Raw genomic sequence first — 57,671 nt, forward strand, 5'->3', positions numbered from 1 at the left:
GGTATATAATTTTATGTAGATGATTACCAACCGGGATTCTGCTCCGGTACTTTACCCGCAGGATACTTTTGCAACTGGTCCTGTGGTATCGGGAAATAATACATTTTGTCTTCGAAAAACCGCTGTTCCAGTGGCACCGAAGTATAAGTCCGGGCGCCGTTTACGATGCCAACCTGCATCGCCCGGATGGCTACGCCGATCATCGTAGCGCCGGTACCCCACCTGCGGATATCGTTGAATCGCTGGCCTTCAAATGCCAGTTCCACGGTGCGTTCACGCACATAATCATCCCACGTGAGTGTGCCGGTTATTTCCGGCATATTTACCCGCTTACGCAACAGGTTCACATAGGTGCGCGCTTCACCAGGATTATTCAGTTTCAGCTGGCACTCTGCATAGTTGAGATATACTTCGCCCAACCGCATCATGATACAGTTCTGGTAGTTGGTGTTATTACCGCCGAAAATATAATTTGGGTTCATGAACTTGCGCAGCAGGTAACCTGTGATGGCGGTGCTGGACGTACCGGGGTTCATGGCTGATCCCAGCTTTAAGTCCATTTCGGTATTCATCCAGGTGGTGCCATCGTAGATAACGCTGGCATGCAGGCGCGGATCGCGGTTAGCATAAGGATGCGCCGGATCATATAAGGCCGATTGATTCCAGGGTTTACCATCTGTCATCAGGTACTGGTCTACCATGTTCTGCGTAGGACAATCCCGCACACTGCCAAAGCCGGTGAAGTAAGTAGAGTTGTTGTAGTCGTCCAGCGAATGTACCTGTCCGCTTAAATCTCCCGCATATTCTTTATTAAAAATAACTTCGCTGTTATCATCATTCTCCGGGAAAAACATCGCGCCATAATCCGGGAAAAGAGAGAAGCCGCCTTTGTCAATTACTTCCTTGGCGGCAGCTGCCGCGCCACTGTAGTCCTTATGATTCAGCAGCAGCCGTGCTTTCATGGCTAATGCCGCAAAACGGGTAGCCCGTCCTGTTGAGGAAGCAGGGTAGCTTCCCGGCAGGATGGCCGCGGCATCGTCCAGGTCTTTCACCATAAAATTTATACAGGCTTCATCAGTAGCGCGACCCATTGTCAGCTCATCATTCAGTGTCAGTACTTTATCTATAATCGGGAAACGCCCGAAAGTAAAATAGAGATCCATATAATGCAGCGCCCGGAGAAACAGCATCTCGCCTTTGATCTGTTGCTTTCCACCGGCACTGAGGGGCGTTTCATCCAGGTGCGATAACACGGAATTGCAGTTCCGCACCGCCGTATAGGTGTTTGTCCAGAGGTCGGTGTTGATATTGGAAGAAGGAGAATACTGCCCCGAATTAATCTGGTTGGACTCCAGGAACGACTTGGCGGCTTTGGCTTCATCGGTAATATCGCAGATCATCCAGTTTCCCGCATCATCATAGATTGCGTGTATTTTGCTGTACGATTCCAGCACCACCCTGCTGATGAGGGCACTGTCTTTCCATACGTTGCTGTCGCTGTAAAGGTTCAGGGGGCCTTTATTCAACGCCTCTTTATTACAGGCAACTGTTCCCACCGTTGCAGCAAGGGCTATATAGCTGATTAATCTTTTCATTTGAGAGCATTAGTTGGTTCAATAAATTCGTTTCCACTGATCAGAACTGCAGCGTTAAACCGGCTGCGAATGATTTCATCAGCGGATCACGTACCTGCCCCGCACTTTCCGGGTCAAACAATTTAAAATGAGTGAAAGTGAAGAGATTGTTCGCGCTCACACTGATACGCAAACTCTTTGCACCAATACGCCGAAGTACGCTGCCGGGCAGGCTATAAGCCAGCTCTATGTTCTTCACCCGCAGGTAAGCCGTATTACGCGCCCAGTAATCAGAGCTTTCCTCATTATTCTGATTGTTGTACCACAAACGCGGATAAGAAGCATTGGTGTGAGTGGGTGTCCAACGGTCCAGTTTATCTGTGGTGGCAGGCAGATTCGTATAGGCGTACCCTTGTACATCGCCAGCGCCCTGCATCAGCACATTCAGCTCAAGACTGCTGTACTTCACTCCCCAGCGGATACCGTACTGGATTTTAGGGAAAAATGAACTGCCAAAGAAAACCTGGTCCCTGGCTGTAATGGCGCCGTCGCCATCTACATCCTTATACCGGATATCACCGGGCGCAGTGCCAGGGTAGAGCGGCTTAGGCCCTTTGGTAATTTCTTCTTCACTCTGATAGAGGCCCTCAGATATGTATCCAACCGCCTGCGTACCTACCCTGTTATAAAAATAACCGATAGACTTCCCGGTTGCCTTCTGCCATTCCGGGATGCTTTGTGATTCAGGATAGTAGACGACCTTATTCTTACTAAAACTAAAATTCGGAGAAATAAAATAAGAGAATTTCCCGAAGTGTTGCGCATGGCTTAAAACAACTTCCAGCCCCCTGGTATCAACAATACCGCTGTTAATATCAGGCAGCCCGATACCAATTACAGCAGGCACCTGCTGTGCCGGCGGCGCCAGGATATCTTTTGTTCTTTTCTGAAAATAATCTGCTTCCAGCGTTAAGAGATCCTGCTTGTAATGCGCTTCCACACCTATGTTGGCAATTACCGCACGTTCCCAGGTAAATACCGGGTTGGGTAACACATTAGGCGATAACGTTTGATAATACTGCGGCGTAGCGCCTCCCAGTGAATATCCCGGCGTAGCGCCTAAAGCATACGTGGTCAGGAACTGGTACGGATCTACACGGTCGTTACCCAGCTGCCCCCACGACGCTCTTACCTTCAGGAAATCAAGATCGTTGGATACATTATCCATGAAAGGTTCTTCAGATAAAACCCACCCGGCAGACAGCGACGGGAAAAATCCATAACGCTGGTCAGGAGGGAAAATATCAGACCCGTCATACCGGAAGTTAAACTGGAACAGGTAGCGCGATGCATAGTTATACGATAACCGGCCTACCAAACCCCGCCTGGCATTCTGAGTACCGGAACCGCCATTGGTAACGCGCGTAGGATCGCCTAAATCCAGCTGTGATAAACTGGAAGATACAAAGCCCGAACGCTGTGTATTAAAATTATCACCGGTATTATTGGTTTGTGTATAAAGCAGCAAACCGGATAAATCATGTTTACCAAACGACCGGTCGTATTGCGCGCCGGCTTCCAGCGTGAGGCTCTGCGTTTGCGCAAAGGTTTCCCGCAGGTAAGGCTCCGTAGGATAAGGCGTTGCTTTCTTAAAATTGCCTGCCGCATCAATACTATACATATCATACGGTGTAGCGAAGCGTTTACCAAAAGAATAAAGCTTATCGAAGGAGCCATTGGCTTTCAGCGATAACCCTTTTACAAAAGGAATATCGTACTGTATGTTGACTACCGAATTAAAGATATTGATATTGGTAAGATTGTAACCAGACGCGCCTATCGATTGCTGGTAAGCATTGCCGCGCTGCTCCGGCACTACAGCATACAAACCATTGGTGAAGCGGTTTGCACGGATAGGCGGGGTTGAATACATATTACTGATAACGTACTCCGAACCATACACCGCTTCTGAATTTTGTTTGCTGAATGACCCGCTGAGGTTCATCGTTACCTTCAGATCGCGCGTTACCTTTGCTTCCAAATTGCTGCGCAGGTTATAACGGCTGTAACCTTCTACCGGTACCAGTCCGCTGTTTTTTGAATAACCTCCGGAAATAAAGTAACGGATGTTTTCACTTCCGCCTGCGGCAGATAAATTATAATTGCTTTGCCACAAAGAAGTAGCCAGCACTTCGTCGATCCAGTTCACGTTTGGATAATAATTGGGATCAGAACCATCCTTATATTTCTGCAGGGCTTCATCACTGAAACCCATACCCACACCCGGCTGGTATAATCCTTCATTCTTCAGCGCTTCATTGTAAGTAGTGGCATAGTCAAAAGCATTCATCTGCTTATAATATTGCGTAGGACGCTGGTTCACCACGTTGGCCGCAAAAGTGATACTGGGTTTGCCGATGTTTCCTTTTTTGGTAGTCACCAGTATTACCCCGTTGGCTGCACGCGCGCCATATACAGAAATCGCCGACGCATCTTTCAGCACGGATATTACATCAATATCGTTGGCATTCAGATCATCCAGCCGCCTGTCGGGAATACCATCTATTACTACCAGCGGGGCAGAGTTATTAAAGGTGCTCAGCCCACGCACAAAAAGCGTAGAACCCGCTCCCGGCGCACCACCGGATTTTACCGCGTACAGTCCTGGCAACCGGCCCGCCAGCATATCCGATACCGCTATACTGGAATGATTTTCAGTAAGCTCCTTCGATCTTACAGAAGACATCGATTCTGTTTTGTTTCGTTCGGTAGTGGTGCCGTATCCGATAATTACAGAAGCATTCAGCTCTGTAAGCACAGGCTTCAGCGAAATGGTGAGCTGTACCGGGATTTCGCCTACTTTAATGTTTCTTTCGAAAGATCCGAAACCGACAAAAGTCACGATGACGGTGTAATTACCAACAGCAAGATTTCTGAAAGTAAAAGAGCCATCTTCCCTGGTAACCGTGCCCCTGTTAAAAGGCCGCAGGCTTACCGTGGCTCCCGGTATGGGTTTCCCCTGGTGATCTACCACCACACCGGTTACAATGCCGGACGCCGATGGTAACTCCATCAATGGCCGGGCCATTACCATTTTTCGGCCAATGGTCACCAGCTTATTTTCTTCATCAATACGCCAGGTAAACGGCAGTCCCCGCATAGCCTGCTCCAGTGCCTGCCGGAGCGAGGCGTTTTTTAATTGTATACTTACGGGTGCGGATTGCCGCAGCAGTTGCGCATCATAAAAGAAATGATAAGTACTCTGTTTTTTAATACCTGTCAGTACTTTTTCAAGTGAAGCCTCTTTCAATGATAATGTAATCTCCTGAGACACCCCTTTTGCACTTACATGCAGGCATAGCACAACAATCAGGAAAAAATTCAATCTCATAATGAGCATCGTTTTTTTAAGGAGGGAACGGGCAAAGAAATGCCCATAGCAATTACTTAATTGCATACATTTGTAGTGTTTGGGTGAATTGATTAAACTTTCTTTAGTCGGATGGTTGTCGGTAAGCCCGGATTAAACAGAAGTGTTGCAAGCACTTCTGTTTTGTTTTTTAAGACGTATTTTTTTTCATTGATGGTTGGTTGGTTTTTGGTTGATAATAAATCCTGTTTGGTTGACAGATCAATCAATAATCTTAATTGTTCTTCCTGTTATTACATAGTGAATATCACTGAATTTAAGTATCTCTAAAGCTTGCTCCAGGCTTACACTCCGGGGTATTTCGCCCACAAAAGCCTGCTCTGTATTTTTGGTTTCAAATATTACATTCACATCATACCACCTGGCCAGTTGCCGCATCACGGTAACGATATTGGCTTTGTTAAAAGAAAAATATCCATTCTTCCAGGCCATCACCGTTTCGGTATCTACATTCTTTAACAGCTGCCACCTGTGGTTTTCCTGTTGCTGCACCTGCTCTCCCGGTTGCATCACACCCGTATAACCCGCGCCCGATACTTTCACCTTACCCGTGATCAGCGTAGTGGCTGTCACGGTTTCATCGGGATAAGCATTGATATTAAAATGGGTACCCAGTACCAATACTTCCTGTCCTTTCGACTTTACCCGGAAGGGCTGGTCTGCTTTCGCCGCTATCTCAAAATAAGCCTCCCCGGTAAGCTCCACTACCCGCTCCGGACCATTGAATACCGCCGGGTATTTTAAAGAACTGGCCGCATTCAGCCACACCTTTGAGCCATCCTGCAGTATAATGCGGTACTGTCCTCCACGTGGCGTGATCATGGTATTGTATTCCACCGTATTGCCGCCGGACTGTAATCCAGGCTGATACGCCAGCACGCCGTTATCCATTTTTACCACCTGCGCATTTCCCTGCTGACCAACCACGCCATTCTGTGCGTCAGAAAGTACAATCGTTTTCCCGTTGGCCAGCTGCAGCGTCGCCTTATTGGTGCCCGGCGCTATATCTGCCGCTACCTCCGGAATGTGATGCATGATGCCTTGCTTCTTCTGCTGCATAAAGAACCATACTCCTGATGCCACCAGTATAAACACCGCAGCCGCTGCGTATTGCCACCATTTCCGGTACAATACCTTCACCGGGGTACTGGTATGGCCTGGTTTATCGGCATTCAGTATATGTTGCAGCATTGGCTCCCAGTCGGCACGATTCACCTCCGCATCGCCGGAAAGCTCCTCCGGCAATGCAACCGCTGCGCTGTTAAACAGTTCCCGGTTGGCTTCATCCTGAAAAAAAGCGGTCAGCTCTCCTTCTTCATCTTTCGTCAGTCCTTCTTCCCCACTTTTTCTCAATAAAAAAGTAATTCTCTGTTCCATAGTGGTTTTCAAAACGTAGTAAAATAATTACAGGTGCACGCCGGCAAGCAGCGTAATACTATATAGAATGTAAAAAAGACCGGCGGTACTCATCGGGCAACACATTTTTTTTAGAATTAAGAGAGAGAAGAAATTAACCGCCTTATTTTCAGCGTGTTAAGGAGAACAAAAATAAAAGGGGAATTATTTTCCCGGCATCGGTAAGATATCCGCGGATATAACTCAGCGCAGCGCTGAGCGTATTTTTTACGTAGCTGGGAGAGCATTGCAGGCGATCGGCAATTTCCTGTGTTTTCAGCCCTTCCTCCCTGCTAAGCTGGTAGATCTTTTTACGTTGCGGGGGCAATTGCTCCACTGCCTCCCGGATCAGCAACAGGGTTTCCTGTACCTGCAGGCGGTCTTCCGCGAGATTGGCAGCAGCGCTTCCCGCGTCATCCCGGATATCCGTTATCTTACGAAGCGCCGCCTGCTTGTGGAACCAGGTAAAGCACTCATTGCTGGCCACCCGTATGATCCATGCCTGTGGCTCCAGCAGCCCTGGCAGCTTATCGCGGCTCAGCCAGATGCGGATAAACGTTTCCTGTACAATTTCCTGGGTCCCCTCCGGCGATTTGACCATCCTTTGTATAAAAGATGTCAGCCAGGGAAGCGCCCCATAAAAAAGTTCACGAAAAGCCACTTCATCTCCTTCCGATATACTGATCAGTAATTCTTTTGCTATATGAAACTTGGCGCCGCGCAATATCTCCTTAGTTAGACAAGCGGCAATTTAATCATTCTCTTTTTCTTTTTTGAATAATAGCTGGGCCGGCATCCGCTTCATTTCTCCCCGGTGATCCATAAACGGGCTTAACAATTTCTTAAAATGTGCCTGCCGGCCGATATGGTAACTTTGAGTACACCGGATCGCTTATACATGAAATGGATAACAGGGATGCCATCTTACAATTATACCAAACACATTATCATGCGCTGTTTGCCGCAGGGTGTTATCTTACGGACGATAAGGAACTGATACGCGACTGCATCCACCAGCTATTTCTCCATTGCTGGCAAAAAAAAGATGAGCTTTCTAAGATATTGCACCTGAAAAATTATCTCACCGTTTCCTTACGCAACCGGCTGTTAACTGCCCTAAAGCAGCAAAACAAAACAGTTACTTACGAACCCGGCGAAATGGATGGCGTGGAATACTCCTATGAAGAAATACTGATACGCCAGGCAGATGAAACAGACAGGCAGCAAAACTTACAGCGTGCCCTGCATAGTCTCCCGCCACGCTACAAACAGGTGATAGAGATGCGTTTTTTCCGCCAGTACAGTTACGAAGAGATTGCCCGGATCACCGGCCAGCCGGTAAAAACGGCCTATAACTATGTACACGAAGCCCTCGCCGCACTCCGGAAGCAATTGAAAGGAAAACCCTCGCTCCCATATTAAGGAATCGTTAACTCCACTTTTCTTTCATGGAAATTCCTGCACCTCCTTTGTCCTACTAGTGGAACAATAAACATTGGATAGTTGGAAGAACAATACTACGCACTGCCGGAAGATTTTTTATCAGACATCACATTCTGCAATTACTGCAAAGGCGCACCTGAAAAAGATGTGCAATACTGGACCAATTGGCTTAAAGCGCATCCAGGAATGGCACATATATTCCGGGAAGCGGAGCATTTATATAAGATGATAGGCGTTTATGATGAAGGCTATCAACAGGCATTCGAACGCTTCAGCAACGAGCTCCATACTACTATACAGCCCAAACGCCGCTGGCTTAATGTACGCAACGCGGTGGCAGCAGCGTCCCTACTGGCGCTGGTATCCGCGTCGCTTTATTATACCCTGCGTCCCGCGGGCACTACAGCTGTTGCGCAGGTAAGCGGACCTTTGTATGATACCATAGATGCCGGTATTGGCCAGGTGCGCAGCATACGGCTGGCAGACAGCAGCACCGTTGTGCTCAACAGCCATTCACGTCTGCTCATTCCAACTGATTATAATAAACACGAAAGAAAAGTAATACTGGCAGAAGGAGAAGCTTTCTTTGATGTAACCCATCATGCTAACCATCCTTTCACCGTAAAAAGCAAAGGGGTGGAAACCAGGGTACTCGGCACTTCCTTTAACGTACAGGCATATACGGAAAAGGCAGGCATGCGCATCACGCTGCTCACCGGATCAATATCCGTGCATACCGGTATTGCGCCACAGCCCATCTTGCTAAAGCCCGATGAACAGCTGACAATCAGCGCTGACCGCACCTATGCCGTACAAAAGGTACCAGCCGCACGGTACAGCAAGTGGGTTAACGGCGAACTGGATTTTTACGGGCAGTCGTTACAGGATATCGCCGCAACACTCTCCACCCGTTACGGCGCCACTTTTGTATTCACAGACAATCGCTGCCGCAAAGAATTGTTCACCGCCTCCTTTGATAAAGGCGTGCCACTCAAAAAGGTATTGGCGTTGCTAAGCATCAACCGCAACATTTACTTTGAACAAAAGGGAGATACCGTACTCGTTCATATGCGATAACAAATATTCATAGTCATTCCCGGCCCTGACATTACCGCAGCAAACCTGCGGCAGGCCGCTTATTGTCCCATAAAAAATAAATATGCATCAGAGAATTTTACACATTTGCTTAGGCTGGCTCCTGCTATCCCTGCTACCTTCATTTGCCGCGAAAGCTATTGTGGAACAGCAGGAAACACTGGAAGCAGTACTAAACCGTATTGCAGATCATACGGGCTTTCACTTTATTTATGATCCCGCCATTGTAAAGCAGAAGGTTGTAACCATCCCTATCACCGTTGCCGGTCGTACAGGAATTCAATCCTGCCTCGACCGGCTTTCTGCCAACACGGCTATGCTGTTTACGATCGACGGCAACAACATCATCGTATCACCCAAACCACAGGTGGTACCGGGCAGGATCACCGGCCGCGTAGTGGATTTCGAAAGCAGCGATCCTTTGATCGGCGCTACCGTAAGGATAGCCAATACTTCTTTCGCCACCGTAACAGATGAAAAAGGATATTATACGATCGATAAAATTCCACCCGGCAAATACAATCTGATGTTCAGCTACGTTGGATATGAAACCGGTAGCCTCAACGGTATAAAGGTGGAAGGCAAAGCTACCCTGCAAGCCAATTTTAAGCTGCAGCCGAAACGCGGGCTGAAGGAAGTAGTGGTAACCGGCATTCCGCACCGCAAGGTGATCAATACCACCGATGCGCAGCTGATAGATGAAGTACGCACGGCCCGCAGCGTAGTATCCGGTATCTCCAATGAACAAATTGCCCGCAGCATGGACCGTGATGCGGCGGAAGTGGTGCGCCGAGTAGCCGGCGTAAATATCACAAACGACCGGTTCATTGTAGTACGCGGACTTAACCGCCGGTACAATGTTACCTTCCTGAACGATAACATCGCTCCCGCAACAGAACTGGACAGCAAGGCATTTTCCTACGACCAGATCGCCAGCAGCATGATTGACCGTATCCTGATTTATAAATCCCCTGCGCCGGATCTTCCCGGAGATTTCGCAGGCGGCGTTGTAAAAATATACACCAAGAAAAGCCAGCTCACACGCCAGTTCGATCTGCAACTCTCTGCTCAATACCGCCCCGGCTCCAGCTTCTGCGATATGCCCACCTATGCAGGTGGCCGCTACGACGCACTCGGCTTCGACGACGGTACCCGCGCATTGCCGGCGGGGTTGCCGGATCTGGTAAAGTTCAATACCGGCGATCCGAAAGATAACGCCCAATACTGGAAGGCATTCCCCAACAATTTTAAGTCCTTCAAAGTAAAAAACGATCTTGATAAACGGATACTGGCCAACTACTATGATGCCTGGAAAATAGGCCGCAAACACATCAACAACCTCACCTCCATTGCTTATACCAACACCACGCAAAACAATACCATCCCGGTGTACGACAGCCGCAATGCCAATGGCGCTGAAGGCGTGATCCGCAGCGGCACACAATCCGCACGCATCACCCTCATCCAGCAAAATACCCTGCCTGTTGGCGACAGTGCGCACCTGGAGTTAAAACAATTTGTGAACCAGCTGGGCAACAAACAAATGATGTCGTATATCCTTTCAAGACAAAGTGATTTCAATGGGCAGAGTAAAGACAACCAGCTGATATTCCAGAGCACTTTCCTGTACACAGCGCAACTCAGCGCCTACTGGAACCTGAAGAACAAAGGAAACACCCACCTGTTCGCCAATGCCGGTTATACCCTGGTGCGCAGGAACGATCCTGATACCCGCGAGATATGGTATCGCCGCAACAGCCAGGACAGCACCTATCCCGAACATATCGCCGGTGATCCCTGGCTGGTGGGCAGCGCAGCGCAAACGTTCGGCATACGCCGCATTTACACCCGCATCAACGAAAATACCGCGCAGGCCAATGCAGAAGCAGAACATTGGCTGTTGCCCTGGTGGTCTGCAAAAACAGGATTCTTTTTTGAACAGAAAGAAAGACGCGTGAACCTGCGCCAGTTCGGCATGAACCAGGGCACTGCGTATAATGGTGATTTTGAAAACGGTCATATCGGTTACCAGCTTACAGAAGACATGCTGGATCATTATATGTCGCCGGACAATTTCCGGGCAGACAATACCGGTCATACCTGGTTTGAAGAAACCAGTCCGTACGACAGCTACTTCGCGGATAACCGTAACCTCTCCTACTTCCTGGCCACAGACATCCACATTCCGCACTCCAACCTCTCCATATTCGGTGGCGTGCGGGTGGAAAACAACCGTCTGCGCATTATTGGCGCGCTGATGGCCGGCCAGGCCAATTATCCTTTAGTGGTAGAAAATTCCCGCACACATGTGCTCCCCTCCATCAACCTAAACTGGAAGCCTGCCGAACGTATCATTGTACGCGCAGGATACGGTAAAACCCTTAACCGGCCTGAATTCCGTGAAGTAGCCCCCTTCCCTTACGCCGATATAGAAAACTACCTGATGTACGTAGGCAACCCGGCGCTGCATCCGGTAAATATCGATAACTATGATATCCGGCTGGAATGGTATCCCGAAAGCATGCTGAAAAACGAAATGTTCAACCTCGGCTTCTTTTATAAAACACTGGATAAACCTATTGAACAAATCCTCATCAGGGAAACTTACTACGCATCGTTTATCAACGAAATCGGTTTCATCAACTCCGGTCCCACAAAAGTATATGGCATAGAAGCGGAAATGCGTAAAAGCCTCAGCTTTATACCGGGCGCTTTTTTCCGTAACCTCTCCTTCATGATGAACGGGGCATGGATATACAGCCGCGTGGACATGCAGCCGCAGGGTTCAGATGGTAACCAGGTAGGTCGCAAACGTCCGCTGCAGGGGCAGGCGCCTTATATCCTTAACTCATCACTCAATTATGAAGACCCGGCCATCGGCACCAAAATATCTCTCGGTTATAACGTTACCGGCCCTATGATCGTATTGCTGGGCACCAACAGCCACCGGCCCAGCGAACAGATTACCGGTATCCCGGATGTAATGCAGCGCAGCCAACACCTGCTGGACTTTACCTGGAGCCAGCGCCTGAACAAACATGTGCATTTCAAAGCCGGTGTGCAAAACCTGCTGGATCAAAAGCGGGAATTGTTCCTCGACTTTAACCGCAACTATAAATACGATGGCGTAGTGAAAGACCGCGACAACTGGACAAAAGACAGACCATACCAGCTTTTCAGCCCGCGGCCCTATTACTCGCTTGGACTGAATTTTATTTACTAATCCTGACCAATCAGTGCATATGAATCACATAAAATATTACCTGCTGCTAATACTACCGGTATGCTTCTCCTGTAAAAAAACATTCGATAAAGAACTGGATATACGGGAGAAAGAATCCGGCATCGTAATGGCCACCACTGCTACGCCCGGTATAGCCATGCGTGGTGAACCGCTCACCCTGTACGTAAAGTTTGGCAAGCCGGATGCCAACCTGAAAATTTTTGTGGGCAACGCCGAAGCAACGGTACTCACACACGGACAAACACAACTCGAAGTACCTATCTCCAAATACACCGACGATAAAGAAACCATCGTAGCCGATACTTTCAGGATGTTGGTACCCGACTCTTCACAGATCGGCGAAACCAATATTTACATCATCGTGAACGGCATCAGGAGCGCGCCTTTCAAATTCACCGTAAAGAAGCCGGATATCCTTTATCCCGGCGACGTTACCGTAAGCCCTTTGCTGATGACACCCCGCGCAGAACGGGAACCCGTAGACGGACCAGTGGGCACCGCTACAGTAGGCGCAGTACACGATATGGGCATGGATAAAGAAGGAGCCATTTATTTTATCGATAACGGCGCCTTTGATTTTAATCCCGATCACGGCTATAACAGGCGTAACATGACTATCAGGAAGTTTGCCGGCAACCGGATCGTAACCCTCGGTGGTGGCGGTAACAATGAGTTGGCCACGCAGCTGGGCGATCTGAAACTGAACAGCATCGATGCCATGAAGATTTCAGAAGACGGCACCATCTATCTCGCAGTAACCAACGCCCCGGTGACGAGTATAACGCTACCAGGCACCACGGATGAATTAGAGTTCGAATTCCGTTTTCACCGGATATTGAAGATCAATCCCCGCACCAACGAAGTAAAAACACTGGTTGGGCGTAACGATAAATATTGCCTGGATAACGGGATGATTTACGAAGCAATCGTGGACGGACCTGCGGATAAGGCCATGATAGGCGCGGTGAGAGGCATGGAGCTGGATAAAGCAGGCAACCTCTATTTTCTGGATGGCGGACAGACAGGTGGCGGCGCCGTACTCCGCAAAATATCCGCCGATGGCATGGTAACAACAGAAGCCGGCACTGTAGACGACATGGCGGATTATGTGTTCTATAACAACGATGGCACCAACCCCGAAACCATGAAAGCCGGTACCATAGTGAATAACGGCAGCCATACCGCAGACGGCTTCGGTCCTAAAGCCGGGATAGCTTCCCCGAAAGGCATTGTGCTGGGAGGGAACGGCAAAATATACCTTGCGCAAGGAGCAGGCAGCGCTGAAATGAAAGAATGCGTACGGGAATTCAACCCGCTCACCAAAGAGGTAACTACCATCATTGGAAAGGCCGTGAACGCACCGGATAACTTCCTGTACTCCGGCACTTTTAAAGAAGTAGATATGCGCACCATCACTTCTTTTGATGCTGACTTCGACGGCAATATCCTCATCGGGTATGATGAACAAATCTATATAGAAGAACCCCGCGGCATTTATAAAATTGATGTGAACAAAGAGATGGTATACAAAATAGCCGGTTACAAAGGAGCGTCCGATGCCACAAAGCCACAGCCAGGCCAAACCGCCATTGTAGGCGCGGTAAGCCGTATCCTGTTCGACCAGTTCGGAAAACTATATGTGGGCTACACACGATACGATTTCTTTGACCAGATACATCTGTCCACTATCTCCATCACCAGGTAATAAACAATCCAGCTATGCGAAACATCTTTTTAAAATTACTACTGCCGGTAACTTTTTGTTGGGTAACTGCCTGCAATAAGTCAACAGAAATACCGGCATCTCCTGATATTACCCACCTGATGATCTATAACGGCAGCACGGCATTTATCAGCAAAGCAAGCCAGGTATTTGTAGATACTGCCTTTATAACTGTAAGGGCTTACAACGATATCGACGGCTTTGGAATGGGCATGTTCAACAAAGCCAGCTACAACTGGGTAGCTCCCGGTAAACATCGTATAGGCTTTACCGATACCAGTGGTCAGGTAAAGATCGCAGAAAAATATACCACCCTCGCAAAGGATACCTGGTATACTTTTTACCTGGCAGATAGTTTAGGCTATTACCAGGTGCTGATGTCTGAAGAAAATATAGCAGACCGCCCGGAACACAAGGCCCGCATCAGGTTTGTGCATCTCTCACCGGACGCCGGACCACTGGATTTTTTTATTGATACGGTAAAAGTGCCCGGAATGGACAGCCTCACCTATAAAACCATCACACCTTTTATAGAAGTAGCCCCGGCAGAGAATCCCTCCTTCCGGGTAAAACGAACAGGCGCCGCGGAAGGTGAACCACACCTGCTCAGGAAAGCCTTTGCCACCTATGCAGGACGCTCCTATACCTTCATTTTCCGCGGGTATATACAGCAGCAGGGAGAAGATCCCAACACCACCATCAATATGTCTGCCATTATCAATTTTTAAAAGAGATAAAAATGCGTATAGTCTATACCGTTATAATACTGGGAATAATGGCATCCTGCCGGCAGGATAAAGATGAGGTGCCCGCATTGCCAACGCCGGAGATCACGGCAATAAGCCGCGAAACCGTGCAGTCGGGCGACACGCTGGAGCTTTCCGGCAAAAACCTCCGGCTGTCCAGCTATCCCACGGAAGTTTTCATCAGCGACCGGCCGGCGCGTATCCTCAGCCAGTCCGATACCAAACTGCAATTGCTGGTTCCTGAAAAAGTATTCACCGGCAACATCGTAGTGCATATAGGTCCGCAAACCGCGCTGTGGCCCGAAGTAAAAGTAATCGGCTCACCAAAAATAAAGGCGGCGAATCCGCGCTATGTCTATGCCGGCGATACCATCCTGCTTACCGGGGAAAACCTCGGCAACGATCCTGCCGTACTGAAAGTATGGCTCGATGGCGTGGCCGTTAACATCATCGCCGTGAAGCCTGACACCGCACACATTGTAGTTCCTGCCGGAACGGGGCTGCGTGCAGTGGTGAGCTGGCAAACCTACAATGGCCCGAAGTACAAACAGGACGATCTGACCGTAGCAGTAAGACCCACTAACATCGTTGCCAACAACATTCTCGATTACCTGCAAAAAGATCCGGGAATGGATCTTACCGGCGCAGTGATGGATTACATGTCGCTTACGCCCGCCAACAAAAGCCTGAACGATACGTTGCGTCAATATCTCACTGGTCAGATCCCCTGCACCATGTTCCTGCCAAATAACATTGCCATGAATGCAATAGGCATTTACCAGCACAGCGACGCACCCAATGCGGGGCTTAATTTCAACGCCCTGCTGAACGGCGTACTGAAACAAACCAGCGTGCCGGAGCCGGACAAACTCTATCCTTCAGAGTACACCAACTATGTATACGAATACTTTGATGGCTTCCCCGACTGGCATGCGTTTATTGTAATCCGGGAAGTAAGTGGTGAGCGGTATGTGCTTTCCACCCTCAACACCGCTGCAGACCAACCCATATGGGAATACGGCCCGCAACGGCGCATTATCAGGAAGCATCAGTGCGGCAACAGCATCATATACGAAATAGATGGGCCTATGACTTATCCGATCGGCAACTGGTAATTAAAAACAACGACGGCGCCTTTTTAAGGCGCCGTTTCTATATTAGATAAATAAACGCAAGAAAAAACCCACCGCAACTTACGTTACAGTGGGTAAAATCCGTTGAACATTGTCTGTGACTATTGTCCGGTGTTGCCCAACCAGGATTCGAACCTAGACAAACAGAACCAAAATCTGTCGTACTACCATTATACTATTAGGCATCATTCTATGGGGATGCAAATGTAGTTTTTTTCTCAAAGAAAACAACTACCTAAAAGAATTTATCTTTTCTTCCTGATAGACAATGCTGCGATACCCAGTGCTACAGCGTCTTCCAGTCCACCTACTGCTGCATCTCTTACATGTAATTTCCTGCCGGCAGCCTTGCGTAAATAGAAGAATGCGTATGCTGCGGCTACTGCTGCCACGCCGCCAATTACCGCTCCTTTCCAGGCTTTCTCACCTTTTGCCTGGTATAAAGTAGCTCCAGCCAATGCGCCGGAAAGTGCCCGGCCGGTAATACCGGCAGCGGCTATACGATTTCCGATGTTGGGTGCTTTGTCTACAACCAGCTCGCCTGCGGCCATTGTTTGTAAATAGCGGGAAGTACCTTGCTTTTGCATAAAGCCCAAAGGCGATTTACGTAGTTTGTCTGAAGGTTGCTGACTAACAAAATAACTGGCGAAAGCAGGGCCCATTGCGCTGCGCATCCCGGTAACAATGCCCAGGCCAATTGCCCGGCAGATAGTAGGTATCATAGCTTTTTTCATATAGCAGCCGCCGCAATCATTGTGCCATCCATGCCACTTTGCTTCTGTTCGCTGTAGCATGGATGGCTGGTTATGCTATCGTGCCGATAACCGTTGATGATCTTTCTCCAGCTGCACTTTCAACTGCCCGTAATCTACCTCCTGCACCGCCTTGTTCCCATCAATGGCCAGCGCCGCTGCGGTGGCGGCACTCTGCCCCAGGATCATGAACACCGGCTCCATCCTGATAGAACCATAGGCGATATGTGAAGCCGACATGCATACCGGTACCAGCAGGTTGCTGCACTCTGCCCGTTGCGGAAGTATGGACCCGTAAGACACCTGGTAGGGCTCTTTAATATCCACACCGATGTCGCCTTCATTCTGCACATACCCGTCTTTTTTCACATAACGTTGCGCATTATGCGCATCCAGGGTATAAGAACCCATGCCTATAGATTGGGGTACCGCGCTTTCTCCAAGCACCGATTGCTGCGTCATAACATGCACGCCTTTCATGCGCCTTGCTTCGCGTACATACAACTGGTGCGGCCAGTTATGGTTGTCACGGAACTCATCGGCCGATAAGCCCCACGTTTGCATGCGATGCTGAATGGCAGCCGGCACACGGGCGTCGTTCGCAAGGAAATATAAAAGTCCCTGCTGATACACTTCATGCTCATGAATGATCTCCTTCCTGCGCTCATACGTGGCTTCCGGATAATCGTAGTTCATACCAATGTTGTCAAAACTAAAAGGACCATGATTGTTCACATCCGTTTTATGATTGGGGATAGGATCAAACTTATTGAACACTTCATTCCAGCCGCTGTCCAGCACACGGGTAAGTAATTCATACTGCGTGGGGTCATATCCTTCCGGCTTCGGAAAAGGAATGCGGTTGGCAGGTTTATCGGTCAGGCACATACGAAAACAATACGCCTGGATCTTTTTATCCGCCGCTCCTTTTTCCCCGGGATCTTCCCCGGAAACACGCGGCAGCAATCCACTTGTTGCATCACCGGCAATGCGGAACGGACTGATATTTTGTTTGAAATAATGGCCGTGGTGTAAAACGCCCGTTTGTACGCCGTTCCAGCTTTCGCCATAGGTGGCCACTGCTTCGCGGCCTACGGTATAGCTTACGCCTGCAGCTGCCATCAGATCGCCTTCATAAGTGGCGTCAATGAATACTTTGCCGCTATAGGTTTGTCCGCTGAGGGTAGTAATAGCCACTATCTTTCCGCCTTCCTTTTTTACGCCCTGCTTACGGTCGAGCCATTCGTTGCGGTAAATTTTCAGGTTATTCTCCCGGATATAATCTTCAAATACCTGCTCTGCTACATGCGGTTCAAAGATCCACATGGTGCGCTCCGCGCCATCCATTGCCGGTGTGCCCTGGCCTTTATTGCCATACTCCGCCTGCTGTTGCCACTTCCAGGCGGCAGGTTGCTGGTAGTGCAGCCAGATGCGGTGGTAAAAATCACGGGCCAGGCCACCTATTACAGATTTATTGCCGGTATCGGTAAACCCTAGTCCGCCTGAAGAAAGGCCGCCAACATGTTTATCCGGCGATACCACGATCACCGTTTTACCCATTTTATGCGCCTGTACCGCGGCCACAATTGCTGCAGAGGTGCCACCATAAATAATTACATCTGCCTTATTTACCGGCGCACCGGCGCGGGAAAATAAATAAGGGATCACCAGGATCGTTGCTAACAGGACTATTTTTCTCATGCTGTCAATAATTTTTTTAGATATGCGGGATAACTTTTTCCGTTTGTTCCTCCATCGCCAAAGGTGATACTGTCGCCGAAACAAACCACCCTGTTATGAGGCAGCTGGCGTTGCGTAATATATTCATACACGGCTACTGCTATGGTGCGGTAACCAGCCGGGGTAGGATGTACGCCATCCTGTTTCTGGCTGTTGGCTACATTCTGGATCAGGCTGTCCGTCTCTTCTCCCACATCGCCCACCTGTTGAAAAATGTAGCCCATGTCTAATAAGTCCTGCTTATTATCCGCTGCAATTTTCCGGATCACATCATTCACCTGCTGCTTCCGTTTGGCATGTCCTTCCGGCTCATAAAATGCGCGCGGGTGGCGGGTATATAAATAAGGCTCATGCACCGGCAGGATCGTCATCATCAATACCCTGCTTTTGGCCGCTATCAGCTGTGCCACTATTTTCCGCAGGTTGGCTTCATACTCCGGTAAAGCAATGTGCTTCATCGAATTCATATCGTTGGTGCCTATCATCAGCACAGTCAGGTCCGGTTGATGCACCAGGCAATCCTTATCGATACGCTTCAGCAGGTCAACCGTGTTATTTCCGCCGATGCCCGCGTTGAAAACCGCTGTGTTATCAGGACGATAGATCCTTCCGGGGAAATACTTCTCCGGAAATGAAAATGTGGCGGTGAGTAATCCCGCCTGTAAAAAATTCCTGCGATGCATTTGTTTTTATTTTGGAAGAGATAATAATCAATGCCATCCGGCTGGCGTGGTTACTAAGAAACCGGCTGGATGAACCCTCAACAAACAGCTGCCATGACATACAAGTTTTTCACGTGGAATGTTTCGTTCAGCTGGCAAATGATCATACTGCCTGCCGAATATACAACCCCAGGGCTAGATATCCAATCTATCAAAATTATCAAGGGATAAAAAATAAAACATCAGATGTTTAACTAAACATCATACCTTTGTATTGTAAATGAAGATTTATGGAGCAAACATCCAAACTATCGGACCGTGTTATCAACGCCATCCAGAAAGATATCTCCCAGGGAAAATATAAACCAGGTCAGAAAATACCCGCAGAACCTGAGCTGATGGTGCAATACGCCGTAGGCCGCTCTACCGTCCGCGAAGCCATTAAAACGCTTGCTATGATGGGTATTCTGCGCGTGCAACAGGGCGCCGGCACCTTCGTTAATGAAACCGTTCAGGCGGAATCGCTGGACCAGCGCCTCAGGCGCGCCGACTTCGAGGAAATAAACCAGGTAAGACGCATGCTGGATTATGAAATCGTAAAACTGGCCGCAGAAAACCATACCAAAGAAGATCTCCACCAGCTGAAAGCCTTGCTGGAACAACGCAAAAAAGCCATCCTGGAACAACAGTACCAGCAATGCGTGGATGCCGATATCGCCTTTCACACTGCTATTGCAAAAGCCTCCGGCAACAATGTACTGGCCGATCTCTTCCGCAGCTTCACCGCCGTAATCCGCGATTTCTTCGCCAAACGCGATACACAGAGTATCAGCCACTTTGCGATCAGTCACCACCTGCACGAACAATTGTACAAAGCCATCAAAAGCGGCAACGCCAAATTATCCCGGCAGGTAATGGAAGACATACTGAACAATAACTATTAAATATCGACAGATGAATATCCTGATCTTTAGCTTAATACTGCTGGCAGGCGCTTATGTAGCCGGGCTACTGGGCTCCCTCACCGGTTTAGGTGGCGGCGTGATACTGATTCCATTGCTCACACTTGTATTTCATGTAGATATCCGCTACGCCATCGGCGTGGCCCTGCTGGCCTCTATAGCCAATTCTTCCGGCGCTGCCACGGCGTATATAAAAGAAGGCATTACCAATATCCGGCTGGGAATGTTCCTGGAAATAGCCACCACTGCAGGCGCCGTAGGAGGTGCGCTGCTGGCAATATTTACACCGGTAAACACCATTGCCATCCTGCTCGGCGTAGTGCTGATATTTTCCGCCGCCATGACCATCCGAAAAAAGCACGAACATGCGGAACAAACGGGCAGTAAACTATCTTATCTCTTAAAACTAAACAGCAGCTATCCAACACCCACCGGGGAAGTGAGTTACAAACTCAAAAACGTAGCCGGTGGATTCGGCATCATGCTGATAGCAGGCGTGTTATCAGGTTTGCTAGGCATTGGATCGGGCGCGTTAAAAGTACTGGCAATGGATAGCACCATGCGTATCCCTTTCAAAGTAAGTACTACTACCAGCAATTTTATGATTGGCGTTACCGCCGCGGCCAGTGCAGTCGTGTACCTTCAAAGAGGCTACATCGATCCGGGCATGGCCTTCCCGGTAGTATTGGGCGTGTTGGGCGGAGCCTTTACCGGCGCCCGTTTACTCACCTTTATCAATGCCCGCACATTACGGATCATCTTCTGCGCAGCCATCACTTTTGTGGCGCTGGAAATGATTTATAACGGATTAAATCACCAGTTCTAATTACTGTGTCATGAATATATTTAAGAAGATACTCGGCGACCGCGACATCGAATTACTCATCGGCAAACAACTAAGGACCGGGGTGGTCACTGCCAGCTGCATTGCTTTGCTGGGAGGCATCTTTTACCTCGTGCAACAAGGCGCGGCCAGTGTGCCGGATTATTCACAGTTTAAAGGAGAGGGAGCGGAATACACTTCTTTCCGCGGTATCTTTCACGGCGTAGCCACGGGCAGCGCCACGGAATTTATACAATTGGGCGTACTGGTATTACTGGCCACACCTATTCTCCGCATCTTCTTTTCCCTGCTGGCTTTCGCACAGGAAAAAGACAGGCTGTACGTGTTGATCACTACGCTGGTGCTGGGAATTATTTTATTCAGTATGTTCGGCGGACTGAAAATATAATACTATTCTTCCCGCAGCCGTTCGTCGGTATAGGTAATGGCGGTTCTGCCGTGGGGAACAGGTTTCCCTTGTTCATCCACACTTACAAACACCATTTTGTCAACAGTAAGAATAGTTTTTTGTGTAATCTTGTTCCGCACCTGGCAGGTGAGTGTGAGAGAAGTTCTGCCGAAGTGGGTGGCTTTAATACCCAGTTCTACGATATCGCCCTGGCGGGCAGAATTGATAAAATTGATTTCAGACATGTACTTGGTTACACAACGATTGGTACCTAACTGAATGATGGAATAAATAGCTGCTTCTTCATCGATCCAACGCAACAAACTGCCGCCAAATAAAGTGCCGTGCGCATTCAGATCCTCCGGCTTTACCCATTTCCGTGTATAAAAATTCATGACCCGTACAATTTTGAAGGCAAAGCTATTTCATTCTCCGATACGATGCACAACTTTTCCTGATACCATCGTCAGTTGTACGGCAATGTTCCCGTCGAAAATAACAAGATCGGCATCTTTTCCTGCTGCCAGCGTACCTTTCCGGTCAGACACGCCCATGATGCGCGCGGGCGTATAACTCATCATCCGCACGGCTTCTGTTACCGGCACACCTGCCAGTTCCACCATGTTTCTCACGAGGCGGTCTGCCGTAGCTACGCTGCCTGCAAATGCACTCCCATCAGGTAGTTTGGCAACACCATCTTCCACAATTACTTCCAACCCTCCATTCAGCGGCCCCAGTATGCTTTTGCCGGGAGGCATGCCCGCTGCCCGCATGGCATCGGTGATCAGCGCGATCCTGTTGGCCCCTTTTATTTTATAGATCAGTTTCAGCAGCGACGCCGGCAGGTGTGCACCGTCGGCAATCACTTCAGCATCTATTTCATCGATGAGGTAAACGCTTTCCACTACGCCGGCATAGCGATACAGGTTACGGCGCGTTACGCCCGACATGGCGGAATAAAAATGCGTAGCCAGCGTATAGCCGCACTCCACTGCCTGCACTACTTCTTCATAAACAGCATCCGTGTGGGCAATAGCCGGTAAAACACCTTTACTCCGCAGGTAATTGCCCATTTCCAGCGCACCGGGTAATTCGGGTGCTACACTCCAGCGGGAAATGTGCGGGCTGTAATCAAGTATTTCTTTGTATTCAGCCGGATCTGGGTTACGGATATAGCGCGGGTCCTGCGCGCCGCGCTGGTTCATGGCGAAATAGGGTCCTTCGAGGTGCATGCCCAGGAAAGAGGCCCCGTTATGCGGCAATGCCACTGCCTGGCGATAAATATCCAGCGTATGTAAAAGCCCTGCTTTCTCTGCGGTTAAAGTGGTAGGCACCATTGCGGTAGTGCCATATCGTGCATGCGTTTCCGTTATACGGTGAAAAGCGTTTACGGTGCCATCCATAAAATCATGGCCACCGCCTCCATGTATATGCAGGTCGATGAAGCCGGGGGACACGTAATTGCCCCCGGCATCTATTATCTTATCAGCATGATCAGGAATGGTTCCTTCTCCCACTGCTGCAATCCGGCCTTCTTTAATCAGCACACTTCCGTAGGTGATTACCCGGAACGGCGTAATCAGGCGGCCATTGATAATTTTAATAGTTTCCTGCATGTATTAAACTGTTTTCTGCGCTGGTTGCAGTTTTGCGGCAGATGCTTCATCCAGGTAAAACACACAATCTGCATGTGTTTGTAGAATACTGGCAGGAAACAAATTGCTCACGGGCTGCTCCAGGCTGTCTTTTACTGCCTGCGCCTTTCGCTCGCCGGGTACCGAACAGATAATATGTTTCGATAGCAGGATCTGGTGCACCGACATACTGATGGCCTGCAAAGGCACTTCTGTAACGGCGCTGAACCAGCCTTCATTCATTTGTTGTTGCCGGCAGGCGGCGTCGAGGTTCACTACAAGATACGGTTTCGTGGTGTTAAAATCTGCCGGAGGATCATTAAAAGCGAGATGGCCATTTTCTCCTATGCCCACCAAAGCCACATCAATGGGATGCGCCTGTATGAGTGCGGAAATGCGGCTGCATTCTGCTTCGGGATCGCCTTCCCCGTTGATCAGGCACACCGATTGCAACGGCGCTACCTTGTCGAGAAAACGTTCTCTCAGGTACTTCCTGAAACTGGCCGGATGTGTTACCGGCAAGCCAATATATTCATCGAGGTGGAACATATTCACTTTTCCCCAGTCAATATCGCTGGCTATCAGTTGCCGGATTGTTTCAAACTGGCTTGTACCGGTGGCCAGTATAATATTGGCGCTGCCTTTTTCTGCTATAGCGGCCTTAATCAATGCCACTGCAGTATTGCCGGCTGCAGTACCCAATGTTTGCGGGTCTTTGGATCGGATGATTTTCATTGCACTTATATTTTTTCAGGAGATGATTACTTTTTGCTTTTTACCCCGGTGGTACCACCCTGCTGCAGGGAGATGTCTACCGGCTTGTTATGCTGCCAGGCGCCGTTGGTAAAATCGGGGATGTCGATGGAATTGGAGCGGTTGGCCACCGACCATTCACTCAGCGGGCCTATAGCGCTCCATGCGGCTGCATCGTATACGTCGATGTCTACGGGTAAACCGTTGCGTAAACAATCAATCAGGCGCCAGTCCATTAAAAAGTCCATACCACCGTGGCCTCCTACCTGTTTGGCCATCTCACCCAACTTCTTAATAATGGCAGGCGTATACTTTTCTTCCAGCTGCTTAAATTCTTCTGCACTCACCCATCCTTCATGACTCAGCGAAATTCTTGGCTCCAGCGGATATTTTTGCGCGGTAGCTTTTGTGCCGCTCACCAGGTGCAGGCGGGAATATACCCGCGGGGAACTCACATCGTGCTGCAACATAATAGTGCGGCCCTTGCGGGTACGGATAGTAGTGGTATTCATGTTCCCGCGGAAATGTGCATTCACATAAGGCTTATAAAAATCATCAGTGGCCGCGAGTGCCACCGCTTTCTGATGCAACATAAAATCATTGCTTTGCATGGATACCAGGTATTCCATACTATCGCCACGGTTCACATCCAGCACCTGGCACACCGGGCCCAGGCCATGCGTGGGATACAGGTTTCCATTGCGATGTGCATTTTGTTTGAGCCGCCACACATCATAACGTTTGTTCTTATCAAAAAGGCTCTCAAAAATATCATGGATGTATGCGCCCTCGCAATGCACCAGCTCCCCGAAAAACCCCTGCCGGGCCATATTCAGCGTGAGCAGTTCAAAGAAATCGTAGCAGCAGTTTTCCAGCAGCACGCAATGTTTCTTTGTTTTCTCGGAAGTTTCTACCAGCTGCCAGCATTCATCAATTGTAACAGCCGCCGGAATTTCCGTGGCCACATGCTTACCGTGCAACATAGCGTATACAGCAATAGGCGTGTGCAAATCCCACGGCGTGGCAATGTATACCAGGTCAATATCATCACGTTCACACAATTGCTTCCACGCATCTGCCGATCCCGTGTATTCGTGCGGGTGATAACCGGCATCTTTAATTCTCTCTTTGGTAGCGGCAATCATTTCCGGCCTGATATCACACAATGCCTTTACCTCCACACCCTGCAAATAGGTGATACGCTCCACGGCAGCGGAGCCCCGGTTACCAAGACCGATATAACCTATGCGCACCGTATCTATTTTCGGCGCTGCATAACCGCTCATATTAAACTGCTGCCGGTATTTTCTGCCTGCCTGTTTCCTGATCTGATCCAATGCTTTTCCTGGTTTTTCCTGCGCACTGGCATAACCGGGTACCAGCGTACTGCTGCCAATTCCAATGCCTGCTATTCCTATTAATTTTAAAAAATCTCTGCGTTCATTTATCATAAAGATATATTTTCTACATTACTGAAAAATGCTTTGCCCCGGCTGTTTACAGCGTTTTCTCAATTGGAAGAATTCCTCCTGCTGCGCCTGCAACGCGGCTCCAGTCACCGGCCGGCCAGACATGGTAACCGGCATCTTAAACACAACATCCCTTCCGCTCAACGCCGCCGCCAGCGAAAGATCCCCCCACTGCAACAAACCCGGTACATGTACAGCCATACTGAAATAATCGATCCCCATGCGTTCATCAAAACGGTAACTCAACGGGCCGCCGTTCAGCGTTACCTGTGCTGCTGTTCCATTCAGCGCTGCAAAAAACAGGGAGGCCACGCCAGCCTCCCTGCTACCGTTAAGCACTATACGAACATCACCATTTACCATTTTCAAATAATCTGTAATAATCCGCAGATCACTTACCCATCTCCCCTGCACGGTGCTACCCAACCATAAGGCAGAACGCGCCAGGGTATGATAAGGCGGCTGGCTGCCATCTGTAGCAGTGGCAGATACGGAGCTTTGCTCACCGCAACCCCACAGGTCTGCCAGCACAATGCCACTACCGGTCTCCGTTAATTCCGTAATCAATGCCGCGGGAATACTGTCTTTTCCACCCGGATGGGTTACCACTACATAACCTTTCTCTTTACTGCGCGGAGCACGCAACAGCAAAGGGATCAGTGAACCATCTGTTGTTTCCAGCGCTACACGCTCCCACCCTTCCTGTGGCGAATACCGGTGTGCCTGTTTCAGTGTGCTGTTTTCGTTTATCCGTAACAGTTGTTGCAATGCTTTTCTCTTCTCATCAACATTAATATTTTCTTCCAGCAATGTTTGATGAAGCAGTTGCCCCTGCCGGCTGCACCATGCTGCGGTAGTGATCACGCTGGTGTCGCGGCGCCCGTTGGGAAAAGTGAGCAGCTGTGCAGCGGGCAGCAAATTAAAAGCCGGTTCCTTTTTGGGCGCCCCGGTACCAATATGTTTCAGCTGCAAATCCATCCAGCCAATCATGGTTTCCCTTATTTCAGGCCAGTAACCATGCACGGTGTTAAACAACTGGTAACTGAGTTTATCTCCGGCGTGCAGTAACTCATATATAGACGCAGCCTGTTTATAACTGCGCAACATTTCCGAAGGGTAAAACGACTTACTTGCATCATTCAGCGCATTACAGATTTTCAATGCGCGGGGCGCCACCATTGCCAGTACCCCGGATTCTTCCATGTAGGTAAGTCCATCCGGTACCAGCTCACATACACAATTGCTGTTCATGATGTAAGATTCAAAAGTACCTACACTCACTACCGGTACGGCCGCTTTAATGCGCTCGTCCATTGCTGCCAGCCACATGGTTTGATTTCCGCCGCCGCTGGCGCCGGTGGCGCCTATACGCGCTTTGTCCACTTCCGGTAAACTGCAAAGTAAATCTACTCCCCTCATGTTATCGGTGAGTTGCATGCCCAGCAAAGTATTGCCTGTATTCATCAGCGAAGCGCCGAGGTTGGCCCCGTGGTATTCCGCCACGCCTTCGGTGGTGGTTCTTTCACCGGCACCCCATGCATCAATATTTAAACACACGTAGCCATTTAATGCGAGGCTATGCGCCGTGGCCTGTACCATTTCCCCTATGCGGGCATCCTTCCAGTGGCCGTGCATGTTGATCACCGCCGGGAAAGGCCCTTTGCCATCGGGGATGTATAAGTTGGCAGTGGCAAATACACCGGGCCTTGTCTGGAACAGGATATTACGTATATGGTACCCCGTTAGTTGCGTACGCCCGGTTTCTTTTACCAGCAATGGCAGTTTGTGGTCCTCCACGGCGCCGGTCGACTGCAGAATGGCGGTTTTCAGTTGCCGGCGCCGTTGTGTCCATTCCTGCTCCGTGGCAGGCAGCACCTGCGCCTGAAACGCGGTGGCCGCCTGCTGCTTCAGCTGTTGCTGGATAATATCCGTCCGCTCTCCGGAGAAAACTTTTGGCAACGGCCCCTGCGGAGCGTAGAATAGTGAGGACAACACCATGAAAAAGGAAACTAATGCTTTCAAGTATAATTGTGTTTAATGATCAGATCAATCTACGTCCCACCAAAGACGGGTGGCGGCATTATCCGGTCCTCCCAACAGCTGGATACCTTTCTTCAGCTCTTCGCCGTTGTTCACCGCTTCAGAAGAAGGATAAGGCAGCCGCTTGATAAAAGTACCGGCCGGTAAATCGGGGTTATCCGATTTCACCACCGGGTACATCACCGGGAAACCGCTGCGGCGGTATTCTGCCCAGGCTTCCAGCCCGTCGGGGTAAATAGCCAGCCACTTCTGCGTGCCTATCTGCTGACGTTGTATGTTTACCGCAGTACCAAATTTAACTGGTATATTGGCTACTGCAGCAGAATTTTCCACATCGCCGGGAGCTACCGGCACTGCAGTGGAATTCGTATAGGCGTTGATAACAGCTGCGTCCTTCACGCCCCAGTTTTCCATGCTCACCGCAATGCCTTTATCGTACAGATCTTTAGCCGATCCATCCATATTCCAGCCATTCAATGCGCCTTCTGCCCGCAAGAAATAGGCTTCTGCCGCCATCATCACGTGCTTGGACGCCTCCAGTGCAGGCAGCCAGGAGAGGTTCAGCGGATTGTAGGTAGCCCAGTAAGTACCCGCATTGGAAGTTTGCGATGCCTGGTTCAATGGGTTATTCAGCGACACTGCCGGTGATCCGTTGCGCACGCCACGGAAAGTACCGCCATTTACCGCAGGCTGGTAAAAAGCCCCGATCCTTGGATCATTGTAGCCTTTCATATAAGAAGCCATGGTAGCGCTCATACTGAATTCATTATAGGAGGCCACCCTTGCCAGGCCGTTACCATCGCCACCATTCAGCGATTTTTTCATCATGGCGGTATGTGCTACTGCTGTCATTACACCACTTGTCACAGCGGCTTCAGCTTCCTGTTTGGCGCGGCCGGGCTGTACTTTTGAAATACGCAGCGCCAGCCGCAAACGCAGCGTATTGGCGAAACGGATCCACTGTTGCACATCCCCGGCGTATATCAGGTCGTTAGCGCCAAAAATATTGGTAGCGCTGGTTGTTTTCAGGTTCTTTACGGCATGGTCCAGTCTTTTGAAGAAGTCGTCATAAATTTTATCCTGCGCATCATAAGGTATAACATCCTGGGCTTTTCCGGCATCAAAATAAGCTACCGGACCGAAATAATCCGTCAGGTGATGAAAAGCATATACCCACATGATTTCCGCAAGTGCATATTCGCCGGAGGTTTCTTCCGTATTCTCAAAAATGGTGCGCAGCTGTGGTACAGTTTGCACATAGGCAATGATGCCGGGACGCGGCAACCAGCCGTCGTTGATCACATAACGATCGGTTTGAAAGCTGTTGGTGTTCAGCGCAAAATATTGCGCATATAAATCGGCATACAGGTTTTGTACGGTCTGGTAATATCCCTGGTTGATCCCGGCAGATGATTCTGCCTTTGAAAACATAAATGGTAATTCTCCCTTACCTACCCCTGTTAACCCGCTTGGGTCCACATTCATGGAATCGAAGTTTTTTGTACAGCTGCCCAGCATCACCGTCAGCGCCAGCGGAAGTATATATTTTAATTGCTTGTTCATGGCTGTGTGTTTTTTGTTGACTAAAAGGATACATTTAGGTTCAGGCCAAAGCTGCGTACTGCCGGCGGTAAACCGGCTTCTATGCCCTGGTAGTTACTGGTACCCAGCGCGGATTCCGGATCTACCGGCAAAGTACGTTTACCCATGCCCGGTATATCCAGCACAGATTTACCACGGTACAGGAAAAACAGGTTACGTGCCGTTAAAGAAAGCCTGGCACGCTTTACCAGCTTCTGATCGAAATCGAAATCATACCCGAAGGATAATTCCCTCAACCGGAAATTGGTGGCGCTGAAAGCAAAGAATTGTCCCCATGCATCACGGCCACCCTGCGATACTTTTGTCCAGAAATCTTCTGCGTCGATAGATTTGGCATTGGCGCTTCCGTCTGCCAGCACACCGGGCAATACCAGTCCGCCGCTCCTGTATTGAGTGGTATAATCGGCTACGCCATAGGAAGCCAGCAGTGCATCAGTACCGGATATAACGATACCGCCTACACGCCCGTCAATGAGGAACGACATACTGAATTTTTTATACTGGAACTGGTTGTTCCAGCCCAGGGTGAAGTCGGGATTAAAATTGCCAAGGTATTGATTCTGCGCAACCACGGGGAGGCCATCAGTACCTATGAGGTATTGTCCTGTTTTCGGATCTTTCTGCCATGCGTATCCGTACATATCTCCATACTTACCTCCTACTCTTGCCTGCACAGTAGCGAAATTAGTAGCGGAAGAAAGGCCGATCTGGTCCACACCATCTTTCAGGTAAAGCACCTTGTTGCTGTTGGTGGCAAAATTCACGCTGGTGTTCCAGGTAAAATCCTTGCGTTGTATGGGTGTACCTGTGAGCATAATTTCAAGCCCCTTATTCTGTATATTACCTGCGTTGATATACTGGTCGTCAAAACCGCTGGCCTGTGGCAATCCAACATTCAGCAACTGGTTAATGGTATTATTCTTATACACCGTAGCATCCAGTCCCAGCCGGCCATTGAGGAATTTCCATTCCAGTCCCACCTCCCACGATTTTGTTTGTTCGGGCTTCAGGTTATAAATGGATTTTGTATTATCTCTCGATACAAAACCACCGCCGGCGCCTACACTATAATAATAAGCCTGCAACAGCATGTAAGGATCTGCATCATTACCCACTTGTGTATAAGCAGCACGCACCTTACCAAACGTAACCCAGGAAGGCATCTTCAGCATATCTGATATTACGGCCGATAATCCCACGGAAGGATAAAAATAGCTGTACGGACTTGGCAATGTGGAAGACCAGTCGTTACGCGCACTTACATCTAAATATAAATACTGCCTGAAATCCAGCTGGGCATTACCATACACGGATTGTATCTCTTTCTGCACCGTAGTGTTGGTAGTAGCCGGCGCAGTAGCAAACATGAGATTAAAATGGTTAGGAATGCTTAGCCCGTTGGCCAGCGCCTGTGAATTATATCCCTTGCTGGTAAGGATGCTTCCGCCTACATTATAATTCACATGGAAATCGCCGGATAATTTATTGCTGCCGGATAACAACAGGTCCATGTTACGTTCCCAGTGATTTACATACGCCTCCAGGTAACGGCCGCCGGGCTGCACGGGGAAAGCGACCGTACCGTTATAATAGGATGCAGTGATTTTATCGTCATAACGGTCAAGGCTATACCGGCCCTGTAAACTGAGCCAGTCGGTAAGCCGGTATTTGGCTGATCCCATCAGCATAATACGGTTGCGCGATTCATCCACCATGTTACGGTACACGTCCCAGTAAGGATTCTGGAAGGTGGTGGAATTGGTCCAGTAAATGGGGTAAGGCTGACCGGTAGCATCGGTACCTTCAAAATGGTTCAGCGAATCCTTGCTGAGATCACGCGGCATCAGGTAGGCTTCATTGGCAACGCCCTGATCGCCCAGGCGTGGCTTGTTTTTAATATCCTGGCTGATGTAAGTTAATTTTACATCCGTTGTTAAGCGGGGCAATATTTCGGCGGCAACCCGGAGGTTCAGTATATTTCTTTCCAGCCTGTTTTTAGGAATAATACCACTGATGGCATTGTTGGTGTAAGATGCATAGCCACGCAGTTTGTCGTTGCCGCCGGAAATATCGATAGAATTGTTCACGGCTGTTCCTGTGTTAAAAAAGCTTCTCACATTATCGGAATAGGTTTGTGCCGGGGCTCCCCAGCTGGCAGGGGCGCGGGTTCCGGCTTGTCCTTTGCTGCCGCTGCCATAGGTGTTCTGGAATTTCATCAGCATATTAGGCTGGTCCAGCGATACGCCGCCGTTATAATTTACGGCCAGCTTGCCACTTTTACCGCTTTTGGTGGTGATGATGATAGCGCCGTTGGCAGCGCGGCTACCATACAAAGCCGCTGCCGCCGGACCTTTCAGCACGTTGATGGATTCCACGTCCTGCGGGTTCACGCTGGCCGCGCCATCGCTGCCGGAGTAACCGCTGCTGATACTTTTAGGCTGCGTGGAAATAGTGTTGGCAGAACCGCCGCCGTTTTTTTCGGTCGACATAGTATTGTCTATCGGCACGCCATCTACTACGATCAGCGCATTATTATTACCGCTGATCGACCGGTTGCCGCGTAATACTACTCTTACTGCTCCGCCGGGGCCGGAGGCTGCCGGCGTAATCACTGCGCCCGCCACTTTACCGCTCAGGGTATTCATAATATTAGCGCCGGGATCCTTCACCGTGTTGATGGCGGCGTTATCCAGTTGTTGGGTGGCATAGCCCAGGGAGCGGGTTTTACGCTCAATACCCAATGCGGTGACCACTACTTCATTTAAGCCCGTAGCGCTTTGCTGCAGTGCTACATCGATAATTGTTTGTGTTGATACAGGGATTTCTTTCTTATCATATCCTACATAGGTAAATACCAGCATAGCGCCGGCAGCCGCGGAAATGGCATACTTTCCTTCGGCATCAGTACTCACACCGCGTGTGGTACCCTTTACGCTTACACTTACGCCGGGAAGCGGCGATCTGGAAGCAGCGTCGCGTACTACGCCCTTCAGGGATAATTGATCTTGTGCGGATAGCTGCCAGGGCAAGGCAATTAGCATGATTAGGAAATACAGGTGTAGCTTTTGGCTAATACAGCTTCTCATACACTATGAATTTTATGGTGATCCTGGTTGGTAATTGTGAACCTAAAATACACCCGATGATTCCTTTCTTTGGAAAATTCACCGAGAACGTTACCGATTGATTTATTATATTTAAGTATTCCAACCACACCTGTAAGAAGAATGCGCCGACACTATGCTACCATAAAAGACATTGCTCATGCATTGAATATCTCTGTATCCACCGTTTCAAGGGCTTTGAGAGATACGTATGACGTAAGTGCAGATACCCGTAAACTGGTGCTGGAAATGGCTGCCAAATTGAATTACAAGCCCAACTTCAATGCCACCGGCCTCGTAAAAAACAGTACGCATAACCTGGCGGTGATACTGCCAGGTATTACCAATTATTATTTCTCTACTGTATTTACCGGCATCCAGGAAATCGCCTACAGCCATAATTATAATATCATATTGTATGTAACGAACGATGATGCCGCGCGGGAATTAAACATCATCAGAAATCTTTCTTTCAGCAGCCTGGATGGACTGCTGGTATCGGTTTCCTCACAGGCGGATTCCTGTGATCATTTCCAGGAAATCATCGACGACGGTATACCCGTGGTGTTCTTCGACCGCGTGGCAGCCGGTATCCGTACCTCCAAAGTAATGCAGGACGACTACAACGGCGCCTTTGAAGCTACCACGCATCTTATTGCCAACGGCTACAAAAAAATAGCGCACATTGCAGGGCCGGAAGGACTCACGTTTACCACCAGCCGCCTCAATGGCTACCTGGATGCGTTGCGGAAGCATGGAATGCCTATCCGCAAAAAATGGATCATCCATTCCGGGTTTACACAGGAATGCGGCGAAAATGACCTTGAAAAATTATGGAAGCTGAATGATAAACCGGATGCGGTTTTTGCGGTAAACGACCGTAAGGCAGTGGGCGCCATCGTCACGCTGAAGAAGAAGAATATTGCGGTAGGGAAAGAAGTGGGCGTGATCGGTTTTACCAACGACCCGATGTCTGCTATCATCTCCCCATCCCTTTCCACTATTGCTGAACCAGCCTTTGAAATAGGAAAGAAAAGCTGCCAGCTGCTGCTGAATCATATTAAGAAGAAGAATTTTATTCCTGAAGAAATTATCCTGCCCGGAAAATTAATTATCCGGGAAAGCAGTATACGTTCATAATCGTATACGCTTTCCCGTTATTATATTTTTTGGAAGATGATTACCTTAATTTTCCTTTGGAGGCAATTCAGCCTCGTTATGCAGCTTTACCGGTTTCTCTGAACGCGCTTTTACCTTCAGGTTCAGCACCTCGATAAATACAGAGAATGCCATCGCAAAATAAATATAGCCTTTTGGAATATGCTGGTCGAAGCTTTCCGCTATCAGCGAAACGCCAATCAGCAACAGGAACGATAATGCCAGCATTTTCACAGTAGGGTGACTGTTCACAAAACGGCTGATACCTTCGGATGCCAGCAGCATAACGCCTACAGATACCACAACCGCCGCAATCATGATCTCCACATGATCAGCCATTCCCACGGCCGTGATCACGGAATCCAGTGAAAACACAATATCCAGTAACAGGATCTGCACAATCACCTGCCCAAACTTCATCTGTTTGGCATTGGCATTCGCATGCTCTTCTCCTTCCAGTTTCTCGTGGATTTCCGCAGTACTTTTATAAATAAGGAATAACCCTCCTACCAGTAAAATAAGGTCACGACCAGAAATGGCCAGCTTTCCCAACCACTCAGCATTCTGTATACCAACCCATTCGCCCATATTAAAAAGCGGCTTTGTCAGCGACATAATCCAGCTGATAGACAGCAGCAATAAAATACGCACAAACATGGCAAGTCCAAGCCCCAGGCGACGGGCCTTCTTTTGTTTATTTTCCGGCAGTTTCCCCGCCAGGATAGAAATAAACACAATATTGTCGATCCCCAACACGATCTCCAGTGCGGTTAGCGTTAACAGGCTTATCAGCGAGTCAACGGTAAGCAGGTGTTCCATAATTGACAGTTATATAGGTTATGTATGTGCAAACCCGAATATACTTCCTTTTTTGATAGTGATGAAATCTGCTAAACGCCTGCTAAAAACATTTGTCGTAAATTACAGGAATATACAATGATCAGCACTTCTCCCCTCCTGCTTGTTTTCTGTATCACAACACCGTTTTCTGATTAAAATAGTAATATGAAAAAAGATGAATGGCATATAGTGCGCTTTGCTTCGCGCGGTAACAACAGCTTTATAGAATCTGCCAAGGCTGCAGTACAGGATTACTTTTCCGCTAACAACATCTCTGTGTATGCCAACAGGGAAATGTGGATTAAAACAATCGTAATGCTTTCGTTATATTTCGTACCCTATACTTTGATGGTGGTGGGCCTCGGCGCCGGAAACGTGTGGCTGTACCTCGGCCTGTGGCTGCTTACCGGTCTGGGGGTTACCGGTATTGGTGCTTCCATTATGCATGATGCCAACCACGGCTCGTTTTCTCCCAAAAAGGGTATTAATGATATGATAGGCCATATCCTGGAAATCATAGGCGGATATGCACCTACCTGGAAAATACAGCACAACGTACTCCACCACACTTATACCAATGTAACCGGTTTGGATGAAGACATTGACAGTATTAAATTCCTGCGTTTCTCTCCCAATCAGCCCCGCCACTGGTATCACCGCTATCAGCACATGTATGCATGGGGCTTTTACATGCTTATGACGCTTTTCTGGATGACAGCAAAAGATTACCTGCAGGTATTACGCTATAAAAGTCATGGCCTGCTTTCAAAACAAAAAGTAACGTTAAAACAGGCCATGTTCAGGATCTCCCTGTTCAAAGTGATTTACTATGGATATATCCTGGTATTGCCGTTGATATTCTCCGGGATGCCCTGGTATTGGGTGCTGGCAGGATTCTTCCTCATGCATTTCACCGCAGGGTTGCTGCTGGCCTGTATCTTTCAGCCGGCACATGTTATGAGTTCCTCCGGATACGCCACCCCGGACGCCGACAGGAAAATGAAAGACAGCTGGGCCGTACATGAAATGGAAAATACCACCAACTACGCACCACGCAGCCGCGTATTATCCTGGTGCATCGGCGGGTTAAACTACCAGATAGAACATCACCTGTTTTCCGGCATCTGCCACGTGCATTACCGGAAACTGGCGCCTATTGTGAAACAACAGGCGGCTGCCTTTAACATACCTTACCAGGTTCAACCAACCTTTATACGCGCCCTGTGGGAACATGCCCGCATGCTCAAAAAACTTGGCCGTAAATAAAACAAACAGGGGAGCGCCACAACCGGTACTCCCCTGTTTATCTTACCCCTGCACCTGCTCCCGGTAAGCTGAAGGACTCATGGCATGATATCTCCTGAAAAATTTGTTCAGGTGACTCTGGTCGTTAAACCCCAGCTCATGGCTGATTTCTTTCAAAGAAAAAACACTGTAGTGCAACCTGTTTTCCAACAGCTGCAATTTATACTGGTTCACATAATCCCGCAGCGTGCTGCCGGTTTGCTCTTTAAAAAAGGCACCCAGGTAATGTTTGGAGAAACCAAACAACTCCGCCAGCTGCTCTACCTGGATATCATCCGCCTGGTGAATATGTTCGTGGATATAGTTAAGAATATGTGTTACCCTCGCCCCGCTTTTAGGGCTTGCTTCCAATAATTCCTGATCAGCTACCTGTTTAATCATGGTAAACAATGCCTGTAACAAAAAGAAAACAGTATCACTGTTTTCCTGTCCGGCGACTTTCCACTCTGCCGCCACCAGCTGTATCAAAGGTTCCATACGATGAACAGCTGTAATCATTCTCTTTTGCCGCGCCTGTAACAACAGCTGATCCAGCTCCTGGTTCCAGCTTTGCTGCAACCGTATATTGCCCGTGCCATGCAGGTATACATTGGTAAACTTGATAAAGGTAAACGTAGTGGGCGCCGTAATTTCAAAATGATGCGCATCACAGGGCGCCAGTAAAAACAAACACGGACCATCATACGGAATATTCATCCCCGAAACGCAATGCGTACCGCTGCCCTTGTGTATAAAGATGAGTTCAAAATGATTATGGTTATGCACCGGATGCTCCCATTCCCGGGTAGTAAAGTGCGACACTTTCAGGTACTCGTGTTGTATGTATCTCTTCATTCTTTAAAATATACCAATGAACCCCGCGGATGTACAAGTAACAGGCAACCCGGAGAGCTGATCTTTGTACTGTTAAAAATACAACACAGATATGGAACAGCATAATAATAAGAAAGTAGCCCTGATAGCGGGCGCGCAGGGAGTAATAGGACGTAATCTTATCGATTACCTGCTTACACAACCCAACTGGGAGATTATCGGTTTATCCAGGAGAGGCGGCGCCGGTAACGCAAATGTAAAGCACATTGCAGTAGACTTATTAAGCCGGGAAAACAGTGAGCAACAACTAAAACAACTCACTACGGTGACGCATATATTTTACGCCGCCTACCAGGACCGTGGCAGCTGGGCGGAACTCGTGCCTCCCAATATGACCATGCTCCGCAACGTGATTGAAGTAGTGGCACCCATTGCCCCTAACCTGCAACACATCAGCCTGATGCAGGGATACAAAGTTTACGGCGCACACCTCGGTCCGTTTAAAACGCCGGCGCGCGAAACAGATGCCGGTCGCTTTATGCCGCCGGAATTTAATATGGAGCAGCAACGTTTCCTGGAAGCGTATCAACAGGGCAAATCCTGGTCGTGGTCTGCAATACGGCCTTCTGTAGTAGGTGGCTTTGCATTGGGCAACCCTATGAACCTCGCAATGGTGATAGCCGTGTATGCCGCTATTTCAAAGGAACTGGGACTGCCGCTTCGCTTCCCCGGAAAACCAGGCGCCTACGATAAACTCATGGAAATGACCGACGCTGGCCTCCTGGCAAAAGCCACGGTATGGGCAGCAGAAAGTGACGCCGGCACAAATGAAGCGTTTAATATTAACAACGGTGATCTCTTCCGCTGGTCGGATCTGTGGCCACGCATAGCCCGTTATTTCGATATGGAAACGGAAGCGCCCCTGCCTATGCAGCTGGATGTGGTAATGGCCGACAAAGAGCCACTATGGAATACCATGATGGAAAAATACGGGTTGCAATACAGCTATGCGGAAGTATCGTCCTGGAAATTCGGCGACTTTGTTTTTTCGTGGGACTACGACTTTTTTGCCGATGGCAGCAAAGCACGCCGTGCAGGCTTCCGGGAGTTTGTGGATACCGAAGCGATGTTCCTGGAAATCTTTGAAAATTTTAAGAAGATGAAAGTAATTCCCTGATCTATGCTTTTTCCAATGTGAAGTTCACTGCAGCCGTGAGGCGCTTCATGGCAATAGCCAGCTGGTTTTCCACCGTTTTAACCGAGAGGTTCAAAATGGTGGCTACCTCTTTATAACGAAGGTCGTATTGTTTTACAAGGATGTATACCATTTTGCATTTGGGAGGAAGTTGTTCAATGGTATATTCCATTTTGCGGATCATCTCCGCAGAAATCATCAGTTGCTCCGGATCGCTTTCAAAGGCAATTTCCAGTTTATCTTCTTCTGCAAAAACTACCTGCCGGGAACTGGCCTGTTTACGCATATAGTCAATCGCTTTATTTTTCGCTACCACAAACAGGTATACCTGCGGGTTTTTTATGTCCGTCAGTGATTGCCTTTTTTGCCAGCAATGCATAAAAACATCATTCGTTATTTCTTCTGCTACCTCTTTACTACGGGTAAGCGAGAAGGAAAAACGCAACAGCCTGATGAAAAAATGATGATAGAAAGCTTTGAAGGCCGCCTGATCATTGTTCACCGTGATGTTTTTAAATAATTCATTGATTGTACACTGATCCATCCCTTTTAAGCCACTGATATTGGTTGCAATAATATATAACGCAGATTACGCTAAAGTTAACAAAATAAATTATCCCGGAATTTATTTTTAGAGTAGTGTTTTTTTGGCGGGAAATGGTGGTATCTGCGCTATTTCCGGGAAAAGAAAAAATTTACCGGCGGCTTTGGGGGTTTTTCATTTTCTTTTCGTCCTTCTGATATAACACGGATAAAAATAAATGATCGAGCGCAACCGGGTAAATATATTGATGGCCAGGAAAGTATCCGGAGAGGCCACCACAGAAGAGCTGAAAGAACTGGAAATGCTGCTGATGCAGTTTCCGGAGCTGCAGTATGCTTTTACCATTATCGGGGATATCAGTTCCGTGAACAGCGCCAACGGATTTTCCCCGGCAGAAGAAGAGCAACTGGCCAGCGAGGGAATGGACCGCATCAACCTGTTCCTCCAGCAGGAACAGGAGCTGCCTCCCGCCAAACGGTTGATCCCCTGGCGTATGATCAGCGGCATTGCCGCCGGCATCGCTATACTCATCACGGCCTATACCCTATGGCCGGTCGTGCCGCGCAAACAGGCTTTCCGCAATGAAGTGGTTACCAAAACCGGCTCCAAAACCAGCGTGGTACTGCCGGATGGCACCAGCGTAATACTCAACGCCTGCAGCCGCCTCCAATACGACGCCACCCGTTTCCTGAACGGCGAGCGTGAGGTGAGTCTTACCGGTGAAGCGTACTTTGATGTAAAGCATGATCCCGCGCATCCGTTCATCATCCAATCCGGCAACATAAATATCCGGGTGCTGGGAACTGTATTCAATGTAAAAGCCTATACAGAAGATGCCACCGTGGAAACAACCCTGCTTAGCGGAAAAGTGGAAGTGGATTTCCCGGATAATGATCATGGCGGAGCGAGGAAAACCGTACAGCTGCAACCGGAACAAAAATTAATCATCGGCATAAAAGAAAATAAACAAATACCTGTAAACAGAAAAACCAACTTCAGCATCACACCGGTAAAAACAATGGCTGCTGCCGGCAACCATACCACAGCGGAAAAACCAGCCACCGCCTGGGTTAACGACCGCTTCGACTTTGACAATGTAACGTTTGAACAACTATCGCACGACCTGGAACGCTGGTTCAACGTAACCCTGCGTTTTAAAAATGATAAATACAAACACGAAGTATTTACAGGCGCATTCCGGAAACAGAGTATTGAAGATGTATTGCAGGCATTACAACTGATGTCGGGCTTTCATTATGAGGTGAACACGAAAGAAAATGTTATTTACATATGGTAAAACACAACATCCAAACGTCATCTATGGCTTGATAATCCACTGATTTTTTTATTGCAGACAGCAAATAAAAAAAGGGAAATGCAGCAACATTCCCCCTTTTAAAATGCTGGCTAAACAATGTAAACCGATTTCCTTACGATCTGGTAACGGCTCATTATTTAACCTAACGAAACAAATTTATGAAAAAAAGCTATTGGTGGCCTTCCCATATTCCCCAGCGGAATATGAGGAAACTATTATTGCGTATGAAACTAACCTCCGTATTGCTTTGTGCCGGGTTCTTACAACTAAGCGCACATGGGTTTTCACAGGAACGGATCAGTGTTAATTATAACAATATTAACATTGGTAAGCTGCTGACTGTCATAGGACAGAAGAGCGACTACACCTTCCTGTACAAAAATGCCAGCATCCCCGACCGGAAAATCTCTATCTCCATGAAAGATGCTCCGGTGGCGGAGATCCTGGATAAGGCGCTCGCAGGCACCTCGCTGGGATATAAGATCATGAAAGATAACCTGGTGGTAATCCTGGAAGCAGGTGAAACCGTACAGAATGTTCATATAAGAGGACGGGTAACCGACGAAGCCGGCAACCCGCTGATTGGCGTTACCGTGCTGGTAAAAGGTACCACACAGGGCGCTAAAACAGATAATGATGGCCGCTTCACCCTGGAAGTACCCGAAAATGCCACCGTGGAATTCACCTACGTTGGCTACGAAGCCCAGCAGATGAAAGCACGCGAAGGTGCCTCCCTTAACATTGCCATGAAAGCCAATTCCAGCGGCCTCAATGAAGTAGTGGTAGTAGGTTACGGCAAACAGAAAAGGGCTAATCTCAGCGGCGCGGTAGATGCTATTTCCGGTAAAGAACTGGAAAGCCGCCCCATCGCCAATATCGGTAACGGCCTGCAGGGATTATTACCCAACCTGAATATTACCAATAACAACGGCCGTGTATCTTCCGCACCAAAATTCAACCTGCGTGGTATGACCTCCATCAACGGCGGCGATCCCTTCATCCTGGTAGATAACATCCCTTTTACCAATGAAGAAGTGTCGCGCCTCAACCCCGCCGATGTGGAAAGCGTAACCACCCTGAAAGACGCCGCCTCCGCCGCCATCTATGGCGCCCGCGCCGCCTTCGGGGTAGTGCTCATTACTACCAAATCGGGAAAAGACGGCCGCCTCCTGATGAATGCCAACGCCAACTACGCCGTGCGCACATTAGGACTGGTACCAAAAATTATTACAGACCCACTCACCACCATGCAATACAAGCATGATGCCGCCACACCACTGTATGATCTGTACCCCGCCGCCGACAGGGCCTATGCAGAAAAACTTGCCAACGACCCTTCTTTGCCAAGAGTAATCGTAAGTCCCACCGATAAAACAAAATATGCCTATTACGGATCTACCGACTGGCTCCATGAAGTATACCAGAAAACAGCGCCCGCGTATAATGCCAATTTCAACATTTCCCGCGGAGATGAAAAACTGAACTACTACTTCTCCGGAGATTATTACAAACAGGATGGTATGCTCCGCTATAACCCCGATCAATACACACGCTATAACATGCGTGCAAAAGCTACCTATACCATCAACGACCGCGTGAAAATTGGTAGCAACACCATGTACACCAACACCACCTATTCGCAACCCGCCAATACCGTTGATTACTTATTTTTTCATAATGCAAACCGCACCCCTTCTTTGTCCGTGCCCCGCAACCCGGATGGTACCTGGACTTCAGACGGCGCGGCATTACTGGGTAACCTCCAGAGTGGCGGCCGCTCCGCAGATACCTGGAGCGAATTTATGACCACGCTCAACGCAGAAATAAACCTGGTGAAAGATGTATGGACCCTGAAAGGAGATGCTACCTACCGCCGCGGAAATAACGTAGGTAAATCCTATACACTGCCGGTTCCCTACAGCAACGGGCCGGATCAGCCTACCCAATATACCAACGGTAACCAGTCGTCCGCCAACAACAGCACCAATGAACTGAAGTATAATGTGTATAACGTTTACACCGACTTCCACAAAACATTCAATAAAAAACATGCCGTTGGCGCACTCGCAGGGTTCAACCAGGAATACCATTACACCAATATATTCAATGTAAACAGGCAGGGACTCATCAGCACACAATACCCCACCCCTCAACTGGCTACCGGCAATATCACGGAAAAACAAACCATCGAAGACTGGGCCGTAAGAGGCATTTTCTATCGCCTGAATTATACTTACGATGATAAATATATTGTAGAAGTAAATGGCCGTAACGACGGGTCATCACGCTTCCGCGCCGATAACCGCTGGGGCTTCTTCCCATCCGCTTCTGCTGCATGGGTGATTTCCAAAGAGAAATTCTTCAGCGATATTAAAGGCATCGATCTCCTGAAACTCCGCGGTTCCTATGGTTCCCTGGGCGATCAGCAATGGAAAGCCTACGGTTACATGCCGCTCATGTCGGCCGGTAACATCAACTCCGTATTAAATGGTCAGCTGCCTATTGGCGTATATGCACCAACACCGGTTACCGCCACCTACACCTGGCAGTCGGTGAAAACCGTTAACGGCGGTATCGACTTCAGCATGCTGAAAGAAAGATTATTCTTCAGCTACGACCGCTACACCCGCTATACCAACGGCATGTTCGCCAAAAGCCAGGAACTGCCCAACGTATACGGCGCACCGGCTCCAAGAACCAATTCTGCCGACCTGAAAACACGCGGATGGGAAATGACCCTCTACTGGCGCGATCAGTTTAAAATCGGTAACAACGACTTCGGATACGGCGTAAAATTACTGGTGGCCGACAGCCGTTCCTTTATTACCCGCTTCACCAATCCTACCGGTACGCTCGCCAACTACGACGCCGGCTCACTGGAAAACCGCAACTACTACCAGGGACAGGAAATAGGTGATATCTGGGGCCTTGTTACAGAAGGATTTTTCCAGAACGAAGATGAACTGAAGTCACATGCCAAACAATCCAAAGTAGGTTCAGACGATCAGCAGTACCAGTTCTATGTAGGCGATCTGAAATTTAAAGATCTCAATGGCGACGGCTCCGTAGACTATGGCGACAATACCATCAGCAATCCCGGCGACAGGAAAATAATCGGTAACAACATGCCGCGCTTTCCTTACAGCATCGACCTCACCGCCTCCTACAAAGGTTTCGATTTCCGCGCACTCATCCAGGGTATCGGAAAAAGAGACTGGTACCCCAATGCAGGTAACCACTACTTCTGGGGCGTATATTCACAACCGTGGACAAACGTACAGGTACACAATCTCGATCGCTGGACTCCCGAAACACCCAATGGTTACTTCCCGCGCCTGAAATCATATATCGCGGAAGATGCCACCGAGCTGGGCGCACCGCAAACCAGGTACCTGCAAAATGCAGCGTATACCCGTCTCAAAAATGTTTCTATCGGCTATACCATTCCAAAGTCCATCACAGAGAAATACAAGATTCTCCGCTTCCGTGTTTATTTCAGTGCGGAAAATATCTTTACCATCTCCCACCTGAAAGCGAATATCGATCCTGAAGGACTGGACGGTTCTGTATATCCTTACCAGAAAACATACTCGTTCGGATTAAACCTGAACTTTTAATTAATTCAAACATCGGAACATGAAAAATAAAAGGCTTTATTTATCACTCATCATACTGGGCTGTGCAGCAGCTTCCTGTAACAAGGACTTCCTGCAACGCAACCCGCAAACGGAGATCTCACCGGAAGCATACTTCAACTCACCACAGGATCTGAACACCTACATCAACGGCTTATACGACGATAACCTCTCAGCGCCGTATGATGACAATAACTCTGATAACGTTTCCGGCAACACCGGCAGCGAAATGGACAAACTGGTGCACAACACCCTCGATGAAAACACCGTTGGCGGATGGAACGACTGGGATGTACTGCGCGATATCAACTTCCTGCTGGATAACGCCGGTAAAGCAAAAGGTGATGCTGCCGACATTAATCACTACATAGGCATTGCCCGCTACTTCCGTGCGAGATTTTATTTTGAAAAGATAGCCACCTATTCTGATGTGCCCTGGTACGGCCACGCATTAACAGATGTGGACCCCGATCTGTACAAAGGCCGTGATCCACGGTCCGCAGTGGCCGACTCTGTGCTTGCCGACCTGCAGTTTGCTGTGGATAATATTAAGGTAGATGATAAAGACAACGGTACCCGCGTAAATAAATACGCTGCCCTGGCGCTCATGTCCCGCTTCTGCCTTTTCGAAGGAACATTCAGAAAATATCACGACGAAGTAAAGCTTGCCGGCACCGCTGAATCTTTCCTCCAGAAGGCCGTATCAGCAGCGCAACAGGTAATAAGCAGTAACCGATATATGATCTACAATAACGGCAAAGGCGGGGAAGATTACCGCGCTTTGTTTTCCAGTCTTTCCTTAAACGGCAACAAAGAAATTATCCAATGGAGAGATTATCCACAGAGTCTTGGTAAAGGCAACAACACGCATACCGTACTCGGATGGACCTGGTCGCTCAGCCAGAGCCTTGTATACAGCTACCTGATGAAAGACGGCACGCCGTTCACTTCACAGCCGGGCTATGATAAAATGGGCTTCACCGCTACCTTCAAAAACCGCGATCCGCGCCTGGCCGAAACAGTGGCCTATCCCGGCTTTTCCACCACCCAGGATAATAACCTCTACATCGCAAAGCCTAACCTCGGCGCTTACGATCAGCTGAAGTTTTATCCACGCGATCCGAAACAACGCCAGGGCTGGGAAACTAACTACACCGCATTACCCGTATACCGTTACGCCGAAGTACTGCTCAACTTCGCTGAAGCAAAAGCAGAACTGGGTAGCCTCACACAGGCCGATCTTGACGTATCCGTGAACCTGCTGCGCCGCAGGGTGCAAATGCCAGACCTCAACCTTGTTACCGCCAATGGAAATGTGGACCCGGTGCTGAATGCAGCCTACCAGGTAAGCGGCGCCAATAAAGGCGTACTGCTGGAAATACGTCGTGAAAGAAGAGTAGAACTGGCCTGCGAAGGGCTGCGTCTCAAAGATATCAATCGTTGGAGAGCAGGCGCGCGTTTACAGGAAGCGCCACAGGGCATGTATGTTCCCGCACTCGGCGGCATTGATATGAGTGGCGACAACGTAGCTGACATCGCTATACTGCCAAACACCACAGATACTTCTTCTATCGCCGGGTTACCCGCTGATGTGAGGGCAAAATTGTCACGTTTCTATCTCACGGATAAAAACGGGGAAAATAATTTCTACCTCGACAACGGCACCAATGGTCATATCAAATTTACTGCCGACCGCGCCGGCCGTACTTTTAAAGAGCCCCAGTTTTACTATCGTCCTATACCAAAACAACAGACGATACTGAATGATAAACTGAAACAGATATTCGGCTGGTAAACCGGATGAACAGTGATGAGCAGGATTACCACGATCCATGTTTTTGCGGGGAATGACTCACTGCAAAAACATGGATCGTGGTAATCCTTTTTTAATACCGCAATCATGCTTATAAAATAAACCCATTCATGAAAAAATTACTCTTAACCCTCCTCATCGCCTGCAGCCTGCAAACACTGATGGCACAGGGATTCTCAGGGCAGGTATTTACAGACAACAATGCCGACGGCAAACCAAACAACGCGGAAAAAGGACTCGCAGGCGTACGCGTGTCCGACGGACTGCACGTAACCACCACCGATGCCAATGGTAACTATCACCTCCCCGGCCACACGAAAACAAGATTTATATTTATCACCACACCCGCCGGATACCGGTTCACCAAAGCATTCTATATACATACCGATAGTACCCTGTCCACCTACGACTTTGGCGTGCAGGCCGTGATTAAAGCCACAGCAGCCGCCGCAAAGTTTGTTCGGCTCACCGATACAGAAACCTACCAGTTCAACAACTGGATCACCGATGCAAAAGAATATGCACACAATGAAAACGCTGATTTCATGATCCATACCGGCGATATCTGCTACGAAAAAGGTATGGCATTCCACGCGCAATACATCAATACCCGCACAATGGGAGTACCCGTATATTACTGCATCGGCAACCACGACCTGGTAAAGGGTCCGTACGGTGAAGCATTGTACGAGTCCCTGTTTGGCCCGATGTTCTACTCATTTGATGCCGGCCCTGCGCACTTCATTGTAACGCCCATGCGCAACGGCGATTATCAACCTTCCTATACAGTAGATGATGTAGTGCAATGGCTGAAAAATGATCTTGCCAACACGGCGCCTGAAAAGCCCGTGATCATATTCAATCACGACCTGCTCACTTACGATACGTTGTTTACCATCCGTTCAAAAAACGATAGCATCAACCTCAATGAACATCACCTCAAAGCCTGGATCTATGGCCACTGGCATATCAACTTTGCGCGTACCCACGGCAACACCGGCATCCGCTCCCTCTGTGCAGCACCGCCTCCCGACGGCGGTATCGACAACTCCGCTTCCAACTTCGATATAATCGGTGTGGATAAAAACGGGCTTTCGTTTGTGCAACGGCGTTATACCTATGTGCACGATCAACTGGTATCCGTGTCGCCGTCGGCAGCAGGCATTGCATTTGACCAGGATAAAATGGTGATCAGCGCAAACGCCTATCACACTGCTTCCCCGGTAAATAAAGTACTGTTCAGCTTATTCGATAAAAAAGGGAACCTCGTGAAGCAGGTATCGCTGCAACCGCGCACCGACTGGAACTGGTTTGCTACTACTTCCATTCCCGCTGCATGGTTAAATAGCGTATATACCTCAACGTTAGAAGCTACATTAGGTACCGGTAGGGTACTGTTCCGCAGGGATACATTTACGCTGGTAAAAAATACGCCTGTAAAAACCAGTACGAACGCCGCCGATTGGCCGGAAGTATTACAGAACATACAACGTACAGGCGTTACCGGTATATCCACCGCCGGATCACTGCATTTAAACTGGACCGCAAACGTGGGAGGTAATATCTGGAAATCATCTCCCATATGCGCCGCAGGCAAAATATTCACAGGCACTATTGATGATGAAGGTAATCACCATAGCAGCATCACCGCGCTGGATGCACAAACCGGCAAACAGTTGTGGCAATTCCCCACCGGTAACTCCATTAAACACAGCATCAGCTACCACAACGGCCTGTTGCTGGCTACCGATGCAGAAGGCGTTACCTACGCCCTCGATGTCGCTACCGGTAAACTGAAATGGAAACACACCGGCGATCTGAAAAACCTGCCTGCCTATAATTCGGCCGGCGCTATCCACGATGGCGTTTACTTTACCGGCGCAGGCAATTATTTACAGGCCCTGGATATCCGCACCGGGCAGGTGAAATGGACGAACCACGACTGGACCGGCGGGGAAGGCACTCCCGCGGCAATGGCTATCCACAACGGGCAGCTCATCACTTCTTCTAACTGGAACCACTTGTTTGCCCACAACGCCGCCACCGGGAAATTGCAATGGAAACGCAGCGATGAAGGGATCCGCTTTCGCAGCGGCACACCCGCTTTCTTTGATAACTTATTGTATGTACACGGTATCAATAAACTTCACATCCTGGACCCCGCTACCGGGAAAACTACAGACAGCATCCCCGTTACGGAAGAACTGAAAACTATGACGGCACCACTGGTCACTAACGGGTATATTATCACCTGTACGGCTTCCGGTGGTATGCTGGCCTTCGATAAAAAAACAAAAAAAGAGCAGTGGCGTTTTGTACCAGGCGAAGCCCTGTTTTACTCTGCGCCTTATTCCTCCCCGCGTTCAGCCACTATCGAATCCACGCCCTTACTGGCCGGCAACCGCCTCATTGCAGGCGCGTCTGACGGGTATGTATATGTGATAGACCTGGCCACCGGGACACTGATCAGCCGCTTCAATACCGGCGCGCCAGTGTTGGCGGATATGGCTGTGTATAACGGCATGCTGTATGTGGCAGATTTTTCAGGAAACGTTAATGCGTTCCGTTTATAAGAACACCCATCTTATGTAAAAGAGGATATCTCCGTTAAAAGAGATATCCTCTTTTTATATAACAAATTATTATCTTACGAATATTGCTTCCCTTTTTTAAATATTTTATTATAGTTTGCAGCAGAAGTGGAATATTGAATACGGAAAGCAATTGCCAATCAACCAAACATATAACGAGAAGGCGCTTCTTTTACAGATAGCAGCGGGAGATGAAACTGCCTACAGGCAGGTATTTAACAGTCACTGGAACCAGGTCTACCAGGTGGCCCTCAGCTTCCTCAAAACACCCGGAGAAGCGAAGGATGCAGTGCAAACAGTGTTCATCAAACTATGGGAAAAAAGACACAAACTGCCGGAAGTCGACAATTTCGACGCCTGGTTGTTTATTGTGGCCCGTAATACGATTGTCAACATCCTTCATCAGCAGGCGTCCTTTGTGGATGTTCACCAGGTGGAAGACACCGTTCCGGAAAACTATCTCACCCCCGACTCTTTACTGGAATACAAACAAACCGCCTCCCTCATCCAGGATGCCATTGCACAGTTGCCACCACAACAGTCGCTTATTTTCCGTTTAAGCCGGGAACAGGGTTTAACGCATCCGCAAATTGCACGCGAGCTGAATATCGCGCCAGCTACCGTGAAAAGCCATATGGTGCGGGCGCTGAACACCATCCGGGAATATGTCCGGAAACAGGGTGGCAACGCATTGCTCCTCATCTGGCTGCTGGAAAAATTAGGAAAATAAAAAAAGTTTTCCCTCAACTGCACCTATCACCCTTTTTTTTGGTCTTTATAGTAAAGGTGCTATTTTCTGATGTCTTAAAATGTAATCGTGTATGCACGCATCCGGGGAATTCCAGTCATTAATGGATAAATACCTCACCAACTCCATCACAGCAACGGAGAAGGAACTACTGTTCGCCATGATCAGGAGCAGGCAACACCTGCCCGTCCTGGAAAAAGTAGTGGACGATGCACTCGGAACACCCATTGAAGTAACCGAAGACATAGCCCTCAGGGAAGAGATCTTTGCTTATATAAAAGCACAGAACCAGCCAATGAAAAAAATAAGCCCGTGGCCACGCTATGCCGCGGCAGCAGCCATTTTGCTGCTCATCGGAACAGGTGCTTACTATTGGCTGCAACCACCATCCAAAGTACCAGCGCCGGCAGCAGGCTATATCAGCACCGCTAAACCCGGCGCTAACAAAGCCATTCTCATACTGGCCGATGGCTCCAGTATTGCGCTCGACAGCTCCGGCAAACAGCAGCTGCAACAGGGCGGTACTTCCATCCACCAGCAGGGCAGCCAGCTGAAATACGAGGTGCAAAGCAGTACCCCAGGCGTAAGCTACAATGTATTACGCACCCCGCGCGGCGGACAGTTCCAGGTAACATTACCAGATGGTACAAAGGCATGGCTCAATGCGGCTTCATCGGTCAGGTATCCTACCGCATTTACCGGTAAGGAAAGAAGGATAGAAATTACGGGAGAAGTATACCTGGAAGTAAGCCCCTTTAATGCAGGCGCCGCGGAAAACATGCCCTTTGTGGTAGTATCCGCACATCAGCAGGTAACAGTACTCGGCACGCATTTTAATATCAACGCATACGAAGAAGAAGGAGCCACCAGCACCACATTAATTACAGGAAAAGTGAGGGTGTCCGCACAAAGCGGCAACGCCGGCGTGATACTGGCGCCCGACCAACAGGCGGTAACTACCCATAACGGCGCCATCACCACTATCCCCGTACGACAGGTAGAAACTTCAAAGGTAATAGCCTGGAAAAATGGCTATTTCGATTTTGAAGAAGAACGCCTGACCGTGGTTTTACGCCTCCTGTCGAGATGGTATAATGTGGATTTTGAGGCGGATCCCGCCATGCTCAATCTGAAATTCAGCGCGGTAATATCCCGCTCGTCACAGATAAGCGATGTATTGTCATTATTGTCGGCCACCGGCGCCGTGAAATTCAGGGAAGAAGGAAATAAAATTAAAGTATACTGATTTTTTATACCGACTGTCGTTTTTAGAGTCACCATGCGCACCACCACGCATCCGGGCGAAGTTTGCTATGCACTGCAGACAAAGCAAATGATGCCCATCATTCAATAACGCGATTAAACCAGAATCTACACAAATGAAACATTTGTGGCTTTATCATCATTTCCTGCACTATGGCAGCAGGACAAAGACCAAACCATTATCAACCATGAAGTTTAAAGCTATTTTTCTGTTGATGACCTGCCTGCAGGTAGCAGCAACGGGCTTCTCACAAATTACGATCTCAAAAAACAGCACCACGCTGGCAGAAGTATTTAAAGAAGTCCGGAAACAAACGGGTTATGTATTCATCTACAACAATGATATGTTGCCGGACGAGAAGCGGTTTGACCTGCATGTAAAAAATGCGCCGGTGAAAGAAGTACTCACGCAATGCCTGAAAGGCTTACCACTCACCTATTCCATCCGCGACCGCAATACCATTGTAATCAGTCCCTACAAACCATCCGGCAGTACGGACGAACAGGCGCAATCCATCGTGCTGCGGGGCCGGGTTTTCGATGCAAACGGCCAGCCATTGCCCGGCGCCAGCGTAATTGTGAAAGGAACCCGCCTGGGTACATCCACCCTGGCTGATGGTACTTTCCAGATCCGCGTGCCGGACGAAAAGACTGCTATCCTCATCACCTTTGTCGGCTTCAAATCACTGGAACTGAAACCCTGGAAGGAAGGAATCCGTACCATACAACTGGAAAGGTCCGCCGTGGAAATACAGGACGTAGTGGTGCGCACCGGGATGTTCGACAGGAACAAACTTACCTTCTCCGGGGCGGTGGCCTCTTTCAGCGGCAAGGACCTGCGCCGGGTAGGGAACCTCAACGTTGTCCAGAGCTTAAAAACACTGGACCCCTCCTTTATCGTTACCACCAATAATATCCAGGGTTCCAATCCCAACCAGCTGCCCAACATAGAAGTGCGCGGCAAAACAAGTCTTTCCTCCAGCACAGTAAGGGACCAGTTTTCCAATGATCCTAACCAACCGCTGTTTATCCTGAATGGAATGGAAACAACCCTGAGCCAGATCGTGGATCTCGACATCAACCGGGTGGCCTCCATTACCCTGCTCAAAGATGCCGCGTCTACCGCGCTGTATGGCTCCAGAGCCGCTAATGGCGTGGTGATCGTGGAAACCATACAACCCAAACCGGGAGAACTCAATGTATCCTACACCGCCGACCTCCGCTGGGAAATACCGGACCTCCGCGATTACAATATGATGAATGCAGAAGAAAACCTGGAATTTCAACGACTGGCAGGATTGTATAAAAAAGAGTTTGGCTTTTCCGGCATCACCAACGACAACCTCTATAATCAACGCCTGGCAGCCGTACGCAGCGGAGTTAACAGCTACTGGCTCAATGTTCCGCTGAGAAACAGCTTCACCAACGGACACTCGCTGCGCGTGAGCGGTGGCAGCCAGGAATTTCAATATGGCATAGGATTGAACTACCGCGGACTGAACGGCGTTATGATCGGCTCCGACAGAACCACCTGGGGCGCTACCGTGGATCTTGCCTATCGTAAGAAAAAACTGAACATCACCAACCAGCTGTATGTAAACGGTACCAACTCCAACGAATCGCCCTACGGCTCATTCAATGATTTTGTAAACATCAATCCCTACTACCGGAAAAAAAGAGACGACGGCAGCCTGAATACAGACCGGTACCTGGAAACATACCTGGTTAACACCAACTCCTTTATTCCTGATACCGTTAAAGTAGGCAACCCGCTGTACAATGCCACGCTCAATTCAAAAAACAATACCAACACCCTCATACTCCAGAACAACCTGAACTTCATATACGATTTCACGCGGAGCTTCCGGCTGTCCGGTGGCTTACAGGTACAAAAAGGAAGTACCAAAGGCACGCTTTTTATTCCTGCCGCCAATACCATGTTCGACACGGTGGATACATACCGGAAAGGCCGTTACACCGATTCCCGTACAGATAACATGAGCTACCAGGCCAACCTGATGCTTACCTACAGGAAAGTATTCAACGATGTGCATAGTCTCACCGGGAACGCCCGGACAGAAATGCAGGAACAAAGTCAAACCTATTCCGCTTACACCGCCACTGGTTTTCCGGAAGGTGTAAATCCCAATCCCGCCTTTGCCTATGGCTTTCTGCCGGATACCAAACCCATATACCAGAAAACAACTGTAAGAAGGGTTAACGCACTTGGCAGCGTTAACTACGCATACGACAACCGCTATTTTATAGATGCAAATTTCAGGATAGACGGCTCCACTTCTTTCGGCGCCGAAAATAAATACTCTCCCTTCTGGTCGATCGGTGTGGGCTGGAACATCAGCAGCGAATATTTTATGTCAGACATACAATGGCTAACCATGCTCCGGATCAGGGGGAATATAGGTACCACGGGCAACCAGGCGCTAGGCAGCTACGCCTCCACCTCGGTTTACGGGTATGAAAATAACCTGAACATCTACGGACAGGGGCTTTATCTCACCCAACTCGGCAATCCGTTGCTGGAGTGGCAGAAAACACAAAGCACCAGCGTTGGTATAGATGCTTCCCTCTTTGATAACCGCTTCACCGCTACTTTCAACGCTTATGAGAAGTTGTCAAAACCATTGATCACCAACGGCTCGTTGCCTGCATCTTCCGGCGTATCTACCTATGTGCTGAACGTAGGAAACCTCCGTACCCGCGGGGTGGAAGCTATTGTACGGTATGCACCCATCTATCTGCCACGGAAAAATATACTGTGGACACTCGGCTACACCGGGAGTCTGTACAAAAGCAGGTATGAAGGATTCTCCAACATTCTCAAAAACCTGAATGATGAAGCGCAGAAATCCAACTCCCTGCAGCGCTATCTCGATGGTTACAGCCCCGATGAACTCTGGGCGGTAAAATCACTCGGTATTGATCCCGCTTCCGGTAAAGAAGTATTCAGAAAAACAAACGGGGAAAAAACACTGGTATACGATCCTGCCGACATCGTTCCTATCGGCAACGGCAGGCCACAGGTGGAAGGCGTGATAAGCTCCAATCTTAATATCAAAGGATTCCTGTTTGGTATCAATCTCCGTTACAGCATTGGCGCTTATATTTTCAACTCCGCCCTGTACAACAAAGTGGAAAACATCAGCTTCGACCAACTGCAGTACAACCAGGATAAAAGAGCGCTGGAGCTACGCTGGAAACAACCCGGCGACGACGCACTGTTCAAAGGGATCAGTCTTACCGATGTAACGCCGATGTCGTCCCGCTTTATCCAGAAAGAAAATTATCTCACGGGCGAATCTATCAATGCGGGCTACGAGTTCCGCTCCGTACAATATCCGTGGGTGCGGCGTCTGAAACTGCAAACCATCAGGGTAAACGCCTACATGAACGATATCTTCCGCCTGTCGAATATAAAATCTGAAAGAGGAATCGATTATCCTTTCAGCAATGCGGTTTCTTTCAGTTTAAACATCTTCTTCTAAATATATTTTTTATGCAACCGATAAAACGCATCTTTCCGCTCCTGCTGCTTACCATTCTCTTTCTTTCAATGGTATCCTGCAGTAAATACCTGGATGTACAGCCGGAAGACAAGTTCCTGGAAAACCAGGTATACGGCAGCCAAACATCTATCCGTAATGTGATCAACGGCATCTATCTGAACCTGGCCAAACCCGCGGTGTATGGCCGTGAGCTTACCGCTACCACCCTCGATGTGCTGGCCCAGTATTATAACTGCGCGGCCACCTCCCACCCTTTTTATACAACGTTTGGGTACAAATACACAGATGCCACTGCGATGTCGCATACCACCGCTATCTGGAACAATGCCTACACCGCTATCCTGAATATCAATCTCTTTATTCACAATGTAGATAGCACCAACAATGTATTGAGCGCGGAAGAAAAAAATCTGCTGCTGGGAGAAGCATACGGTCTAAGGGCGTTTGTGGCCTTCGATTTATTGCGGCTTTTCGGACCGGTATATACCACCGACTCCACTAAAACGTCTATTCCCTATCCCGTTACACCGGAATCAAAAATAGAGGCGTTATTGCCCGCTAATACCGTTATCACAAATGTGCTGGCTGATCTATCGACAGCAGCCACCCTGCTGGAAAAAGACCCGGTACGCACGGCTGGTATAAAGGCACCGGATGCTATGGCAGATAAATTCTTCAGTCTGCGCAACCGCCGCATGAATTATTATGCCGTGAAAACCCTGCAGGCAAGAGTGCTGCTCTACAGGCGCGATAACACAGGCGCTGCCGCCACAGCAACAGCCGTGATCAATGAAGCCACTCCCTGGTTTCCCTGGAGTCCTTCTTCCCTCTCCGCTCCCGGCATTGTGAACCCGGACCGGATCTTTTCTTCCGAAGTTATTTTCGGACTGGAAAATGCAGATATGTATGCCACTCAAACCAGCTGGTTCGCTGCGAGTCTTAACACCAGCCTGCTGGCGCCGCTGCCGCAGCGGCTTACCGCCATTTATGAAGATTATAACAACGATTACCGGTACCGGATCAACTTTGATGTAGACAGAACTTCCGTACGGACAGACAAAACCTTCTTCAAATATGCAGATATACAAAACAAAAACCTGCTCTACCGGAAACTGCAACCTTTAGTGAGGCTCACAGAACTGTACTACATCGCTATAGAAGGAGAAACCGACGACAGCAGGGCCTCCACCCTATTGAATACCGTACGCTACAACAGGGGCCTGCCTCCCGTTACCATCAATGGCGATAAGAGGAACCAGCTTACTAAAGAATATCAGAAAGAGTTCTGGGGAGAAGGGCAGCTGTTCTACTATTACAAACGCATCAATCTTCCGGCCATCAACAGCGGCTCTTCCGCCAATGCCACCATTGCCATGACGCCGGCAAAATACGTAGTGCCGCTTCCGCTATCCGAAACCACTTTCAGATAAGAAGCCTTTATTCTTAAATGTATCAATGCAAATAACATGAAGATTTTTCCAATATACTTCCTCTTGCTCACCGCTCTCGTAACCGGATGCGCCAAAAGTGAACTGCTGCATTACACAGAAGAAAGCAATGTCTTTTTTTCCTATTCCCGCTTCGGCACCAACTATGATACTATCATGATCAATTTTGCCTTCCGGGGAAACAGAACAGAAGACAGCGCCGGGTTTTATGTAAACCTGCTGGGGAAAGTCACCCCGGATAACCGGTTGTTCAATATGACAGCAGATCAATCCAGCACCGCTGTAGCGGATAAACATTATCGTTTACCCGTTAACGATAGTTTATTTATTCCTGCCAATGCCAACCAGAAACTGGTGCCTGTTAAGATCCTGCGGCCGGCAGACCTGCGCGAAAAAACAGTGTCGCTGTTTCTGAAGCTCAGTCCCAACAACAATTTTCAAACAAACATGAGCGTGTTCAATGCTGCAGCGACAGACGTTATATCTGCCACCAACCTGGAAATTATCATACAGGATATCCTTCCCAAACCTGATCTCTGGGATAACAACACCAGCGCGCTGGGCGCTTATTCACGCAAAAAACTGGAACTGCTCGTTGCCAACCAGTCGCTCTTGCTGGCGAAATTTTACACGGGTACACTGTACTCCACCACACAGCTCACCAACTACTCCAGGCAGTTCCAAATCTATTTAAACAACCAGAAGAACGCAGGTAAAACAATTACAGAAGAAGATGGAACCGAAATGAAAATGGGGTCCGCTGTTCAATAATATTCTTTCATCTTATTCATCAACAAATATGAACACTCATCATTACAAACCAATATTGATCTCTTTCATCTTTGCACTGCTATTGTCGGCATGTATGAAGGATAAGGGCAACTACACCTATACACCCATCAACAGTATCACTATACAGGGAGTAGACTCCGCTTATCTGTTGGATTACGGCACACGTTTGCAGATTAAACCGGTATTGAAGTTTTCAAAAGATGATCACGAGGATACTGCCAACTATACCTATAACTGGGTGGCGGATCACCTGGTAGGATACACCATGGCGCCCACCATCATTTCCACCTCGAGGAACCTTGATACCGTGATCACGCTTGACTACGGCCTCTACGCAATGTACTATCGCGTTACCGACAAAAAGACCGGCGTATTCACCGACAGCTATTTTACACTGAATGTAGGCGCCCCCTCCTATGAAGGATGGATGATGCTGTGCGATATGGAAAATGGTAACAGCCGCCTGGATATGATTTCACACAGTGGTAACACCGATACATTATACCGCGATATCCTCAAAGAAGTACGCTCTGCTTACAAAACAACAGGCACGCCTGCTTTTATAGCCACCCAGTTTTCACAGCTCGGAGGCCCTACCAACGGATCTCTCGGCATATTTGTAGCCACCAGCAAAAATGCCGTGCTTCTCGGACTGGACTCCCTGGATTATGTACCCGCTTACGACCTGAAGAATTTTATGCAGGCGGCGGAGCCTGTTACCGACTGGACAGGCGCCGACATTTCCCTCCGGATGTATGGTGGTTTGCTTTATGTCAATAACAATATTTATGGAATCGGTTACAGCTCCATTACCAACCCGGTGAATACCCAGGACGGAGGTTCCGCGCTTTTCAAACCATCGCGCTGGACCGCTCAAAACACGTCAGGCCAGTCGATCATCTTCAATGAAGATACCAAAACGTTTCTGCGCTATCCCGGATCAGGTACTACCTGTCTCACACTTCCCGCAGGAGACCTCTTTAATTTCAGCACCGGCATGGACCTGCTCTACAGCGCCTTTGCTCCATTCAACAGCGGCGAAGTATTTGCTGTGCTGAAAAACAGTACGACCGGTAAACGTTACCTGGCAAGGTTTACAGTGCCCGGTAAACAGAACTATTTTGCAGAAATCACCGGCGACGGTATTGCCGATGCCGAAAACTTTGCAGTGAATCCCGATCTTGGCTACCTGTTTTACAATGTAGGCGGTAAGGTGTATGAATATGATCACGCCACCAAACGCAGTATCCTGATGCATGATTATGGTAACAGGAAAATTTCACTCCTGAAATTCCAGCCATTTGCCTCCACATACGCCAGCGCTTCCAACGCCGCTTACTACATCGGGCTGAGTAAAAAGCTACTGGTGGGTACTTATATCCAGGGCCAACCGGAGAACTCCGGCATACTGGATATCTATAACGTTCCTGACATCAATGCACCGTTACAACTGTATAAATCATATGCAGGAACGGGTAAAATTTCCTGCATCGCCTACCGCGAACGATAAACATCTATCTAAAAAATTTATAAAAATGAGAAAAGTCAAAACCAACCTCCTCTTCCTGCTCCTGGTCCTCACGGCCGGTGCAGCCCATGCCGGGCAGCCGTTTACCATTAACGGCAGCCTGCGCAAGGCAGACAACCAAACATGGGCGCATGTTTACTACCAGCTGGATGGTAAACGCATCCATGATTCCGCAAAAATCACCGATGGCCGCTTCACCTTAACAGGCAATATAGCTGAACCGGTAAAATCAGTTATTTCCATTATTACTCCTTCGTCAGGAACAAGACCCACTTTTACAGGCGCTTATTTCTACCTTGAAGCAGGAAATATCACCGTTACCAATGCAGATACCAGCAGGCAACTGCGTATAGGCGGCACTCCGCTCAATGAAGAATATAGCCGGCTGGAACAGGCACTCAGCAAGGCTTCTGCGCGTCAGGCAGATACTGCATTAAACAGCTATGCAGCCATCGCCCAACGCCGGCAGGATGTTTACCGCGAATTCGTGGCAAAGCACCCTGCTTCACAGATCAGTCTGGATCTTGTATTGAACGATATCGGCGGAGCGGCAGACATGATGCAGAAAGAAGCCCTGTTCAATAATTTATCGCCCGCACTGAAAAACAGCACAGCCGGAGTGGCATTTACTCAAAGAGTGGAACAGGCCAAACTGTTGCTGCCGGGAAAACCCGCACCCGACTTCACAGAAAAGGACACCGCCGGCATCGCCGTTTCCCTGAAAGATTTCCGTGGCAAATATGTACTGATCGATTTCTGGGCCAGCTGGTGCATGCCATGCAGGGCGGAGAACCCGCATGTACTCAATGCCTATAATAAGTATAAAGACAGGAACTTTACTATACTCGGCGTTTCACTGGACAAGTCCAGGGCCGACTGGATAAAGGCCATCAAAGAAGACAATCTTCCCTGGAAACAGATCTCTTCACTCGATCCGCAAAATGCAGAAGGCGCTAAAAAATACGCCGTCAGGTTTATTCCGCAGAATTACCTGATTGATCCGGAAGGAAAAATTATCGCCAGCAATTTAAGAGGCGAAGGGTTGGATAAACTCGATGAATTATTGAAGTAGCAAAAAGAAACCGCTGCAAACAAATGTTTACAGCGGTTTCTTTTTATATACAATACATTATACTGCCTCAGCATGTACAATCGCCGCCACTGGCGGCGCCACCACCGGCACCGGTTCTTCTGTTACTTCATCTCCAACCACTGGTCCGTTATGCGCCAGCTCACTGCCCTCTTTCTTCGATTTAAAAATAGGCCATAACAACTGCGCATACCATTCTTCTTCCTTATAATGTTTCAATCCATAAGCACTTGGATACTGACGGGTGATGATGCCTGTACCAAAAATAATATCCCAGATAAAAAACATATTCCCAAAGTTACCTTTGTAGTATCCCACACCATCATCTGTAGT

41 protein-coding genes and 1 tRNA gene (1 of these 42 cut by a window edge) are annotated in these 57,671 nt (G+C 48.7%); 23 read left to right on the plus strand and 19 right to left on the minus strand.

What is annotated here, in order from left to right:
- Positions 1–23: 23 nt before the first annotated feature.
- The 4 genes from V7S65_RS14690 to V7S65_RS14705 all read right to left on the minus strand — a co-directional run bounded on the left by V7S65_RS14690 (position 24) and on the right by V7S65_RS14705 (position 7,123).
- Entirely contained in the window at positions 24–1,595 is a 1,572-nt protein-coding gene (locus V7S65_RS14690; protein ID WP_336386669.1) for a RagB/SusD family nutrient uptake outer membrane protein, read from the minus strand.
- A gap of 40 nt (positions 1,596–1,635) precedes the next feature.
- Positions 1,636–4,965 carry a TonB-dependent receptor gene (locus tag V7S65_RS14695; RefSeq protein ID WP_336386668.1) on the minus strand — a complete coding sequence of 1,110 codons (3,330 nt, stop codon included), beginning with the start codon at positions 4,963–4,965 and terminating at the stop codon, positions 1,636–1,638.
- Positions 4,966–5,205: 240 nt separating this feature from the next.
- Complete coding sequence (locus tag V7S65_RS14700; protein ID WP_336386667.1) at positions 5,206–6,381, minus strand: FecR family protein; 1,176 nt, start codon at positions 6,379–6,381, stop codon at positions 5,206–5,208.
- Positions 6,382–6,529: 148 nt separating this feature from the next.
- Positions 6,530–7,123, minus strand: coding sequence for an RNA polymerase sigma factor (locus tag V7S65_RS14705; protein ID WP_159454333.1), 594 nt, complete (start codon positions 7,121–7,123; stop codon positions 6,530–6,532).
- 125 nt (positions 7,124–7,248) lie between these two features.
- Between V7S65_RS14705 and V7S65_RS14710 the strand changes: the two genes are divergently transcribed.
- The 6 genes from V7S65_RS14710 (at position 7,249) to V7S65_RS14735 (ending at position 15,765) form a co-directional block, all read left to right on the plus strand.
- Positions 7,249–7,821: an RNA polymerase sigma factor gene (locus tag V7S65_RS14710; protein ID WP_336386666.1), complete on the plus strand. Its 573-nt coding sequence runs from the start codon at positions 7,249–7,251 to the stop codon at positions 7,819–7,821.
- Positions 7,822–7,902: 81 nt separating this feature from the next.
- Positions 7,903–8,919 (plus strand): FecR family protein, encoded by a 1,017-nt coding sequence (locus tag V7S65_RS14715; RefSeq protein ID WP_336386665.1) that lies wholly within the window; start codon positions 7,903–7,905, stop codon positions 8,917–8,919.
- 82 nt (positions 8,920–9,001) lie between these two features.
- A complete protein-coding gene (locus tag V7S65_RS14720) occupies positions 9,002–12,160 on the plus strand; it encodes a TonB-dependent receptor (protein ID WP_336386664.1) in 3,159 nt (1,052 codons plus the stop codon).
- Positions 12,161–12,179: 19 nt separating this feature from the next.
- Positions 12,180–13,886, plus strand: a complete 1,707-nt coding sequence (locus V7S65_RS14725; protein ID WP_336386663.1) for a hypothetical protein — start codon at positions 12,180–12,182, stop codon at positions 13,884–13,886.
- Between the two features lie 14 nt (positions 13,887–13,900).
- The gene (locus tag V7S65_RS14730) at positions 13,901–14,632 is read left to right on the plus strand and encodes a DUF4397 domain-containing protein (protein ID WP_336386662.1); all 732 of its coding nucleotides are present in this window, start codon (positions 13,901–13,903) and stop codon (positions 14,630–14,632) included.
- Positions 14,633–14,643: 11 nt separating this feature from the next.
- Positions 14,644–15,765: an IPT/TIG domain-containing protein gene (locus tag V7S65_RS14735; RefSeq protein WP_336386661.1), complete on the plus strand. Its 1,122-nt coding sequence runs from the start codon at positions 14,644–14,646 to the stop codon at positions 15,763–15,765.
- Positions 15,766–15,897: 132 nt separating this feature from the next.
- Here V7S65_RS14735 and V7S65_RS14740 read toward each other — a convergent pair.
- The 4 genes from V7S65_RS14740 to V7S65_RS14755 form a co-directional block, all read right to left on the minus strand.
- Positions 15,898–15,968: transfer RNA gene (locus V7S65_RS14740), tRNA-Gln, on the minus strand.
- Between the two features lie 60 nt (positions 15,969–16,028).
- Positions 16,029–16,577, minus strand: a complete 549-nt coding sequence (locus tag V7S65_RS14745; protein ID WP_079470625.1) for a DUF4126 family protein — start codon at positions 16,575–16,577, stop codon at positions 16,029–16,031.
- Between the two features lie 15 nt (positions 16,578–16,592).
- Positions 16,593–18,236 carry an FAD-dependent oxidoreductase gene (locus V7S65_RS14750; protein WP_336386660.1) on the minus strand — a complete coding sequence of 548 codons (1,644 nt, stop codon included), beginning with the start codon at positions 18,234–18,236 and terminating at the stop codon, positions 16,593–16,595.
- Positions 18,233–18,958, minus strand: a complete 726-nt coding sequence (locus tag V7S65_RS14755) for an SGNH/GDSL hydrolase family protein (RefSeq protein WP_336386659.1) — start codon at positions 18,956–18,958, stop codon at positions 18,233–18,235. The genes V7S65_RS14750 and V7S65_RS14755 overlap by 4 nt, the downstream gene beginning before the upstream one ends.
- Positions 18,959–19,227: 269 nt before the next feature.
- Here V7S65_RS14755 and V7S65_RS14760 point away from each other — a divergent pair, with 269 nt between their 5' ends.
- Genes V7S65_RS14760 through V7S65_RS14770 form a run of 3 tightly spaced genes read left to right on the plus strand, consistent with a single transcriptional unit; the run spans position 19,228 to position 21,131 of the window.
- On the plus strand, positions 19,228–19,881 hold the full coding sequence (locus V7S65_RS14760; protein WP_336386658.1) for a FadR/GntR family transcriptional regulator: 654 nt from the start codon (positions 19,228–19,230) through the stop codon (positions 19,879–19,881).
- A 10-nt stretch (positions 19,882–19,891) separates the two neighbouring features.
- Positions 19,892–20,725 (plus strand): sulfite exporter TauE/SafE family protein, encoded by an 834-nt coding sequence (locus V7S65_RS14765; RefSeq protein ID WP_079470629.1) that lies wholly within the window; start codon positions 19,892–19,894, stop codon positions 20,723–20,725.
- Between the two features lie 10 nt (positions 20,726–20,735).
- Positions 20,736–21,131 carry a DUF1634 domain-containing protein gene (locus V7S65_RS14770; protein WP_336386657.1) on the plus strand — a complete coding sequence of 132 codons (396 nt, stop codon included), beginning with the start codon at positions 20,736–20,738 and terminating at the stop codon, positions 21,129–21,131.
- A 2-nt stretch (positions 21,132–21,133) separates the two neighbouring features.
- Here V7S65_RS14770 and V7S65_RS14775 read toward each other — a convergent pair whose 3' ends face one another.
- The 7 genes from V7S65_RS14775 to V7S65_RS14805 are packed head-to-tail and all read right to left on the minus strand — an operon-like array spanning position 21,134 to position 31,670.
- The gene (locus V7S65_RS14775) at positions 21,134–21,526 is read right to left on the minus strand and encodes an acyl-CoA thioesterase (RefSeq protein ID WP_079470631.1); all 393 of its coding nucleotides are present in this window, start codon (positions 21,524–21,526) and stop codon (positions 21,134–21,136) included.
- Positions 21,527–21,556: 30 nt separating this feature from the next.
- Positions 21,557–22,747, minus strand: coding sequence for an N-acetylglucosamine-6-phosphate deacetylase (nagA, locus tag V7S65_RS14780; protein WP_336386656.1), 1,191 nt, complete (start codon positions 22,745–22,747; stop codon positions 21,557–21,559).
- Positions 22,748–22,750: 3 nt separating this feature from the next.
- Complete coding sequence (locus tag V7S65_RS14785; RefSeq protein ID WP_111577809.1) at positions 22,751–23,500, minus strand: glucosamine-6-phosphate deaminase; 750 nt, start codon at positions 23,498–23,500, stop codon at positions 22,751–22,753.
- 26 nt (positions 23,501–23,526) lie between these two features.
- The gene (locus V7S65_RS14790) at positions 23,527–24,969 is read right to left on the minus strand and encodes a Gfo/Idh/MocA family oxidoreductase (RefSeq protein WP_111577810.1); all 1,443 of its coding nucleotides are present in this window, start codon (positions 24,967–24,969) and stop codon (positions 23,527–23,529) included.
- Positions 24,970–24,987: 18 nt separating this feature from the next.
- Positions 24,988–27,009, minus strand: a complete 2,022-nt coding sequence (locus tag V7S65_RS14795; RefSeq protein ID WP_336386655.1) for a dienelactone hydrolase family protein — start codon at positions 27,007–27,009, stop codon at positions 24,988–24,990.
- A gap of 24 nt (positions 27,010–27,033) precedes the next feature.
- Complete coding sequence (locus V7S65_RS14800; protein WP_336386654.1) at positions 27,034–28,590, minus strand: SusD/RagB family nutrient-binding outer membrane lipoprotein; 1,557 nt, start codon at positions 28,588–28,590, stop codon at positions 27,034–27,036.
- 20 nt (positions 28,591–28,610) lie between these two features.
- Positions 28,611–31,670 (minus strand): SusC/RagA family TonB-linked outer membrane protein, encoded by a 3,060-nt coding sequence (locus V7S65_RS14805; RefSeq protein WP_336386653.1) that lies wholly within the window; start codon positions 31,668–31,670, stop codon positions 28,611–28,613.
- Positions 31,671–31,856: 186 nt separating this feature from the next.
- Between V7S65_RS14805 and V7S65_RS14810 the strand changes: the two genes are divergently transcribed.
- Complete coding sequence (locus tag V7S65_RS14810) at positions 31,857–32,873, plus strand: LacI family DNA-binding transcriptional regulator (RefSeq protein ID WP_079470638.1); 1,017 nt, start codon at positions 31,857–31,859, stop codon at positions 32,871–32,873.
- A gap of 45 nt (positions 32,874–32,918) precedes the next feature.
- Here the strand turns inward: V7S65_RS14810 and V7S65_RS14815 are convergent, their stop codons facing one another.
- Positions 32,919–33,710 (minus strand): TerC family protein, encoded by a 792-nt coding sequence (locus tag V7S65_RS14815; protein ID WP_336386652.1) that lies wholly within the window; start codon positions 33,708–33,710, stop codon positions 32,919–32,921.
- 186 nt (positions 33,711–33,896) lie between these two features.
- Here V7S65_RS14815 and V7S65_RS14820 point away from each other — a divergent pair, with 186 nt between their 5' ends.
- Entirely contained in the window at positions 33,897–34,997 is a 1,101-nt protein-coding gene (locus V7S65_RS14820; protein ID WP_227024506.1) for a fatty acid desaturase family protein, read from the plus strand.
- Between the two features lie 42 nt (positions 34,998–35,039).
- Here V7S65_RS14820 and V7S65_RS14825 read toward each other — a convergent pair whose 3' ends face one another.
- Complete coding sequence (locus tag V7S65_RS14825; RefSeq protein ID WP_336386651.1) at positions 35,040–35,870, minus strand: helix-turn-helix transcriptional regulator; 831 nt, start codon at positions 35,868–35,870, stop codon at positions 35,040–35,042.
- 91 nt (positions 35,871–35,961) lie between these two features.
- Between V7S65_RS14825 and V7S65_RS14830 the strand changes: the two genes are divergently transcribed.
- Positions 35,962–37,026 (plus strand): SDR family oxidoreductase, encoded by a 1,065-nt coding sequence (locus V7S65_RS14830; protein ID WP_336386650.1) that lies wholly within the window; start codon positions 35,962–35,964, stop codon positions 37,024–37,026.
- 1 nt (position 37,027) lies between these two features.
- On the opposite strand, the gene V7S65_RS14835 is transcribed toward V7S65_RS14830, so the two are convergent.
- Positions 37,028–37,588, minus strand: a complete 561-nt coding sequence (locus V7S65_RS14835) for an RNA polymerase sigma-70 factor (protein WP_079470642.1) — start codon at positions 37,586–37,588, stop codon at positions 37,028–37,030.
- 217 nt (positions 37,589–37,805) lie between these two features.
- Here V7S65_RS14835 and V7S65_RS14840 point away from each other — a divergent pair, with 217 nt between their 5' ends.
- The 11 genes from V7S65_RS14840 (at position 37,806) to V7S65_RS14890 (ending at position 57,320) form a co-directional block, all read left to right on the plus strand.
- Positions 37,806–38,885, plus strand: coding sequence for a FecR family protein (locus tag V7S65_RS14840; protein ID WP_336386649.1), 1,080 nt, complete (start codon positions 37,806–37,808; stop codon positions 38,883–38,885).
- Positions 38,886–39,130: 245 nt separating this feature from the next.
- Positions 39,131–42,523 carry a SusC/RagA family TonB-linked outer membrane protein gene (locus tag V7S65_RS14845; RefSeq protein WP_336386648.1) on the plus strand — a complete coding sequence of 1,131 codons (3,393 nt, stop codon included), beginning with the start codon at positions 39,131–39,133 and terminating at the stop codon, positions 42,521–42,523.
- A gap of 19 nt (positions 42,524–42,542) precedes the next feature.
- Positions 42,543–44,336 carry a RagB/SusD family nutrient uptake outer membrane protein gene (locus V7S65_RS14850; RefSeq protein ID WP_336386647.1) on the plus strand — a complete coding sequence of 598 codons (1,794 nt, stop codon included), beginning with the start codon at positions 42,543–42,545 and terminating at the stop codon, positions 44,334–44,336.
- A 128-nt stretch (positions 44,337–44,464) separates the two neighbouring features.
- Positions 44,465–46,927, plus strand: coding sequence for an outer membrane protein assembly factor BamB family protein (locus tag V7S65_RS14855; protein ID WP_336386646.1), 2,463 nt, complete (start codon positions 44,465–44,467; stop codon positions 46,925–46,927).
- 115 nt (positions 46,928–47,042) lie between these two features.
- Positions 47,043–47,675, plus strand: coding sequence for an RNA polymerase sigma factor (locus V7S65_RS14860; RefSeq protein ID WP_336386645.1), 633 nt, complete (start codon positions 47,043–47,045; stop codon positions 47,673–47,675).
- 91 nt (positions 47,676–47,766) lie between these two features.
- Positions 47,767–48,939 (plus strand): FecR family protein, encoded by a 1,173-nt coding sequence (locus V7S65_RS14865; RefSeq protein ID WP_336386644.1) that lies wholly within the window; start codon positions 47,767–47,769, stop codon positions 48,937–48,939.
- 133 nt (positions 48,940–49,072) lie between these two features.
- Positions 49,073–52,459, plus strand: a complete 3,387-nt coding sequence (locus V7S65_RS14870; protein ID WP_336386643.1) for a SusC/RagA family TonB-linked outer membrane protein — start codon at positions 49,073–49,075, stop codon at positions 52,457–52,459.
- Between the two features lie 11 nt (positions 52,460–52,470).
- On the plus strand, positions 52,471–53,910 hold the full coding sequence (locus V7S65_RS14875) for a RagB/SusD family nutrient uptake outer membrane protein (RefSeq protein WP_336386642.1): 1,440 nt from the start codon (positions 52,471–52,473) through the stop codon (positions 53,908–53,910).
- Between the two features lie 36 nt (positions 53,911–53,946).
- A complete protein-coding gene (locus V7S65_RS14880; RefSeq protein ID WP_336386641.1) occupies positions 53,947–54,699 on the plus strand; it encodes a DUF4843 domain-containing protein in 753 nt (250 codons plus the stop codon).
- A gap of 28 nt (positions 54,700–54,727) precedes the next feature.
- On the plus strand, positions 54,728–56,230 hold the full coding sequence (locus V7S65_RS14885; RefSeq protein ID WP_336386640.1) for a PKD-like family lipoprotein: 1,503 nt from the start codon (positions 54,728–54,730) through the stop codon (positions 56,228–56,230).
- A gap of 25 nt (positions 56,231–56,255) precedes the next feature.
- A complete protein-coding gene (locus tag V7S65_RS14890) occupies positions 56,256–57,320 on the plus strand; it encodes a TlpA disulfide reductase family protein (RefSeq protein ID WP_336386639.1) in 1,065 nt (354 codons plus the stop codon).
- A gap of 57 nt (positions 57,321–57,377) precedes the next feature.
- On the opposite strand, the gene V7S65_RS14895 is transcribed toward V7S65_RS14890, so the two are convergent.
- Positions 57,378–57,671, minus strand: partial view of a sterol desaturase family protein gene (locus V7S65_RS14895; RefSeq protein ID WP_336386638.1) — the end only. 798 nt of this gene lie beyond the right edge of the window; only the last 294 of its 1,092 coding nucleotides appear in the window; its start codon lies off the right edge, out of view — the gene reads right to left on this strand; the stop codon is at positions 57,378–57,380.

Source organism: Chitinophaga sp. CCNWYY40, from assembly GCF_037483205.1.
In the GTDB taxonomy this organism is placed as follows: domain Bacteria; phylum Bacteroidota; class Bacteroidia; order Chitinophagales; family Chitinophagaceae; genus Chitinophaga; species Chitinophaga ginsengisegetis.

What these genes read in the sequence shown, in the direction of transcription:
- V7S65_RS14855 (WP_336386646.1), top strand. Translation starts at nt 44,465, where the DNA reads ATGAAAAAATTACTCTTAACCCTCCTCATCGCCTGCAGCCTGCAAACA.
- V7S65_RS14865 (WP_336386644.1), top strand. Translation starts at nt 47,767, where the DNA reads ATGCACGCATCCGGGGAATTCCAGTCATTAATGGATAAATACCTCACC.
- V7S65_RS14755 (WP_336386659.1), bottom strand. Translation starts at nt 18,958, where the DNA reads ATGCATCGCAGGAATTTTTTACAGGCGGGATTACTCACCGCCACATTT.
- V7S65_RS14770 (WP_336386657.1), top strand. Translation starts at nt 20,736, where the DNA reads ATGAATATATTTAAGAAGATACTCGGCGACCGCGACATCGAATTACTC.
- nagA (WP_336386656.1), bottom strand. Translation starts at nt 22,747, where the DNA reads ATGCAGGAAACTATTAAAATTATCAATGGCCGCCTGATTACGCCGTTC.
- V7S65_RS14850 (WP_336386647.1), top strand. Translation starts at nt 42,543, where the DNA reads ATGAAAAATAAAAGGCTTTATTTATCACTCATCATACTGGGCTGTGCA.
- V7S65_RS14805 (WP_336386653.1), bottom strand. Translation starts at nt 31,670, where the DNA reads ATGCTAATTGCCTTGCCCTGGCAGCTATCCGCACAAGATCAATTATCC.
- V7S65_RS14750 (WP_336386660.1), bottom strand. Translation starts at nt 18,236, where the DNA reads ATGAGAAAAATAGTCCTGTTAGCAACGATCCTGGTGATCCCTTATTTA.
- V7S65_RS14880 (WP_336386641.1), top strand. Translation starts at nt 53,947, where the DNA reads ATGAAGATTTTTCCAATATACTTCCTCTTGCTCACCGCTCTCGTAACC.
- V7S65_RS14700 (WP_336386667.1), bottom strand. Translation starts at nt 6,381, where the DNA reads ATGGAACAGAGAATTACTTTTTTATTGAGAAAAAGTGGGGAAGAAGGA.
- V7S65_RS14765 (WP_079470629.1), top strand. Translation starts at nt 19,892, where the DNA reads ATGAATATCCTGATCTTTAGCTTAATACTGCTGGCAGGCGCTTATGTA.
- V7S65_RS14720 (WP_336386664.1), top strand. Translation starts at nt 9,002, where the DNA reads ATGCATCAGAGAATTTTACACATTTGCTTAGGCTGGCTCCTGCTATCC.
- V7S65_RS14725 (WP_336386663.1), top strand. Translation starts at nt 12,180, where the DNA reads ATGAATCACATAAAATATTACCTGCTGCTAATACTACCGGTATGCTTC.
- V7S65_RS14875 (WP_336386642.1), top strand. Translation starts at nt 52,471, where the DNA reads ATGCAACCGATAAAACGCATCTTTCCGCTCCTGCTGCTTACCATTCTC.
- V7S65_RS14695 (WP_336386668.1), bottom strand. Translation starts at nt 4,965, where the DNA reads ATGAGATTGAATTTTTTCCTGATTGTTGTGCTATGCCTGCATGTAAGT.
- V7S65_RS14820 (WP_227024506.1), top strand. Translation starts at nt 33,897, where the DNA reads ATGAAAAAAGATGAATGGCATATAGTGCGCTTTGCTTCGCGCGGTAAC.
- V7S65_RS14745 (WP_079470625.1), bottom strand. Translation starts at nt 16,577, where the DNA reads ATGCTACAGCGAACAGAAGCAAAGTGGCATGGATGGCACAATGATTGC.
- V7S65_RS14760 (WP_336386658.1), top strand. Translation starts at nt 19,228, where the DNA reads ATGGAGCAAACATCCAAACTATCGGACCGTGTTATCAACGCCATCCAG.
- V7S65_RS14870 (WP_336386643.1), top strand. Translation starts at nt 49,073, where the DNA reads ATGAAACATTTGTGGCTTTATCATCATTTCCTGCACTATGGCAGCAGG.
- V7S65_RS14690 (WP_336386669.1), bottom strand. Translation starts at nt 1,595, where the DNA reads ATGAAAAGATTAATCAGCTATATAGCCCTTGCTGCAACGGTGGGAACA.
- V7S65_RS14815 (WP_336386652.1), bottom strand. Translation starts at nt 33,710, where the DNA reads ATGGAACACCTGCTTACCGTTGACTCGCTGATAAGCCTGTTAACGCTA.
- V7S65_RS14845 (WP_336386648.1), top strand. Translation starts at nt 39,131, where the DNA reads ATGAAACTAACCTCCGTATTGCTTTGTGCCGGGTTCTTACAACTAAGC.
- V7S65_RS14835 (WP_079470642.1), bottom strand. Translation starts at nt 37,588, where the DNA reads ATGGATCAGTGTACAATCAATGAATTATTTAAAAACATCACGGTGAAC.
- V7S65_RS14790 (WP_111577810.1), bottom strand. Translation starts at nt 24,969, where the DNA reads ATGATAAATGAACGCAGAGATTTTTTAAAATTAATAGGAATAGCAGGC.
- V7S65_RS14830 (WP_336386650.1), top strand. Translation starts at nt 35,962, where the DNA reads ATGGAACAGCATAATAATAAGAAAGTAGCCCTGATAGCGGGCGCGCAG.
- V7S65_RS14885 (WP_336386640.1), top strand. Translation starts at nt 54,728, where the DNA reads ATGAACACTCATCATTACAAACCAATATTGATCTCTTTCATCTTTGCA.
- V7S65_RS14735 (WP_336386661.1), top strand. Translation starts at nt 14,644, where the DNA reads ATGCGTATAGTCTATACCGTTATAATACTGGGAATAATGGCATCCTGC.
- V7S65_RS14785 (WP_111577809.1), bottom strand. Translation starts at nt 23,500, where the DNA reads ATGAAAATCATCCGATCCAAAGACCCGCAAACATTGGGTACTGCAGCC.
- V7S65_RS14810 (WP_079470638.1), top strand. Translation starts at nt 31,857, where the DNA reads ATGCGCCGACACTATGCTACCATAAAAGACATTGCTCATGCATTGAAT.
- V7S65_RS14890 (WP_336386639.1), top strand. Translation starts at nt 56,256, where the DNA reads ATGAGAAAAGTCAAAACCAACCTCCTCTTCCTGCTCCTGGTCCTCACG.
- V7S65_RS14825 (WP_336386651.1), bottom strand. Translation starts at nt 35,870, where the DNA reads ATGAAGAGATACATACAACACGAGTACCTGAAAGTGTCGCACTTTACT.
- V7S65_RS14775 (WP_079470631.1), bottom strand. Translation starts at nt 21,526, where the DNA reads ATGAATTTTTATACACGGAAATGGGTAAAGCCGGAGGATCTGAATGCG.
- V7S65_RS14800 (WP_336386654.1), bottom strand. Translation starts at nt 28,590, where the DNA reads ATGAACAAGCAATTAAAATATATACTTCCGCTGGCGCTGACGGTGATG.
- V7S65_RS14730 (WP_336386662.1), top strand. Translation starts at nt 13,901, where the DNA reads ATGCGAAACATCTTTTTAAAATTACTACTGCCGGTAACTTTTTGTTGG.
- V7S65_RS14840 (WP_336386649.1), top strand. Translation starts at nt 37,806, where the DNA reads ATGATCGAGCGCAACCGGGTAAATATATTGATGGCCAGGAAAGTATCC.